The 57671-nt window shown below is 70.3% G+C and carries 34 protein-coding genes and 3 pseudogenes (1 of these 37 only partly in view); 25 read left to right on the top strand and 12 right to left on the bottom strand.

Annotated elements, in window-relative coordinates; all coding sequences use genetic code 11:
• From ACH4FH_RS06255 to rfbB, 5 genes are all read left to right on the top strand, one after another.
• Positions 1-12727: the 3' portion of a non-ribosomal peptide synthase/polyketide synthase gene (locus tag ACH4FH_RS06255; protein ID WP_398554558.1), read on the top strand. It extends 5369 nt beyond the left edge of the window; only the last 12727 of its 18096 coding nucleotides appear in the window; its start codon lies off the left edge, out of view; it ends in the stop codon at positions 12725-12727.
• Positions 12727-13971 carry a crotonyl-CoA carboxylase/reductase gene (gene ccrA, locus ACH4FH_RS06250; RefSeq protein WP_398554557.1) on the top strand — a complete coding sequence of 415 codons (1245 nt, stop codon included), beginning with the start codon at positions 12727-12729 and terminating at the stop codon, positions 13969-13971. Before ACH4FH_RS06255 ends, ccrA begins: the two co-directional genes overlap by 1 nt.
• 101 nt (positions 13972-14072) lie before the next feature.
• Entirely contained in the window at positions 14073-16304 is a 2232-nt protein-coding gene (locus tag ACH4FH_RS06245; protein WP_398554556.1) for a DegT/DnrJ/EryC1/StrS family aminotransferase, read from the top strand.
• On the top strand, positions 16301-17368 hold the full coding sequence (locus ACH4FH_RS06240) for a glucose-1-phosphate thymidylyltransferase (RefSeq protein ID WP_398554787.1): 1068 nt from the start codon (positions 16301-16303) through the stop codon (positions 17366-17368). The genes ACH4FH_RS06245 and ACH4FH_RS06240 overlap by 4 nt, the downstream gene beginning before the upstream one ends.
• Positions 17365-18348 (top strand): dTDP-glucose 4,6-dehydratase, encoded by a 984-nt coding sequence (rfbB, locus tag ACH4FH_RS06235; RefSeq protein ID WP_398554555.1) that lies wholly within the window; start codon positions 17365-17367, stop codon positions 18346-18348. The genes ACH4FH_RS06240 and rfbB overlap by 4 nt, the downstream gene beginning before the upstream one ends.
• 67 nt (positions 18349-18415) lie before the next feature.
• Here rfbB and ACH4FH_RS06230 read toward each other — a convergent pair whose 3' ends face one another.
• From ACH4FH_RS06230 to ACH4FH_RS06220, 3 genes are read right to left on the bottom strand one after another with little or no spacing between them, the layout of a single operon-like run.
• On the bottom strand, positions 18416-19423 hold the full coding sequence (locus ACH4FH_RS06230) for a Gfo/Idh/MocA family protein (protein ID WP_398554554.1): 1008 nt from the start codon (positions 19421-19423) through the stop codon (positions 18416-18418).
• Positions 19420-20814 carry an NDP-hexose 2,3-dehydratase family protein gene (locus tag ACH4FH_RS06225; protein ID WP_398554553.1) on the bottom strand — a complete coding sequence of 465 codons (1395 nt, stop codon included), beginning with the start codon at positions 20812-20814 and terminating at the stop codon, positions 19420-19422. The genes ACH4FH_RS06230 and ACH4FH_RS06225 overlap by 4 nt, the downstream gene beginning before the upstream one ends.
• Positions 20811-22088, bottom strand: coding sequence for a glycosyltransferase (locus tag ACH4FH_RS06220; protein WP_398554552.1), 1278 nt, complete (start codon positions 22086-22088; stop codon positions 20811-20813). Before ACH4FH_RS06220 ends, ACH4FH_RS06225 begins: the two co-directional genes overlap by 4 nt.
• A 162-nt stretch (positions 22089-22250) precedes the next feature.
• Between ACH4FH_RS06220 and ACH4FH_RS06215 the strand changes: the two genes are divergently transcribed.
• The 7 genes from ACH4FH_RS06215 to ispG all read left to right on the top strand — a co-directional run bounded on the left by ACH4FH_RS06215 (position 22251) and on the right by ispG (position 32160).
• A complete protein-coding gene (locus tag ACH4FH_RS06215; protein ID WP_398554551.1) occupies positions 22251-23531 on the top strand; it encodes a glycosyltransferase in 1281 nt (426 codons plus the stop codon).
• An 81-nt stretch (positions 23532-23612) separates the two neighbouring features.
• Positions 23613-23822, top strand: coding sequence for an MbtH family protein (locus tag ACH4FH_RS06210; RefSeq protein ID WP_398554550.1), 210 nt, complete (start codon positions 23613-23615; stop codon positions 23820-23822).
• A gap of 2 nt (positions 23823-23824) precedes the next feature.
• A complete protein-coding gene (locus ACH4FH_RS06205) occupies positions 23825-24442 on the top strand; it encodes a 4'-phosphopantetheinyl transferase family protein (protein ID WP_398554549.1) in 618 nt (205 codons plus the stop codon).
• Between the two features lie 45 nt (positions 24443-24487).
• Positions 24488-28177 (top strand): ABC transporter ATP-binding protein, encoded by a 3690-nt coding sequence (locus ACH4FH_RS06200; RefSeq protein WP_398554548.1) that lies wholly within the window; start codon positions 24488-24490, stop codon positions 28175-28177.
• Positions 28174-29157: a 4-hydroxy-3-methylbut-2-enyl diphosphate reductase gene (locus ACH4FH_RS06195; protein ID WP_398554547.1), complete on the top strand. Its 984-nt coding sequence runs from the start codon at positions 28174-28176 to the stop codon at positions 29155-29157. The genes ACH4FH_RS06200 and ACH4FH_RS06195 overlap by 4 nt, the downstream gene beginning before the upstream one ends.
• Positions 29158-29177: 20 nt before the next feature.
• A complete protein-coding gene (locus ACH4FH_RS06190) occupies positions 29178-30974 on the top strand; it encodes a 1-deoxy-D-xylulose-5-phosphate synthase (RefSeq protein ID WP_398554546.1) in 1797 nt (598 codons plus the stop codon).
• Between the two features lie 52 nt (positions 30975-31026).
• Positions 31027-32160, top strand: a complete 1134-nt coding sequence (gene ispG / locus ACH4FH_RS06185; RefSeq protein WP_398554786.1) for a flavodoxin-dependent (E)-4-hydroxy-3-methylbut-2-enyl-diphosphate synthase — start codon at positions 31027-31029, stop codon at positions 32158-32160.
• 387 nt (positions 32161-32547) lie between these two features.
• Here ispG and ACH4FH_RS06180 read toward each other — a convergent pair.
• Positions 32548-32736: pseudogene (locus ACH4FH_RS06180) on the bottom strand (hypothetical protein); the annotation flags it as partial.
• Between the two features lie 26 nt (positions 32737-32762).
• Positions 32763-33176, bottom strand: a complete 414-nt coding sequence (locus ACH4FH_RS06175) for a MerR family transcriptional regulator (RefSeq protein ID WP_398554545.1) — start codon at positions 33174-33176, stop codon at positions 32763-32765.
• Positions 33177-33318: 142 nt separating this feature from the next.
• Here ACH4FH_RS06175 and ACH4FH_RS06170 point away from each other — a divergent pair, with 142 nt between their 5' ends.
• The 3 genes from ACH4FH_RS06170 to ACH4FH_RS06160 all read left to right on the top strand — a co-directional run bounded on the left by ACH4FH_RS06170 (position 33319) and on the right by ACH4FH_RS06160 (position 35597).
• A complete protein-coding gene (locus tag ACH4FH_RS06170) occupies positions 33319-34188 on the top strand; it encodes a polysaccharide deacetylase family protein (protein ID WP_398554544.1) in 870 nt (289 codons plus the stop codon).
• A gap of 222 nt (positions 34189-34410) precedes the next feature.
• Positions 34411-34533: a putative leader peptide gene (locus tag ACH4FH_RS06165; RefSeq protein ID WP_398554543.1), complete on the top strand. Its 123-nt coding sequence runs from the start codon at positions 34411-34413 to the stop codon at positions 34531-34533.
• A 191-nt stretch (positions 34534-34724) separates the two neighbouring features.
• Positions 34725-35597 carry a glutathione S-transferase C-terminal domain-containing protein gene (locus ACH4FH_RS06160; protein WP_398554542.1) on the top strand — a complete coding sequence of 291 codons (873 nt, stop codon included), beginning with the start codon at positions 34725-34727 and terminating at the stop codon, positions 35595-35597.
• A gap of 153 nt (positions 35598-35750) precedes the next feature.
• Here ACH4FH_RS06160 and ACH4FH_RS06155 read toward each other — a convergent pair whose 3' ends face one another.
• Positions 35751-39830: a molybdopterin-dependent oxidoreductase gene (locus ACH4FH_RS06155; RefSeq protein ID WP_398554785.1), complete on the bottom strand. Its 4080-nt coding sequence runs from the start codon at positions 39828-39830 to the stop codon at positions 35751-35753.
• Positions 39831-40454: 624 nt separating this feature from the next.
• On the opposite strand from ACH4FH_RS06155, the gene ACH4FH_RS06150 reads away from it, so the two are divergent.
• Both ACH4FH_RS06150 and ACH4FH_RS06145 read left to right on the top strand, forming a co-directional pair.
• Positions 40455-41495, top strand: a complete 1041-nt coding sequence (locus ACH4FH_RS06150) for a hypothetical protein (RefSeq protein ID WP_398554541.1) — start codon at positions 40455-40457, stop codon at positions 41493-41495.
• 117 nt (positions 41496-41612) lie between these two features.
• Positions 41613-42146 carry a hypothetical protein gene (locus ACH4FH_RS06145; protein ID WP_398554540.1) on the top strand — a complete coding sequence of 178 codons (534 nt, stop codon included), beginning with the start codon at positions 41613-41615 and terminating at the stop codon, positions 42144-42146.
• 138 nt (positions 42147-42284) lie between these two features.
• Here ACH4FH_RS06145 and ACH4FH_RS06140 read toward each other — a convergent pair whose 3' ends face one another.
• From ACH4FH_RS06140 to gvpJ, 3 genes and pseudogenes are all read right to left on the bottom strand, one after another.
• A complete protein-coding gene (locus tag ACH4FH_RS06140; RefSeq protein WP_398554539.1) occupies positions 42285-42710 on the bottom strand; it encodes a DUF2267 domain-containing protein in 426 nt (141 codons plus the stop codon).
• A gap of 347 nt (positions 42711-43057) precedes the next feature.
• The gene (locus ACH4FH_RS06135; RefSeq protein WP_398554538.1) at positions 43058-43771 is read right to left on the bottom strand and encodes a GvpL/GvpF family gas vesicle protein; all 714 of its coding nucleotides are present in this window, start codon (positions 43769-43771) and stop codon (positions 43058-43060) included.
• A gap of 13 nt (positions 43772-43784) precedes the next feature.
• Positions 43785-44060, bottom strand: a pseudogene (gene gvpJ, locus ACH4FH_RS06130) (gas vesicle protein GvpJ); the annotation flags it as partial.
• Between the two features lie 773 nt (positions 44061-44833).
• Here gvpJ and ACH4FH_RS06125 point away from each other — a divergent pair.
• The 7 genes from ACH4FH_RS06125 (at position 44834) to ACH4FH_RS06095 (ending at position 54481) form a co-directional block, all read left to right on the top strand.
• A complete protein-coding gene (locus ACH4FH_RS06125) occupies positions 44834-47053 on the top strand; it encodes an NADP-dependent isocitrate dehydrogenase (RefSeq protein ID WP_398554537.1) in 2220 nt (739 codons plus the stop codon).
• A 341-nt stretch (positions 47054-47394) separates the two neighbouring features.
• A complete protein-coding gene (locus ACH4FH_RS06120) occupies positions 47395-48840 on the top strand; it encodes a glyceraldehyde-3-phosphate dehydrogenase (RefSeq protein ID WP_398554536.1) in 1446 nt (481 codons plus the stop codon).
• A 1000-nt stretch (positions 48841-49840) separates the two neighbouring features.
• Positions 49841-50341, top strand: a complete 501-nt coding sequence (locus ACH4FH_RS06115; protein WP_398554535.1) for a hypothetical protein — start codon at positions 49841-49843, stop codon at positions 50339-50341.
• Between the two features lie 305 nt (positions 50342-50646).
• Positions 50647-50919 carry a hypothetical protein gene (locus tag ACH4FH_RS06110; protein WP_398554534.1) on the top strand — a complete coding sequence of 91 codons (273 nt, stop codon included), beginning with the start codon at positions 50647-50649 and terminating at the stop codon, positions 50917-50919.
• Positions 50920-51884: 965 nt separating this feature from the next.
• Positions 51885-52721: a hypothetical protein gene (locus ACH4FH_RS06105; RefSeq protein WP_398554533.1), complete on the top strand. Its 837-nt coding sequence runs from the start codon at positions 51885-51887 to the stop codon at positions 52719-52721.
• A gap of 150 nt (positions 52722-52871) precedes the next feature.
• Entirely contained in the window at positions 52872-53147 is a 276-nt protein-coding gene (locus tag ACH4FH_RS06100; RefSeq protein ID WP_398554532.1) for a hypothetical protein, read from the top strand.
• A 467-nt stretch (positions 53148-53614) separates the two neighbouring features.
• On the top strand, positions 53615-54481 hold the full coding sequence (locus ACH4FH_RS06095; RefSeq protein WP_398554531.1) for a GNAT family N-acetyltransferase: 867 nt from the start codon (positions 53615-53617) through the stop codon (positions 54479-54481).
• Between the two features lie 258 nt (positions 54482-54739).
• Here the strand turns inward: ACH4FH_RS06095 and ACH4FH_RS06090 are convergent, their stop codons facing one another.
• From ACH4FH_RS06090 to ACH4FH_RS06080, 3 genes are all read right to left on the bottom strand, one after another.
• A complete protein-coding gene (locus ACH4FH_RS06090; protein WP_398554530.1) occupies positions 54740-55057 on the bottom strand; it encodes a hypothetical protein in 318 nt (105 codons plus the stop codon).
• Positions 55058-55189: 132 nt separating this feature from the next.
• Positions 55190-55474, bottom strand: a complete 285-nt coding sequence (locus tag ACH4FH_RS06085; protein ID WP_398554529.1) for a hypothetical protein — start codon at positions 55472-55474, stop codon at positions 55190-55192.
• A gap of 320 nt (positions 55475-55794) precedes the next feature.
• Positions 55795-56034, bottom strand: a complete 240-nt coding sequence (locus tag ACH4FH_RS06080; RefSeq protein ID WP_393893444.1) for a hypothetical protein — start codon at positions 56032-56034, stop codon at positions 55795-55797.
• Positions 56035-57199: 1165 nt separating this feature from the next.
• Here ACH4FH_RS06080 and ACH4FH_RS06075 point away from each other — a divergent pair.
• Positions 57200-57671, top strand: a pseudogene (locus tag ACH4FH_RS06075) (hypothetical protein); the annotation flags it as partial.

Below are 57671 nucleotides of genomic sequence, written 5' to 3'. Positions count from 1 at the left end.
GCGCGCCGGCCGTCCCGATCTGACGCTCGTCAACCACTACGGCCCGACCGAGACGACGGTCGGCTGCCTCGACCATCGGATCAGCCCTGAACTCACTGCCGTTGAGGGACCGGTGCCGTTGGGCGGGCCGATGTGGAACACCAGGGTCTATGTGCTGGATGCCCGGCTGCGGCCGGTGCCGGACGGCACCGTGGGCGAGCTCTATGTAGCGGGACCCGGTGTCGCACGCGGCTACGCCAACCGGCCGGGTCTGACCTCCGAGCGGTTCGTCGCCGATCCGTACGGTACGGCCGGATCGCGGATGTACCGCACCGGCGACCGGGCACGCTGGAACACCGGCGGGGCCCTGGAGTTCGTCGGCCGCGCCGACGACCAGATCAAGATCCGGGGCTTCCGCATCGAGCTGGGCGAGGTCGAGTCGGCGCTGCTCACCGTGCCCGGCGTCGGCTCCGCCGCCGCCGCGGTGCGTGAGGACCGGCCGGGAGACAAGCGACTGGTGGCGTATGTCGTTCCCGACTCCTCGGACACGCCCGCCCGCGTCGACGCGACCGCCGTTCGCGGCCACCTGGGCCGCTCCCTCGCCGCGTACATGGTCCCCAATGAGGTGATGGTCCTCGGCGCACTGCCGCTCACCGCCAACGGAAAGGTGGACCGCCGGGCGCTGCCGGCCCCCGACCTCACCCATGTCCCGGTGGGACGCGCGCCGCGCACCCCCGAGGAAGAGGTGCTGTGCGGCCTGTTCGCCGATGTGCTCGGCGTCGGAGGGGTCGGCGTCGACGACAACTTCTTCCACCTGGGCGGCCACTCCCTGCTGGCGACCAGGCTCGCCAACCGGGTCCGCTCCACGCTCGACGTGGAACTCCCGCTGCGTGCGCTGTTCGAGACGCCGACGGTGGCGGGGCTCGCCCGGCTGCTCGACGCCGCGGAGCGGGCGCGCCCGGCACTCGTCCCGGCCACCCGCCCGGACCCGGTGCCCGTTTCGTACGCCCAGCGTCGCCTGTGGTTCCTCAACCAGCTCGACACCAGCAGCTCGCTCTACAACGTTCCGGCCGTGCTGCGGCTGCGCGGCGAGCTGGACCGCGAGGCCATGCGGCTCGCGGTGCGCGACGTGGTGAGCCGCCACGAGTCCCTGCGCACCGTGTTCCCCGAGGTGGACGGTGAGCCACGTCAGGTGGTGCTCGACGACCGGGAGCACCTGCTGGACATTCCCGTGCGGCACGGGGCGGGCGAGGACGTCCGCCCGCTGCTCGACGAACTGACCGCCCGCGGGTTCGACCTCGCCACGGAACCGCCGCTGCGGGCCACGCTGCTCGCGGCCGGACCGGGCGAGCATCTGCTGGTGCTGGTGCTGCACCACATCGCGAGTGACGCCTGGTCGTGGCGGCCGCTCGCCGCCGACCTGGCCACCGCCTATCAGGCGCGCACCGGCGGCGCCGCCCCCCGGTGGGCGCCGCTGCCGGTCCAGTACGCCGACTACACGCTGTGGCAGCGGGACATGCTCGGTGAGGAGACCGACCCCGAGAGCGCCATTTCGCGCCAGCTCTCCTACTGGACCGAGGCGCTGGCCGGACTGCCCGAGGAGTTGAATCTGCCGGCCGACCGGCAGCGCCCGGCAGCGGGAGCACAGCGAGCGGAGAAGCTGGGCTTCTCCCTCGACGCCGCACTGCACCGCCGGCTGCTGGACCTGGGCGCCACCACCGGCACCAGCTTGTTCATGGTGTTCCAGACCGCACTGGCCACCACCCTGTCGCGGCTCGGCGGAGAGACAGACATCCCTATCGGCGCGCCCATCGCCGGTCGCACCGACGATGCTCTCGACGACCTGGTGGGCTTCTTCCTCAACACCTTGGTGCTGCGCACCGACACGTCGGGGGAGCCCACTTTCCGTGAGCTGCTCGGGCGCGTCCGGGAGACCGACCTCGCTGCCTACGCACACCAGGACGTGCCGTTCGAGCGGCTCGTGGAGGAGCTGAACCCGACCCGGTCACTCACCCGCCACCCCCTGTTCCAGGTGACGCTGACGGTGCAGAACACCCAGGGCGCCGAGCTGGAACTCCCGGGGCTGACGCTCGTCCCCGAGCGCGGCGAGAGCCAGTGGGCCAGATTCGACCTCTCCTTCGGCATGGCCGAGCGCAGCGCCTCGAACGGGACCCCCGACGGGATCGACGGCGTGCTCGAATACGCCGCCACGCTTTTCGACCACACGACGGTGCAGACACTGCTCGACCGCTTCGAGCGGGTGTTGCGCGCGATGGCCGCCGACCCGGACCGGACGATCGGCAGCGTGGAACTGCTCTCGGCTGACGAGCGTGGGTTGGTGTTGTCGGGGTGGAACGACTCGGCGTCTGAGGTCCCGGTGGGCTTGCTGCCGGAGTGGTTCGCAGAACAGGTCACGCGAACACCCGATGCCCAGGCCATGGTGTGCGGCGAGACGTCACTGACATACGCCGAGCTGGACGCACGAGCCAACGGGGTGGCCAACGAACTGATCCGGCGAGGAGTAGGCGCGGGGTCGGTGGTCGCGCTGGCGCTGCCGCGATCGGCGGAATCCGTCATCGCGATGCTGGCGGCCGGGAAGACCGGGGCCGCATTCCTCCCCCTGGACATGGACTTCCCCGCAGACCGCATCGCCTACATGCTCACCGACGCCGCACCGGCAGCCGTCCTGACCACCAAAGCCACACTGGCGAAACTGCCCGACACCCTGCCCGTGGTCCCCATGGACGGCCTCCCGCCCGCCACCACCCTCACAGAAGCAGCCCGGCAACTGTCCGCAGACGATCCCGCCTACGTCCTCTACACCTCAGGCTCCACAGGACACCCCAAGGGCGTGGTCATCCCACACGGCGCACTCCGCAACTTCCTGTGGTCCCTGCAGACACAAACGCAGCTCTCCCCCTCGGACCGCTGGCTCGCAGTAACCACCTTCGGATTCGACATCTCCCTCCTCGAAGTGTTCCTCCCCCTGGTCGTAGGCGCCACGGTGGTCGTCGCCGACCGCGACGTGGTGCGCGACCCAGCGCAGTTGAGCCGACTGGTACGCGCTGAACGTGCATCGGTGATGCAGGCGACCCCGAGCCTGTGGCGTGCCGTACTCGAAGCCGCACCGGAGGCCATCGACGGCCTGCGGATTCTCGTCGGCGGCGAGGCACTGGACGCTTCCCTCGCCACAGCACTGGCCGACCGCGCCAAGTCCGTACGCAACATGTACGGACCGACCGAAACCACCATCTGGTCCACCAGCACACCCATCACCAACCACCACGTGACCATCGGCGGCCCGATCGCCAACACCCAGATCTACGTACTCGACAGCCGACTCCGCCCAGTCGCCCCCGGCACCGCCGGAGAGCTGTACATCGCCGGCCACGGCCTGGCACACGGCTACCTCAACCGTCCCGGCCTCACAGCAGGCCGATTCATCGCCGACCCCTTCGGCCCCACCGGCACACGGATGTACCGCACCGGCGACCTCGCCACATGGTCCACACACGGCACCCTGCAATACCTCGGCCGCACCGACGACCAAATCAAACTCCGCGGCCACCGCATCGAACTCGGCGAAGTCGAAGCCCAGTTGTGTGCCGTCCCGAATGTCACGGGTGCCGTCGCGGCCGTCGTGAACGGGCCCGGCGGACATGCACAGCTCGTCGGCTACGTCACGGGCACCGACGACACCGAGGCGGTGCGGCGGACGCTGTCGGCCGTACTTCCCGCCTACATGGTTCCGTCGGTGGTCATGGCGCTGGACTCGGTGCCCCTGACACCGAACGGCAAGACCGACCGCAAAGCCCTGCCCGCCCCGGACACCACGAGCGGCACCACCCGCGAACCGCGCACCCCACAGGAAGAAATCCTGTGCGGACTGTTCGCCGAAGTCCTCGGCATCACCCAGGTCGGCATCGACGACAGCTTCTTCGACCTCGGCGGCCACTCACTCCTCGCCACCCGACTCGTCTCACGAATCCGCACCGCCCTCGGAACCGAACTCCCCATCCGCGCCCTCTTCGAGACCCCCACCATCGCCCAACTCGCACCCCACCTGAACCACGCCGACACCGCACGCACCCCGCTCGTCCGCCAAGAACGCCCCGAAACCATCCCGCTCTCCTACGGACAGCGCCGACTGTGGGTGCTCGACCAGCTGGAGGAAGCTGGTCCGCTCTACCACCTGCCGCTCGTCGCCCGGCTGCGCGGTGCCCTCGACCGGGACGCCCTGCGCGCGGCGCTCGCCGACGTGGCGACCCGCCACGAGAGCCTGCGCACCGTCTTCCGGACGTCCGGAGGACAGCCCCGGCAGGTCGTCCTCGACCCCGGCGCGGCCCGGCCCGCGCTGCGGGTGGCGGAAATCGAGGAGTCCGGAATCGGCCAGGCCGTCACCGCGGCTCGGAACGAGAGCTTCCGTCTCGACACCGACCTTCCGCTGCGGGCCACCCTGCTGGCCGTGGGGCCGGACGAGCACGTGCTGGTGATCGTGCTGCACCACATCGCCGGCGACGCCTGGTCGATGCGGCCGCTCGTGCGCGACCTCAGCGAGGCGTACACCGCCCGCTGCGCCGGCAACGCCCCCCGGTGGGCGCCGCTCCCCGTCCAGTACGCCGACTACGCCCTGTGGCAGCGGGAACTCCTCGGTGCCGGAGACCCGGACGGTGAGGCGGCTCGTCAACTGGCCTACTGGGCCGGGGCGCTCAAGGACCTGCCCGAGGACCTCGCGCTGCCCGCCGACCGGCCGCGGCCGGCGGAGGCCGGCCACCGGGGCGGGCTGGTCCCGTTCGCACTGGACGCTGAGCTGCACGGACAGCTGCTGGAACTGGCTCGGTCGGGCCAGGCGACGGTGTTCATGGTGCTCCAGGCCGCGCTGGCCGCCCTGCTGACCCGGCTGGGCGCGGGCACCGACATCCCCATCGGCACCCCGGTCTCGGGGCGCGGAGACGTTGCCACGGAGGAGCTGGTCGGCTTCTTCGTGAACACGCTGGTGCTGCGCAACGACACCGACCGCAACCCGTCGTTCCGTGAGCTGTTGGCCCGGGTCAGGGAGACGGATCTGGCGGCCTACGCCCACCAGGACGTGCCGTTCGAGCGGCTCGTCGACGCGCTGGGCGTCAAACGCTCGCTGGCCCGGCACCCGCTCTTCCAAGTGATGCTCGTCCTCGACAACTTCAGCCGCGCGGAAGCCGGCCTGGAGGGCCTGCGCAGCGTGGGGGGCATCGAGGCACCGTCGGCGGAAGGGCCGGGCAGGGCGAAGTTCGATCTGTCCCTGCGGGTGTCGGAGCGCCTCGCCGAAACCGGCGACCCGGCCGGCATGGCCGGAAGTTTCTCCTACGCGATGGACCTGTTCGACCGCTCGACGGTCGAGGAGATGGCAGCCGGCTTCCTACGCCTGCTGAAGACAGTGGTGGCCGACCCCGATCGGCCGATCGGAGAGGTGGAGAGTGTGGGTACACAGGAGCGCCAGGTGCTGCCATCGGGCCTGAACGGCACCGGGCCGGCGCCGCTCGAGCAGACGGTGCCGCAGATGATCGAGGCGCAGGCGGCCCGTACCCCGGACGCCCCCGCGGTCGAATGCGGTGACCTGAGCGTCTCGTACGCGGAACTGAACGCGCGGGCCAACCGCCTCGCCCATCTGCTGATCGGGCGCGGCGCCGGGCCCGAGAGCGTGGTCGCGCTGATGGTGCCGCGGTCGGTGGAGATGATCGTCGCGGTGCTCGCGGTGCTGAAGTCCGGCGCCGCGTACCTGCCCGTCGACAGCGCGTACCCGGCCGACCGGATCGCCTACATGCTCGACGACGCGCGCCCGTCGCTGGTGGTCTGCACCGCGGCGGCCGAGGGCAGCGTGACCGGCTCCGCCGCGCCGGCCCATATCGTCCTCGACGGCGCGGACACCGTGGCCGAACTCGTCTCGCACTCCGACACCGACCCCGTGGACGCCGACCGCACCGCGCCGCTCACCGCGCGCACCCCGGCGTATGTCATCTACACCTCGGGGTCCACCGGGCGGCCCAAGGGCGTTGTCGTGGAGCATCACGGCGTCCCCAACCTGGTGCGGGCCCGCATCGAGCCCTACGCGATGGGCCCTGGCAGCCGCGTGCTCCAGTTCGCCTCGCTGAGCTTCGACGCCGCGATCTCCGAAATATGCACCCCGCTCAGCTCGGGCGCGTGCCTGGTCCTCGGACCCGCCGACATGCTCGACCAGGTCGCCGAACTGCCCGAGCTGATCCGCACCCACGGCGTCACGCATGCGACCCTGCCGCCCGCCGTGCTGAGCCGGCTCTCCGCCGACAGCCTTCCCTCGGTCCGCACCCTCGTCATCGCGGGCGAGGCCGCCCAGCCGGGGCTCGTGCCGGAATGGGCGCCCGGGCGCCGGATGTTCAACGCTTACGGCCCGACCGAGACCACCGTCTCCTGCACCATGGCCGGCCCCCTGCCGGCCGAGCCCGGAGTGCCGCCGATCGGCAGCGCGCTCCCGAACACCCGGACGTACGTGCTGGATGACGCCCTTCGGCCGGTCGACACCGGCGAGACCGGTGAGCTGTACGTCGCCGGAGCCGGTGTGGCGCGTGGCTACCTCGGCCGGGCCGCGCTGACCGGTGAGCGGTTCGTGGCCGACCCGTTCGGCCCCGCCGGAACCCGGATGTACCGCACCGGCGATGTGGTCCGTCGCCGTGCGGACGGCGCCCTCGAATTCGCCGGCCGCGCCGACGACCAGGTCAAGATACGCGGCTACCGCATCGAGCTCGGCGAGGTCCAGGAAGCGCTCGCGTCCTGCCCCGGTGTCGGCGAGGCGGTCGTGGTGGTCCGCGAGGACGAGCCCGGCCGACAGCGGCTGGCCGGCTATCTCACACCGGCGCCCGGAGCCGGCCTGGACACCGCGCCCGTCCGCGCCCGGCTGGCGGAGACCCTGCCCGCGTACATGGTCCCGTCGTCCCTCGTGGTGCTCGACCGCATCCCGCTGACCGTCAACGGCAAGGTCGACCGCGCGGCGCTGCCCGCCCCGGCCGACCACGCACCGTCCCCGGCCACGAGCGGCGGCCCGCGCGGCCGCCGCGAGGAGATCCTCTGCCGCGTGGTCGCCGAGGTGCTCGGTCTGCCGCGGGCGGGCGTCGACGACAACTTCTTCGCCCTGGGCGGCGACAGCATCTCCGCACTCCAGGTGGCCAGCCGGGCGCGGCAGGCCGGGCTGGTCCTGTCGCCCCGCGACGTCTTCCGTCACCAGACGGTGGCCGAACTGGCACCGGCCGCCAAGGAGACCGAGCAGGAGCGGGAGCGCCGCCCCGACGACGGTGTCGGAGCGGTACCGCCCACTCCCGTGCTGCGCTGGCTGGCCCAGCGCCGCGGCCCGATCCAGGGCCTCAACCAGGCGGTGCTGCTGCGCGTGCCCGACCTCGGGCAGGAGCCCCTGGCCACCGCGGTCCAGACCGTCCTCGACCACCACGACGCGCTGCGCGTCAAACTGGTCGGCTCCAGCACGGGCGTGACCTGGGGACTCACCGTGCAGCCTCGCGGCGGCGTCCGGGCCCAGGACCGGATCACCCGCGTCGATGTGAGCGGGTTCCCCGACGACCCCACGGACCCGGGGCTGACCGCGCTGGTGACCGAGCAGGGCGAGGCCGCCCGCCGTCGTCTCGATCCGGAATCCGGAGCCGTCCTCGAACTGGTCTGGTTCGACGGCGGTCCCGGCCGGCCCGGCCGGCTGCTGGTGGTCGCGCACCACCTGATCGTCGACGGCGTGTCCTGGCGCGTCCTGCTGCCCGACCTGGCGGCGGCATGGCAGGCGGCGGCCGCCGGTGAGACCCCGGAACTCGCCCCGGTCGGCACCTCGCTGCGGCGCTGGGCCCAGCTGCTCCTCGCCGAGGGCCAGAACCCCGAGCGGGCCGCCGAACTCGACCTGTGGACAGGGATGTTCGACGGGCCGGACCCGCGCCTGGGCGCACAGCGCCTCGACGCCTCCCGCGACACCCGCGGCACGGCCCGGTACCTGTCCGTGAACCTGCCCGCCGAGACCACGGGCGCGCTGCTCACCGAGGTGCCGGAGAAGTTCCAGGCACAGATCAACGATGTCCTGCTGACCGGCTTCGCCCTCGCCGTGGCCCGCTGGCGCGAGCGCAACGGCTGGGGCACCGACAGCTCGGTGCTGGTCGACGTGGAGGCCCACGGTCGGGAGGAGATCGCCGAGGACATCGACCTGTCCCGTACCGTCGGCTGGTTCACCAGCATCCACCCGATGCGGCTGGACCCGGGCGCCCTCGACACCGACCAGGCGTTCGCGGGCGGCGCGGCCGTCGTCACGGCCCTCAAGGAGGTCAAGGAGCAGATCCGCGCGGTGCCGGACAACGGCCTCGGATACGGACTGCTTCGCTACCTCAACCCCGACACCGCGGGCCTGCTCGCGCCGCTCGGCTCCCCGCAGATCGGGTTCAACTATCTGGGGCGCACCCACACCGGTGCCCTGAAGACCTCGACGTCCGAGAGCGGCGAGGGCTGGACCGGCGAGAGCGGGATGGATGCCCGGGTCGTGCCGTCCGACGAGGCGATGCCCTTCGCGCACTCTCTGGAGGTCAGCGCGGTCACCCGGGAAACCGACGACGGACCGCGGCTGAACGCCACCGTCTCCTGGCCTGCCGCCCTGTTCTCCCAGGACGAGATCCAGGACCTGCTCGACACCTGGTGCGCGGCGCTGCGCGCCCTGGCGGACCGGGCCCGCACCGCACGCTCCGGCGGCCTCACCCCCTCCGACCTGCCGCTCGTCTCGCTCTCCCAGAGCGAGATCGATGAACTGGAGGCCCGACCCGGCGGAGTGGAGGACGTGCTGCCGCTCTCGCCGCTCCAGGAGGGACTGCTCTTCCACGCGCTCTACGCCGACGCCGGCCCCGATGTCTACGCCATGCAGCTGGCCGTCGACCTGGAAGGTCCGCTGGACACCGAGGGCCTCCGTGCCGCGGGGCAGGCCCTGCTCGAACGCCACCCGAACCTGCGTGCCCGGTTCCACCACCGCACCGGCGGCCAGGCCGTCCAGGTCATCCAGTCCACGGTGCGGCTCGCCTGGGACGAGGTGGACCTCTCCACTGCGGACGAGCCGACCGCGCAGGCCGAGCTGACCCGGCTCACCGATGAGGCCCGCAACGAGCGCTTCGACCTCACCGCCCCGCCGCTGGTGCGGTTCCTGCTGATCCGCCTCGGCACCGACCGGCACCGCCTGCTGATCCTCAAGCACCACATCGTGCTGGACGGCTGGTCCATGCCGCTGTTCCTGCGTGACCTGGTCACCCTCTATCACCGCGGCGCCGACCGGTCGGCGCTGCCGCCGGTCGTCCCGTACCGCAGCTATCTGGCCTGGCTGGCCGAGCAGGACACCGAGGCGACGCAGGACGCGTGGCACCGTGCGCTGACCGGGATCACCGAGCCCACACTGCTGGCGCCCGCCGGCGCCGGAGCCCCCACCGAGCTGCCCCAGGACGTGTCACTCCAACTCTCCACCGAGCTGACGGCGGCCCTCCAGGAGCACGCGGTCACGTCCTCGGTGACTCTGAGCACCGTCCTGCAGAGCGCCTGGGGCGTCCTCCTCGGACGGCTGCTCGGACGGGACGACGTGGTGTTCGGCACCACCGTCTCCGGCCGTCCGCCGGAGATCCCCGGAATCGAGTCCATCGTCGGCCTGTTCATCAACACCCTGCCGGTGCGGGTGCGCCTGGACCTGGCCGAGAGCTGGTCGGACCTGGTTTCCCGGGTCCAGGAGGAACAGACCGCCCTCAGCGCCCACCACCACATCGGCCTCGCCGAGATCCAGCAGCACACCGGCTTCTCCGAACTCTTCGACACCCTCATGGTGTACGAGAACTTCCCCGTCCCCACGGGCGGTGAACAGCAGGCCACTGCCCTGCGGGCCACGGCGGTGGAGGGCCGCGCGGCCTCGCACTACCCGCTGTCCCTGATCGCCTCCATGGGCGGCAAGGGGCTCGGCCTCCGCCTCGACTACCGGCCCGAACTCTTCGACAGCGACGTCGTCGAGGGCCTGCTGGGCCGTCTGGTGCGGGTGCTCGAGGAAATCGCCGCCGACCCCCGGAAGCCTGTCGGCACCCTCGACGTCCTGGCAGCCGGCGAGCGGGAGCAGCTGGTCGACGGCTGGAACGGCGGCCCGCTGACCGTGCCGACCGACCCGCCGACGATCACCCGCAGATTCGCCGAGACCGTGGCTCAGGGCCCCGACGACATCGCGGTCCGCCTCGGCGCCCGACGCCTGACCTATCGCGAACTGGACGAGGAGGCCAACCGGCTGGCCCGGATCCTGGTGAACCGGGGCGTGCGACCTGAGGACCGGGTCGGGGTACTGCTCGACCGTTCCACCGAACTGATCGCCGCCGTACTGGCGGTGCTGAAGGCCGGCGCGGTCTATGTGCCGCTGGAGCCCAACTACCCGGACGAGCGGGTGCGGCTGCTGCTCGCCGAGACCTCCTCCCCGGTGCTGCTGACCGACGAGCGACGTGCCGCCGGCTGGACGGCGAAGCTCGCGAACCAGGTGCAGGTCGTCGCGGTCGACGGCGCCGAGGGGGCGGACGACCGGGACCGCACCGCGCCGGACGTCACCGTGCTGCCGGACCAGCTCGCGTATGTGATCTACACGTCCGGGTCCACCGGCGCCCCCAAGGGCGTCGCGGTCAGCCACCGCAATGTCGTCGAGCTCGCCGCCGACCACTGGTGGCGGATGGACCGCACCCACCGGGTGCTGTTCCACTCCCCGCACGCCTGGGACGTCTCCACCCTGGAGTGGTGGGTCCCGCTGCTCAACCATGGTGAAGTCGTGATCGCGCCGCCCGGCAAGGTCGACCTCGAGGCGATCGCCACGCTCGTCGTCGAGGAGGAGATCACCGGACTGTGGGCGTCGGGCGGCTTGTTCCGCCTGCTCGCCGAGACACACCCGGAATGCTTCGCCGGCCTGGTCGAGGTCCGTACCGGCGGGGACGTGGTGCCCGCGTACGCCGTGCGCAAGGCCCTGGCGGCCGTCACGGACACGGTCGTCACCGCCGGGTACGGCCCGACCGAGACGACCGTGTTCTCCACCCGCCACTCCATGCTCCCCGGGGACGAGGTACCGGAGAGCGTGCCCATCGGCGCCCCGCTCGACGAGACCAGGGCGTACGTCCTGAGCCCCGGCCTCGAACCGGTGCCGGTCGGCGTGGTCGGCGAGCTGTACCTGGCCGGTTCCGGGGTGGCCCGCGGCTACGAGAACAACCCGGGGATGACTGCCGAGCGTTTCGTCGCCGACCCTTACGGCGACCCCGGCACCCGTATGTACCGCACCGGCGACCTGGTGCGTTGGCGCGCCGACGGGCTGATGGAGTTCGTCGGCCGGGTCGACGAGCAGGTCAAGCTGCGCGGATTCCGCGTCGAGCTGCGGGAGGTCGAGGTCGCCCTCAGCTCCTACCCCGGCATCGGCCAGGCTGTTGCCCTGGTCCGCGAGGACCGGCCCGGCGACAAGCGGCTCGTCGGATACGTGGTGCCGGACGCCGGCGCCCCCTCCCCCGACCTGTCCGCGCTCAAGACCCAACTCGCCGGGCAGCTACCCGAGTTCATGGTTCCCTCCGCTCTCGTCGTGCTCGACGTGCTACCGCTGACCGCGCACACCAAGCTGGACCGCAAGGCGCTGCCGGCGCCTGAGCAGCAGGCGGAGCGGGTGAGCCGGCCGCGCAGCCCCCAGGAGGAGGTGCTGTGCGCCCTGTTCGCGGAGGCTCTCGGGGTGCCGGAAGTCGGCATCGACGACGAGTTCTTCCTGCTGGGCGGCAACTCACTGCTCGCCGCCTCCCTCGTCAGCCGGATCCGAACGGTGCTCGGCTCCGAGCTGAGCGTGCAGGCACTGTTCACCGCGCCCAGCGTGCGGGGGCTCTCCCGGCGGCTCGAAGCCGGCACGGGCCCCGACGAACAGAACGGCCTGGAGGTGCTGTTGCCGCTGCGTTCCCGCGGCACCGAGCCCGCCCTGTTCTGCTTCCATGCGGGTGGCGGACTGAGCTGGCGCTACGCCGGGCTGCTGCGCCATGTGCCGGCGTCCCACCCGGTCCTCGGCCTCCAGGCCCGCGCCTTCAGTACCCCGGGCTATCTGCCCGGCAGCATCGAGGAGATCGCGGACGACTTCGTCGACCGGATGCGCGCTGTGCAGCCCAGTGGCCCGTACCACCTGCTCGGGTGGTCGTTCGGCGGCCTGGTCGCGCATGCCGTGGCCACCCGCCTCCAGTCGGACGGCGACGAGGTCGGCCTGCTCACCATCCTGGACTCGTTCCCGGTACAGGCCCCCGGCCAGGCGCCGGTCGGCCCGGCCGGTGAGGACCTGATGAGCGCCCTGCTGGAGGCGGCGAACCTCGGCACGGACGAGGGCCGGGGTGAACCGCTCACCCAGGATGCGGTGGCCGAGGCCCTGCGCTCCCAGGACAACCCGCTCACGGACCTGCTGGCCGACCACCTCGCCACGGTCGTCGATACCTTCCGCGGCAACCTCGCGCTGCGCTACGCGTTCACCCCGAAGGTCTTCCAGGGCGACGTCGTGGTCATCGCCGCGGGTGAGGGCAGGCCCGCCGGCTGGACCGGAGCCGAACGGTGGGAGCCGTTCATCGAAGGGCGGGTGCACGGGCACACCGTGTCCTGCCGGCACGAGGGGATGCTCCTGCCCGGCCCGCTCGCCGACATCGGCCACATCGTCTCCGGCCATCTGCGCTCGTACACCGAAGAGGAGGGGTCCTGATGACCCGGGAGATCTGCGACATCGGCCAGCTGCCACCGCTCGGCGAGGTGCCGCGGTACATGCACGCCGCGCTGGTCCGTCCCGAGCGATACGGGCCGCCCGCGCAGGCGCTGGAGGTCGAGCCCGTCGAGGTGCCCCCGGTCGGCCGGGGCCAGGTGCTGGTGATGGTCATGGCCGCCGGTGTGAACTACAACGGGGTGTGGGCGGGCCTCGGCACCCCCGCCGACGTCATCGCCGCCCGCCGCAAGCAAGGCGATCCGCACAACTTCCACATCTCGGGCTCCGAGGGGTCCGGCGTGGTGTGGGCGGTCGGCGAGGGTGCGACCCAGTACAAGGTCGGCGACCATGTCATCGTCGCGGGCGTCAAATGGGACGAGTCGGCCCCCGATATCCGCATGGGTACCGACCCCACGGCCTCCAGGTCCCAGAAGGCCTGGGGTTACGAGCTCAACTTCGGGTCCTTCGCCCAGTTCACGGTCGTCGACGAGTACCAGTGCCACCCCAAGCCCGCGCATCTCAGCTGGGAGGAGGCCGGCTGCTTCCTGGGCGGCGGATCCACCTCGTACCGGATGCTCAACGGCTGGGCGCCACACACCGTCCAGCCCGGTGACCCGGTCCTCATCTGGGGCGGCTCCGGGGGCCTGGGGTCGATGGCCATCCAGATCACCGACCACTTCGGCGGCATCCCCATCGCGGTCGTCTCCGACGACGACAAGGCCGACCACTGCCTGAAGCTGGGGGCCCGCGGAGTCATCAACCGCCGCGACTTCGACCACTGGGGCCGGTTGCCCGACGCCGACGACACCGCGGCGTACGGGCGTTGGCAGCAGGGTGCCCGGGCCTTCGGCCGTGCGATCTGGGACATCCTCGGCGAGCGGCGCTCGCCCCGGATCGTGCTGGAGCACCCCGGCCGGGACACCCTCGCCACTTCGGTGTACGTCTGCGACAACGCCGGCATGGTGGTCACCTGCGCAGGCACCAGCGGCTACAACGGCGACATCGATCTGCGATTCCTCTGGATGTTCCAAAAGCGCCTCCAGGGCTCCCACGCGGCGAACGTGCGGGAGACCAGGGCGGCCATCAACCTGGTGGCCGCCGGCCGTGTCGACCCCTGTCTGAACCTGACGCTGCCGTTCGGGGAGATCGCCCACGCCCATCAGCTCGTGTACGAGAACCGGCACCCGGTCGGAAACACCGCGGTGCTGGTGAACGCCCCCGAGCCGGGTCTGACCGGAATGCCCTGACGCCGGGCGGCAGTTCCGTGGTCAGGCGGTGTCCAGCGCCCCATGTCGGCCCTCTTCTAGCGTGGCGACGTATCCGACCCGGGCGCCAGGACATCGTCACCGTGACCGAGGGCGCCTGCGACTGGCTGCTGCCCCGGGTGACGCCCATCCTGCAGCGCGACCTCACCGCGGACAGTCTCGCCGGGCGGATTCATACCGAGGAGTCAGGAGACGCCGTGCAGGCGACCACACATGAGATCACGGCGCAGGGGGCCACACCGGGGCATCCGGACCGGGCCCGGCCCGGGGGCCGGCCGGCCTTCGACCGGCCGCTGCACGTGGGCTCGCCCAACGTCCCCGACCGGAGCCGCCTGCTCGAGCGAATCGAGCAGGTGCTCGACCGGGGCTGGCTGACCAACAACGGCCCGCTGGTACGGGAGTTCGAGGAGCGTCTGCGCCGATTCACCGGTGCCGCGCACGTCCTGGCCACCAGCAACGGCACCACCGCCCTTGAGGTGCTCTGCCGCGCCCGCGGTCTCAGCGGCGAGGTCATCGTGCCGTCCTTCACCTACATCGCCACCGTCCACGCCCTGCAATGGCAGGGCCTCACCCCGGTCTTCGCGGACATCGACCCCGAGACCGGCACGCTCGACCCGGACCATGTACAGCAGCTGATCACCCCGCGCACCAGCGGCATCGTCGGCGTCCATCTCTGGGGCAGACCCTGCCGGGTCGACGCGCTCCAGCGGATCGCCGACGACCACGGCCTCGCCCTGCTGTACGACGCCGCGCACGCGCTGGGCTGTGAACTGGACGGCCGGGCCGTCGGCGGTTTCGGCGACGGGGAGATCTTCAGCTTCCACGCGACCAAGTTCATCAACGCCTTCGAGGGCGGCGCCGTCGCCACGAACGACCCCGAGCTGGCCGAACGCGTCGCGCGTATGCGCAACTTCGGCTTCGGGCCCGACCGCGAGGTGCTCACCTGCGGCACCAACGCCAAGCTGAACGAGATCTCCGCGGCCATGGGCATCACCGCGCTGGAGAACATCGAAGAGATCATCGCCGCGAACGTCCTGCGCCATGAGCACTACAAGGCCGGACTGGCCGGCATCCCGGGCGTCCGGCTGCGGGCCCCTGGCAGGGGCGAGCACAACAACCACCAGTACATCGTCATGGAGATCGACTCCGCCGTCACCGGGGTCCGCCGCGACGAACTGCTCACCGCGCTGCACGCGCAGAACGTCTTCGCCCAGAAGTACTTCCATCCGGGCGTCCACCGCACGCCCGCCTACGCGCAGCGGCCCGACATCCACCAGCCGCTACCGCTGCCCGGCACGGAGGCGCTGGCCGAACGGGTGCTGGTGCTGCCCTCCGGCCTGGCCGTCAGCACCGCCGACGTCGACCGGATCTGCGAACTCGTCCAGGAGGCGGTCCTGCCGGACCGGCGCACGGAACACACAGGGAGGAAAAAGCACATGAGCACGGGACACGAGGCGACCGCGCGGACCACCGCCGGCAGCCGGCGGCTCACCGGCTGGAGCGGCGACGCCGACTACTTCCGCTTCCGCGAGTACACCACCTTCGAACCGCAGGCCGTCATCGACGTTCTCAAGGGCCGTAACGCGGGCGTCATCTTCCGCGGCGTGGTCGGGCAGGACGTCTGCGCCGAGCTCTCCGAGCGCTTCTGGTCCAGCGAGAGCCGGAGCAAGCGCGTCTCCGTCGCCCCCAGCTACTACTTGGGGACGTATCACTACCACAAGACGACCACCGAGTACCTGGACGAGTCCGAGCGCACCGCTCCGGCACTGGAGCAGGTCCTCGACATCCCGCAGGACCCGCTGACCGGGTTCTACGAGGGGCTGGCCAAGGCACTCGCGCCGGAGGGCGTCACCGTGCGCCAGGCCGAGCACGAGGGACGCAAGGCATGCCGTGGTCTGCTGCGCTCCTGGCACCGCGCCGGCCGGTACACGCTCGACCCGCACGAGGACAGCTCCCAGTGCACAGAGCCGAAGCAAGCCGACTTCGAGATTCAGCGGGTGCTCGACCACCACATCACCGCTCTCAACATCTGCCTGGAGAACGGCGACGGCGGCCGCCTCGCCGTGTGGAACATCCAGCCGGACGAGACGAGCAAGCGCCGCCTCGGGCTGCACCACCTCGGCTCGCCCTACCCGATGGACACCCTCGACGGCATCGAACGCCAGTGGATCGACGTCAACGCCGGTGACATCTATGTCTTCAACGGTGCCCATATCCACGCCGTGGAGCCCAACACCGCCGCCGGCAGCCGCCGCACCACCGTCGCGGGCATCCTCGGCTTCATCGACGACGACACGGTCGTGTCGTGGACATGAAAGCACTCGTCCTCGCCGGCGGCACGGGCAGCCGGCTGCGCCCGATCACCCACACCTCGGCCAAACAGCTGGTTCCCGTCGCCAACAAGCCGGTCCTGTTCTACGTCCTCGAATCCATCGTCGAAGCGGGCATCACCGAGGTGGGGATCGTCCTCGGCGACACCGCGGAGGAGATCCGCACGGCCGTCGAACGCGGTGGCTTCGGCGGCCTGGACATCACCTACCTCCCGCAGTCCGCACCGCTCGGTCTTGCCCACGCGGTGCGCATCGCCAAGGACTTCCTCGGTGACGACGACTTCGTGATGTACCTCGGCGACAACTTCATCATCGGCGGCATCACCGACCTGGTGAACGAATTCCGGGTCCGCAGACCCGACGCGCAGATCCTGCTGACCCGCGTCCCCGACCCCACCGCCTTCGGCGTCGCCGAGCTCGACGAGGCGGGCAACGTGGTGGGGCTGGAGGAGAAGCCGGAGAAACCCAAGAGCGACCTCGCGCTGGTCGGGGTCTATCTCTTCACCCCGGCCGTCCATGAGGCCGTACGCGCCATCACCCCCTCGGGGCGCGGCGAGCTGGAGATCACCGACGCCATCCAGTGGCTGATCGACCGGCACCGGGACGTCCGGTCCACGACGATCTCGGGGTATTGGAAGGACACCGGCAACGTCGTCGACATGCTGGAGGTCAACCGCACGGTCCTGGAGTCCATCGAGCCGCTGGTCGCCGGAGAGGTCGACGAGGCCACCGAGATCGTCGGCCGGGTGCGGATCGACGAGGGAGCCGTGGTGCGCCGCTCCCGCATCGTCGGTCCGGCGATCATCGGGCCAGGTGCGGAGATCACCGGATCCTATGTGGGACCTTTCACCTCGATCTCCGAGGAATGCCGCATCGAGGACAGTGAGATCGAGTTCTCGATCGTGCTGCCCGGCTCCTCCCTCACCGGCGTCGGCCGGGTGGAGGCATCCTTGATCGGCCGCAATGTGGAGGTCACCCCGGCCTCCCGTGCCCCCGCAGCGCACCGGCTCATTCTCGGCGACCACAGCAAGGTGCAGATCTCCTCATGACGACCAGGATCCTCGTGACCGGTGGGGCCGGCTTCATCGGCTCCCACTACGTGCGCACTCTCCTCGGTCCCCAAGGGCCGGGCGACGTCCATGTCACGGTGCTCGACAGCCTCACGTACGCGGGCAATCCGGCGAACCTCGACCCGGTGCGGAACCACCCGGGGTTCTCCTTCGTGCGCGGCGACATCTGTGACCCCGGGCTCGCCGGAAAGCTCGTCGGAGAGCACGACCAGGTGGTGCACTTCGCGGCGGAGTCACATGTGGACCGCTCGATCCTCGGCGCCGCCGAGTTCGTCACGACCAACGCGGTCGGGACGCAGAACCTGCTCGATGCGGCCCTGCACACCGGCCTGGGTACCTTCGTGCACATCTCCACCGACGAGGTGTACGGCTCCGTGCCCACCGGCTCCTCACCCGAGTCGGCCCCGCTGTCGCCCAACTCGCCGTACGCGGCGTCCAAGGCGGCCGGCGATCTGATCGCCCTGTCGTACCACCGCACCCACGGCCTGGACGTCCGGGTGACGCGTTGCTCCAACAACTACGGACACCATCACTTCCCCGAGAAGCTCATACCCCGGTTCATCACCTCCCTCCTCGACGGTGGCCGGGTGCCGCTGTACGGCGACGGGCTGAACGTCAGGGACTGGCTGCACATCGACGACCATGTGGCCGGCATCGAACTGGTGCGTACCGGCGGTCTGCCGGGCCGGGTCTACAACATCGGCGGCGGTACCGAAGTGACCAACAAGGAACTCACCGGGCTGCTGCTGGCCGCCTGCGCGGCCGACTGGGACAGCGTCGAGTACGTGGCGGACCGCAAGGGCCACGACCGTCGCTACTCGGTCGACTGGAGCAGGATCCGGGACGAACTCGGGTACCGGCCGCGCAAGGACTTCACCGCGGGCCTGGAGGAGACGGTCCGCTGGTACCGGGACAACCGGGCCTGGTGGGAGCCGCTGATGACGCGAGCCGCACTGTGAGCGAACGAAGGGGGCCCGGGCTGATCCCACAGCCCGGGCCCCCTTCGCGTCGGCGTCATGCCGCAGGTCATCCGTCGGTGTTCACGCGCACCGCCCGTGCACGGACCTGGTCCACCAGCTCCAGCGTCGTCACGGCGTCCGCACGCCACCGGGCCTCCTCCGGGCCGGCTGCCGCCCCGTCGCCGCGCACCGCGGCGGCGAAATCCGCCACACAGCGCAGATCCTGGGCGGCGGCCGGCAGCAGGAACTGCTCGGTGTGGTCCTGCTCTTCCAGCACCAGGACCGGCCGGTGCTGCGCGGACGGGCTGAACGCCTGCTCCGTGCTGATGCGTGCGTGGCTGCCCCACAGGGAGTACCGCGCCGCGTAACTGTGCTCGAAACCGAAGTCGAGCGTCACGAGCACCCCCTCGTTGGAGGCGAGCAGCACCTGCCCGGACAGGTCCAGGCCGTCCGCTGCCCGGGTACGCAGCGTCGCCCCGGTCACCCGGAGCGTGCCGCCGAGAAACCGGATCGCCGTCCGCAGCGGATACACGCCCGCGTCCAGCAGCGCCCCGCCGCCGAGTTCGGGCACGTAACGGATGTCCTGGGCGGGGAGCGGCGGAATGCAGAACGCCGCGTGCAGAGAACGGAGTTCCCCGATCCGCCCGTCGTTCAGCAGCTTCGCCGCCGCCTCGTGCCGGGGGTGGTGGAGGAACATGAAGTTCTCCCGGAGCACCAGGCCGCCCCGTTCGGCGAGCGTCACCAGCTCACGGGCCTCCCGGGCGGTGGTCGCCATCGGCTTCTCGACCAGTACGTGCTTGCCCGCCCGCAACGCCCGGGCCGTCCACTCGTGGTGCAGGGCCGCGGGCAACGGCACATAGACGGCGTCGATGTCGTCACGGGCGAGCAGCGCCTCATAGCCGGAGACGGGTGCGCACCCGAACCGGTCGGCGAACCGGCCGGCCCGCTCGGCGTCCCGTGCGGCAACCGCCACCAGCTCGATGTCCGGGCACTGCGCCATCGCGGGCAGCACCCGTCGCCAGGCGATCGACGCGGCGCCCAGCACTCCCGTCCGCACCGGCCGGCCGGCGGTCACCGCAACGTCCGCAGGGCCGCGACCAGCGTCCTGGCCTGGACGTTCACCTGGCCGCTGTATCTCAGCAGCTCATCCAGCTGACGCTCGGTCATCCAGCGGTGGTCCGGCGTCTCCTCGACGTCGTCGCCGTCCTCCGTCTCGACGATCAGATAACGGCTCTGGGCGTGACGGAAGCGGCCGCCCTCCTCGGAGAGCACGGTGTCGAAGCGGATCCGAGCCGCCGGGTTGTCCAACACCAGGTCCAGATAAGGTGGTTGGGCGGCTGCCGGCAGATGGGCGTAGTTCTCCGGCGTCCACTGCACGGTCGGCCCGAGCTCGACCACGTCCACGAAGCCCGGCTCCACCCGGGCACTCATCAGCGCGTGCGGTACCCCGTCGATCCGCTTCACGAGCATCGCCGCCAGGCCGTGCCCGTGCGGCTGGAGCAGGGGTTGCGACCAGGCCGGGACCTCCCGGCTGTGGGAGCTCACGTTCACCGCCACGATGCTGAAGTAACGGCCGCTCTCGTGCGAGAGCGCGTCCGCCGACCGGTGCCACCCGGCCACCTGGTTCAGCGGCAGCCGCTCGGTGACCACCTCGTGCTCGGCACGACGGCCGGTGAGCCAGCTGCGGATCTCCCGGTCGGGGTGCAGGGCGGCGGCCGGCTCACCGCCGGTGTCCGCGGTGTGCCAGTGGGGCAGACAGGACAGTACGGTGCGCGCGTCCATGTTGATCAGGCTCTCGTGGCGCAGCAGGGAGTGCAGCTGGCCGAGGGTCAGCCAGCAGAAGTCCTCGCCGGCCTCCACCCATGGCCCGGCCTCGACGACCATGTTGCGGTTGCGTTTGCGGTGGAACCACGAGCCCTGTTCGGACTGGAGCACGTCCGCCAGAACCCGGCTCGGTTCCGCCGACCGGAACGCGTCCAGATAGGGAACGGCCGAACCGCCGTGCACCCGGGTGTAGTTGCTGCGGGTGGCCTGCACCGTGGGGGAGAGCTGGACCCCGTTGATGTTTCCGGGCTCTGACTTCGCCTGCATCAGGCAGTGCAGTACGCCGTCGAACTCGCGCATCGCGATGCCGAGTATGCCGAACTCCGGCTGGCTGATGATGGGCTGCGTCCACTCGGCGACCGGGCCGAAGTCGGACCGTACCCGCAGCCCGTGGAGGGAGAAGAACCGTCCGCTGTCGTGCCGGAGGTCTCCGGTTTCCGGATCGAATCCCCACTGCGCCAGCTCGTCGAAGCGGATGCGCTCGACGTTCTGTGCGTGCTTTTGCTGCCGGCCCGCGAGCCACTCGAAGAAGTCGGCCGTACTCGTCCGTACACCCTCGGTGCAGCCTGCGGACAGTGCCAGCCGGGACGACAGGCCGGGATCGGGCAGCCGCAGCCGGCTCGGCGTGATGGTCTGCGTCATCGGGGAATCCCCTCCAGGAAGGTGACCGCGGAGGCGGCCCCGTCCTCCCTGCCGAGCAGCCGGCCCAGCCGGGCGGCGGCGGCCGTCATCGCGGGATCGGTGGCCGCCGTGCGAAGCGCTGCGGCGAGAGCCTGCGCGGTGAGTTCGCGCTGTTTGAGCGGAGCGGGTGCCACGCCCAGGCGGTGCAGATGGTCGCCCCACATCATCTGGTTCACCTCGAACGGACAGATGACCTGCGGAACGCCGGCGGTGAGCGCCGCGTTATGGGCGCCGAGGGAGCCGGAGTTGACGGCCACCCGCACGCGCGGCAGCAGCCACTGGTAGGGGACCTCATCAAGGACGAGGACGTTCTCCGGCGGGTTGTCGATGTCGAGCGCGCCCCAGCCGGCCACGATGACGGCCCGGTATCCGGTCTGCCCCACGGCGTCCAGCACCAGCCGCCGGGTGTGCTCCGGGTCCGTGCCGACCGCGCTGCCGAAGCCGAGGAAGACCGGCCGGTCACCTTCGTCCAGGAAGCGCACCAGCCGCTCCGGAGGCTGCCAGCCGGGGGCGGGTGGCAGATGCCAGAAACCGTCCGTGTGGACCGAGTCGGGCCAGTCGGAACCGGGCGGGAGGACGTGCGGACTGAAGGAGTGCAGAACCGGCGTCGGGGTGCCGTCGGCGCCGTGCCGGAAGTCCAGGAAGCCTTCGCGCGGCGGCAGTCCGAGGGTGTGCTCGCGCCAGTGTACGACCGCCTCGATGACCTCCGGCCCGAGGAAGGTCCTGACATCGGTCCTGCTGTGGTCCTCATGGTCGGAGAACACCGCCGACAGGTGGCCGAAGGAGGGGTAGTCCCGGGAGACGACGAAGTTGGGGTAGAGCGCCCCCAGGACGTGGGGCACGCCCAGCTTCTCCGCGATCTGCGGGACCGCCTCGCGGAAGGCGTGCGAGTGGATGACGATATCGGCACCGTCGGCCGCGGCCTCCCACATGTCCCGCAGCACGGCCGAGTAGAGCGGCAGCATCTCCTGGCGGATCGAGGCCCGCTGCCTGTCGCTCTCCGCGGACGGGCGGTCACTGTTCACCTGTAGCTGCCGGATGTCGGCCCGGGACCGAATCCGCACCGCGCCGTCGTCCAGCGCGGCGAATTCGACGCCGTATTCGGCTGCCAGCGGAGCAAAGAGCCGAGGCGCCGCCAGCACGGCCTTGTGCCCCGCCAGGTCGAGGGCACGGCAAAGAGCCAGATACGGCTGTACGTCGCCCCGATTTCCATAGCAGTAGACCAGTGCCTTCAATGTCGGTGCCTTCCGTGGTCGTCGGGTGGCCCACCCTTTCCAGTGCCGCGCGGCACGCGCAAGAGGCAGCTTCTTGCATACAGAACCGATCCAGCGTCACGCACCCGGCCCGATCTAACGTGACGGCAGCTTTGGGGTCACACCGATGGGAGGACATGGGTCATGAAAGCGTTGATCTATTCCCATGGCAGTCGTGGGGATATGCAGCCGTATCTGGCGCTGGCCTATGCCCTCAACCAAGAGGGGCATTCGGCGACTCTCGTGGGTCCCCGTATGTACGGTTCCTGGGTGAAGGAATACGGCGTGGACTTCGCGCCGGTGAACGACGAGGGGGTCAAGCTCCACTCCCGCCCCGACGTCCGGGAGATCCTCGTCAACAACGAGAAGTCCACGGACGCACATCAAGCGGCCCGGGAGCGCATTTTCAACGAGGTATTTCCCACGCTCTATCCGGTGATGCTCAAAGAGATGTGGGACGCCGCGTCCGGCGGCGCGGACATCGTGATTCATTCGCACTCCTCACGGCAGGCCGTGCACCAGATCGCAGAGAAGCTGGGCGTTCCGCACGTACTCGCCAGCCTCTACCCGCACTTCGTGGCCTCCCGGCGCTATCCCGCGCAGGTCGGCACGTTCGAGGCGCGGCCGGACAATCTGGAACAGCACGCCAGGGCGAACGACAACCCCATCAAGGGGCCGCTGGCCGACCTGTTCGCCCGGTGGCGTACCGACGTGCTGGGGCTTGCGCCACGCGAGGGGTTCCTGGACAACAGGTACCGCGCCGACGGCACGGCGGCGCCCGTTCTGCACGGCTTCAGCCCGCATGTGGTCGAGCCGGCTCCCGACTGGCCGGAGTGGGTGCACACCACCGGCTTCTGGATGCTGCCGGGCAAGCCGGGCTGGCGGCCCTCGGAGCGGCTCCTGCGCTTTCTCGACGACGGGGAGAAACCCCTCTTCATCGGATTTGGCAGCCACTTGGGAATCGATCCGGAAACCACCGGCCGTGCCGTGGTGGAAGCGCTCGGCAGGACCGGGCTGCGGGCGGTCGTCGTCACGGGCTGGGGTGGAGTCGTCATTCCCGACCCGCCCGAGAACATCCTCATCGAAGAGGAGATCCCGTATGACTGGCTGTTCCCGAGGGTGCGTGCGGCGGTTCACCCGGGCGGCACCGGAACACACAATGCGGCACTGAAGGCCGGCATCCCGCAGGTGATCTGCCCGTTCCAGAAGGAGGGGCTGATGTGGGCGAACCATCTGTATGAACTCGGCGTCGCGCCCGCACCGGTCAAGCACCGGGAACTCACCGCGGACAAACTCGCCGCTGCCATCGACCGTGCCACCACCGACCCGGACATCGCGCGCAGCGTCGCCCGTCTCGCGGAGAAGACCGCTCCGGAAAACGGCGCCGCCCACGCGGTCCGCGTGCTGGAAAAGATCGCGGGCTGAAGCGGTCCCCACAAGACCGCAATCAGTGAACCGCAGCCAATGCACAGACAGAGAAAATCCCACACAGGATAGGGCGAGGACATGACCAATCCGTTCGAGAACGCCGAGGGCCGCTACCTGGTTCTGGTCAACGACGAGGGGCAGTACTCCCTCTGGCCGAGCTTCGCCGAGGTCCCCGCGGGCTGGGACGTCGCGCACGCCGAGGACAGCCGTCAGGCGTGCCTCGACCACATCGAGGAGCACTGGACCGATATGCGCCCGCGGAGCCTGGTCCGCCAGATGGCGGGCTGACCGTGCTCGCCTCCTTCCTCACCACCGTGCTGCCGGGCACCGGCTCCGGCACCGTGAGGGTGGTGTGGGGGGAGGCCCCGGCCGGCGACGAACGGCGCGCCACCCACGCCGCACTCGTCCGCGCGGCAGCGGAGATGACGGGCGGCCCCGCCTGCCGGATCCGGCTGGAGTACGAGCCCGGCGGCCGCCCCCGGCTGACCGGGTCCGCGGCCGCACTGCATGCGAGCCTCAGCCACAGCAGGGGCGCCGGAGCGGTGGCCCTCAGTACGCACCGCCCGGTCGGCGTGGACATCGAGACCGTACGCCCGTTCCCCGCCGTCCCGATGGCGCGGCGCTGGTTGGACGAGACTGCCGCTGACTGGGTCGCCAGCAGCCCCCGGCAGGCCAGAATCCGGGCCTTCCTGTGGCTGTGGACCCAGAAGGAAGCCATCGGCAAGGCACGCGGGCGCGGCCTGCGCGACGGCGGCCTCACCCAGCGGATACCGACGCCCCCCGGGGCCCAGCTCCTACGGCCGACCGGTCGGCTGCTGCCGCTGCCGGACGACCCGCAGACCGCCAGCGCGGTCCTGTCTGCCGGCTCCGCGCAGCACGTCCTGGCCGTGGCCGTCAGCAGCGGCTGACCCCACGCACCCCCCACCACACAACAGCACGAGAGGAGCCGGCCAGTGGCGGCGCACGTCCGTGACGAACGAGCCGGCCGCGGCGGCCTGCTGCGACGCGTGGCCGGCTACTGTCTGCGGCACCGCGGCGGGATGCTGCTCTCGCTCATCGGCGCGATCGGCGCCACCGCCGTGGGCGTGGCCGTCCCCCTGATCACCAAAGTGGTCATCGATGACGTCATCATCGGCTCCCGTCGCCCGCTCGCGCCCTGGATCGCGCTGCTCCTCGCGGCGGCGGTCGGCGCGTATGTCCTGACGTTCCTGCGCCGCTACTTCGCGAGTCGGCTCGCGGCGGACGTCCAGCACGACATGCGGTCGGACCTGTTCCGCTCCCTCACACGCCTGGACGGGGTGCGCCAGGACGAACTGAGCACCGGTCAGCTCGTAGGGCGCGCGACGAGTGACCTCAACATGGTCCACGGCCTGGTCGCGGTGGTGCCCGCCATGGTCACCAACATCGCCACCCTCACGGCCGCGGTGACCGTGATGGGCCTGCTGTCCCCCCGGCTCACCCTGGTCGCGCTCGCCATGGTGCCCGCCCTGTGGTTCCTCGCCCGGCGCAGCCAGCCCCGAATGCTGGAGGCCGCCTGGAACGCCCAGGACCAGGCGGCGGCCGTGGCGGGGGTGGTGGACGGTTCCGTCAGGGGCATCCGGGTCGTCAAGGGCTTCGGCCAGGAGCAGCAGGAGATGGCCAAACTGACCGCAGCGGCCCGGCGGCTGTTCGCCGGCCGGGTGCGGGTCCTGCGGCTCACCGCCCGCTATGAACCGGCGCTCCAGGCCGTACCGGCGCTGGCGCAGGTGGGCATCCTCGCCCTCGGAGGGTGGATGGCGATCCGGGGTGAGCTTTCGCTCGGCACCTTCGTCGCCTTCTCCGCCTATCTCACCCAGCTGGTCGTCCCCTTGAACATGCTGGTGGGGCTGCTGACCGTGGGGCAGCAGGGCGCGGCCGCGATCAGCCGGGTCCTCGACCTGGTCGACGCCCGGCCGGACCTGACCGAGGGCACCCGCCGGTTGCCCGAAGGCGAGCCGGTCGCCGTGGAGTTCGACCGCGTCACCTTCGGATACGACCCCGTCCGCCCCGTCCTGGACGGCTTCTCGCTGCGGATCGAGCCCGGCGAGACGGTCGCCGTCGTCGGTCGCCCCGGCTCCGGCAAGTCCACCCTCGCCCTGCTGCTCGGCAGGTTCTACGACGCCGCCGAGGGGTCCGTACGGGTCGGCGACACGGATGTACGGGACCTCACGTTCGACTCGCTGCGCGGCACCCTGGGACTGGTCCCTGAGGAGACCTTCCTCTTCTCCGCCGGGATCCGCGAGAACATCGCGTACGGCCGCCCGGACGCCACCGACGCCGAGATACGCGCCGCCGCCCGCGTCGCGCAGGCCGACGGCTTCATCTCGGCCTTCCCGCACGGCTACGACACCCCCGCCGGCGAAAGCGGCCACGCCCTCTCCGGCGGTCAGCGTCAGCGCATAGCCCTGGCCCGCGCTCTGCTCACCGCACCGCGGCTGCTGGTGCTCGACGACGCGATGTCGGCCGTCGACACCCGCGTCGAGGCGGCCATCCAGGAGGGGCTGCGGGAGCTCACCACGCCGCGCACCACCTTGATCGTGGCCCGCCGGAAATCGACCCTCTCCATGGCGGACCGCATCGCCGTCCTGGACGGCGGACGACTGGCCGACCTGGGCACCCGCGATGAACTCCTGGCACGCTGCGCCCTCTTCCGTGACCTTTTCAACGGTTCGGGAGCCGCGGCCGACGAGGGGGCCGGGGGTGACGCGGACCCGGTCACCACCTCCGGCGCGGCCGCTGCCGAGTCCCCGGAGCGCACGCGAACCGAGCCGGTCCGGCCCGCACATGAGCCCGACGTGGACGAGGCCGAAGCGGCCCGCGACACCGCCGGCGCCTTCGGGTTGCGCGACTTGCTGCGCGGCTTCTGGCTCCCGATCACCTTCGGACTGTTGATGGTCGCCGCCGACGCGATCGGCGGGCTGACCCAGCCTTATGCGGTCCGGCAGGGCATCGAAGCTTCCGTCAGCGCCTCCCCCACCGCCCTGTGGATGTCCTGCGCCGGGGCGCTGCTGATCACCCTGCTCCGCTGGGCCGCCCAGTGGGGAGCCCATCGAGTGACCGGCCGCACCGGCGAGCGCATGCTGTACGCCCTGCGTATCCGGATCTTCGCGCAGCTGCACCGGCTCGGTCTCGACCACTTCGAGAAGGAGGCGGCCGGCCGGACCATGACCCGGATGACCACGGACGTCGACTCCCTCGCCGCGTTCCTGCAGACCGGGCTCATCGCCTTCCTCGTCAGCCTGCTCACCCTGGCCGGCGTCATGGTTGCCCTGCTGCTCGCGGACCCCTGGATGCTCCTGGTCGTTCTGCTCGCGCTACCCGCCCTGTACGCCGCCACGGCGGTGTTCCGCAGGCGCTCCCTCCAGGCGTACCGGCTGGCCCGGGAGCGGACCGCGGTCGTCAACGGCACCCTTCAGGAGTCCGCCGCCGGGATGCGGCTGGCCCAGGCGTTCCGCCGTGAGGACGCCACCGTGCGGCGGTTCACGGAGCACAGCCACGCCTTCCGTCAGGCCCGCGTGCGCTCCCAGTACCTGATGGCCCTGTACTTCCCGCTCATCCAGTTCTTCGGTGCCGTGGTGGCCGCGCTGGTGCTGGCCTTCGGCGCCGGCCGTGTCGCCGACGGCTCCATGGCCATCGGCACGCTCGTGGCGTATCTGCTCTATCTGGAACTGTTCTTCACCCCCGTGCAGCAGATTTCCCAGCTCTACGACAGCTACCAGCAGGCGACGGTGTCCCTGGGCCGGATCAAGGAGATGCTCGAACTGCGCAGCAGCACCGCCGAGACAGCAGATCCCCGTGAAGTGGAGAGGCTGCGCGGCGAGATCGTCTTCGACGATGTGCACTTCTGGTACGGCGCCGACGAGGGAACGGCAGGCTCCCCCGGCCTCCGGGGCGTCACTCTGCGCATCCCCGCCGGCCAGCGGGTCGCCTTCGTCGGCGAGACCGGGTCCGGCAAGTCCACGCTGGTGAAACTGGCCGCCCGGTTCTACGACCCGACCGGCGGCGCCGTCCTCGTGGACGGTACCGACATCCGGGAGTTCGCCCTGGCCGGCTACCGGCAGCGGCTCGGCGTCGTACCGCAGGAGTCCTACCTGTTCGCCGGAACCGTCCGGGACGCCATCGCGTACGGACGTATGGACGCCACCGACGCCGATGTCGAGGCCGCGGCCCGGCAGACCGGCGCCCATGAGGTCATCGCCGGACTCGACGGCGGCTACCGGTACCGGATCGCCGAAGGCGGCGGCAATCTCTCCGTCGGACAGCGGCAGTTGATCGCCCTGGCCAGAGCCCAGTTGGTGCAACCGGACATCCTGCTTCTGGACGAGGCCACCTCCGCACTGGACCCGGCGACCGAGGCATTGGTCAACCAGGCCACCGACCGGCTCACCGCGCGCCGCACGGCGCTGATCGTCGCGCACCGGCTGGCCGTGGCCGCCCGCGCCGACCGCATCATCGTCCTCGACCACGGACGGGTCGGCGAGGACGGCACCCATGACGAACTCCTCGCGGTGGGCGGGCTGTACTCACGGCTCTGGCGCGCCCAGGAGGCGCGGACCACCCCTGCGCCCGTCCCGGCGCTCACCACACCCACCACAGGGCTCCAGACGCAAGGAAGGCTCCTATGACCACCCACCAGCGCATCGTCCTGGCCGAGCCCCGAGGGTTCTGTGCGGGCGTACGCCGTGCCATCGGCATCGTGGAGCGCGCCCTGGACCTGCACGGCGCGCCCGTCTATGTGCGCAAGGAGATCGTGCACAACCACCACATCGTCGGCGAGCTGGAGAAGCGCGGCGCGGTTTTCGTGGACAGCGAGGACGAGGTGCCCGAGGGCTCCGTGTGCGTCTTCTCCGCGCACGGCGTCTCCCCGGCGGTACGGGCCGGAGCGGCCGGCCGCCGACTTGAGGTCATCGACGCCACCTGTCCGCTGGTGTCCAAGGTGCACCAGGAAGCGGTGCGGTTCGCCCGCGACGGCCGGACCATCCTGCTGGTCGGACACGAGCACCACGAGGAGATCGAGGGCGTCCAGGGAGAGGCCCCCGAGCAGACGATCGTCGTCGAGACGCCCCAGGACGTCGAGCGGCTCGACCTGCCCGAGGACACCCCCGTCGCCTACCTCACCCAGACCACGTTGTCCTTCGACGAGACCGCACGGGTCGTCGCCGCCCTGCAACGACGGTTCAGCGACATCGTCGGGCCGCACGGCGACGACATCTGCTACGCCAGCCAGAACCGGCAGAACGCCGTGAAGTCCCTGGCCCACGACAACGACTTGGTTCTCGTGGTCGGTTCACTCAATTCCAGCAACTCCATCCGCATGGTGGAAGTGGCACGCGAGCGCGGCTGCGCCGCCCATCTGGTGCCCGACGCGAGCCATCTCGACGAACGCTGGCTGGAGTCGGTGTCCAGCATCGGCATCAGTTCCGGGGCCAGCGCCCCCGAGGTGCTGGTACGCGGCCTCGTGGACCGCCTCGCCGCGCTCGGCTACACGGACGTCGAGGTGGACACCGGCGCCACCGAGGACGTCGTCTTCGCCATGCCCGCCCGCCTCGCCGACCCGGTCACCGGCCGCGTCCCGCGAACCCCTCTGGCCGACGAGGCCCGTTGACGACCAGCATTGGAAGTGTCATGTCGCCACTCGACTCGATACACGGACCGGCCGACCTGCGGGCCCTGAGCCCGGCAGCCGCGCAGGAACTCGCCCCGCACATCAGGGAGTTCCTGGTGGCGAAGGTCTCCCGCACCGGGGGGCACCTGGGCCCCAATCTGGGCGTGGTGGAACTGACCATGGCCCTGCACCGGGTGTTCGAGTCCCCGCGGGACACCCTCCTCTGGGACACCGGCCATCAGACGTACGTCCACAAGATGCTCACCGGCCGGGCCGCGGCCTTCGACACGCTGCGTCAGCCCGACGGCCTGTCCGGCTACCCCTCCCGGGCCGAGTCCGAGCATGACGTCATCGAGAACTCCCATGCCTCGACGGTCCTTTCGTACGCCGACGGGCTGGCCAAGGCCCGTCATCTCCAGGGTGCCACCGACCGCGCCGTGGTGGCCGTCATCGGCGACGGCGCGCTGACCGGCGGGATGGCCTGGGAGGCCCTCAACAACATCGCCGCCGCACCGCACCGGCCGGTGATCGTCGTCCTGAACGACAACACCCGCTCGTACGCGCCCACCATCGGCGGCCTCGCCGACCACCTGGCCCGGCTGCGCGCCGGGGAGGGCAGCAGCCTGTTCGAGGAGCTGGGCCTGGCCTATTCCGGCCCGATCGACGGCCATGACCTCGGAGCGCTCGAAGCGGCGCTGCGTGACGCCGCCGCGCTCCGCCGCCCGGTCGTCGTGCACTGCGTCACGGAGAAGGGCCGCGGACACGCCCCGGCCGAACAGGACGACGCCGACCGCTTCCACGCGGTGCGGGCCATCGGCTCGACCGGCACCGTCCAGGACCGTACGCCGCAGCCGTCGTGGACCTCGGTGTTCGGGGAGGAACTCGCCGAACTCGGCGCCCGGCGCCCGGATATCGCCGCCATCACCGCGGCCATGCTCAGACCGGCCGGGCTCGCCGAGTTCGCGCGGCGCTTCCCCGAGCGCACCTTCGACGTGGGCATCGCCGAGCAGCACGCCGTCACCTCGGCCGCAGGTCTCGCCCTGGGCGGCATGCACCCCGTGGTGGCGGTGTACGCGACCTTCCTCAATCGGGCCTTCGACCAGCTGCTGATGGACGTCGCACTGCACCGCGCACCGGTGACCTTCGTCCTGGACCGGGCCGGTGTGACCGGCGACGACGGCGCCTCCCACAACGGCATGTGGGACCTGTCGCTGTTCCAGCTGGTTCCCCAACTGCGGGTGGCCGCCCCGCGCGACGGTGTCACGCTGCGCCGGGCCCTGCGCGAAGCCGTCGACGTCACCACCGGCCCGACCGCCATCCGCTTCCCCAAGGGCACGGTCAGCGCTGCCGTCCCCGCCGTCGATTCGGTCGCCGGCATGGACGTGCTCCACCGCACGGGCCCGCCCGACCTGCTCCTCGTCTCCATCGGCCCCATGGCGGACGCCTGCCTGGACGCCGCGGAGCGACTGACCGGCCACGGCGTCGGCGTCACCGTCATCGACCCCCGCTGGATCAAGCCCGTCGCACCCGCCCTGGTCGAGCTGGGGCTGAGCCACCGGACCGTCCTCACCGTCGAGGACAGCGGACGCTCCGGAGGGGCCGGGGCCGCCATCGCGCAGGCACTCGCCGACGCCGGCGCCACCACGCCCGTACGCACTCTCGGCGTACCCCAACGGTTCCTGACGCACGGCAAACGCGCGGACATCCTCGCCCGCAGCGGCCTGACCGGCGAGGGCGTCTTCCGCACCGCCGTCGAGGCCCTGACCCGTCACGACGGCCCTGCCCAGGCCGCCGCCAAGGCCGGCGCAGAACGGTGAGCGCGGCCCGTCCACACCACGCAGCAGACAGCACGAGGAAGAGGAGAGGGCCATCATGACGGTCTCACTCGGTATCCCACCGCTACCGCCGACCACACTCGGAACGCGCCGGAAGACCCGCCAACTCCAAGTGGGCCAGGTTGGTGTCGGCAGCGACTCCCCGGTCTCCGTCCAGTCCATGACCACCACCGTCACCTCCGACGTCAACGCGACGCTCCAGCAGATCGCCGAACTGTCGACGGCCGGCTGCGACATCGTGCGCGTCGCCTGCCCGTCGCAGGATGACGCGGACGCGCTGGCCGCCATCGCCACCAAGTCGCCCATCCCGGTGATCGCCGACATCCACTTCCAGCCCCGGTACGTCTTCGCGGCGATCGAGGCCGGATGCGCGGCGATCCGCGTGAACCCGGGCAACATCAAGAAGTTCGACGACCGGATCAAGGACATCGCCCGGGCGGCGAGCGACCACGGCACCCCCATCAGGATCGGCGTCAACGCCGGCTCGCTCGATGCCCGCCTGCTGGCCAAACACGGCAAGGCGACCCCCGAGGCGCTGGCCGAATCAGCCCTGTGGGAGGCCGCCCTCTTCGCCGAACACGACTTCCACGACCTGAAGATCTCCGTCAAGCACAATGACCCCGTCGTCATGGTCCGCGCCTACGAACTGCTCGCCGAATCCTGCGACTACCCCCTCCACCTCGGCGTCACCGAGGCGGGCCCGGCCTTCCAGGGCACGATCAAGTCCGCCGTGGCCTTCGGCGCGTTGCTGCGCCAGGGCATCGGGGACACGATCCGGGTCTCCCTCTCCGCTCCCCCGGTGGAGGAGGTCAAGGTCGGCATCCAGATCCTCCAGTCGCTCAACCTGCGCCCACGCAAGCTCGACATCGTCTCCTGCCCCTCGTGCGGCCGCGCCCAGGTGGACGTCTACAAACTCGCCGCCGAGGTCACCGCCGCCCTGGACGGCATGGACATCCCCCTGCGCGTCGCCGTCATGGGCTGCGTCGTCAACGGCCCCGGAGAGGCCCGCGAAGCCGATCTCGGTGTGGCCTCCGGGAACGGCAAGGGCCAGATCTTCGTCAAGGGCGAGGTCATCAAGACCGTCCCCGAGTCGAAGATCGTCGAATCCCTCATCGAGGAGGCCCTCCGTCTCGCCGAGTCCGGCGCGATCACGGGGGACGACCGATAGCCCCGCCCCACCTCGCAGCGACGGCGCAGCACCCCGGATCACCGGAGCCCGGCCGGCGACGTCAGATCCAGTGTGGCGCCTCGGGCGATGCTCCCCCCTCGACAGGTCGCAGCCCGGCCCCTCCCGGGCTGCGACCACCGAGCCACGCCGGCAAGTCGGCGAGCGCACCCTGACGACCGGGCCGCCGCCAACGTCCCACGCCAGGCCCGCATCCGTCGCTTCGAGCCGCACCCCCGGGGTGTCCGCTCGGAGCCACAGGGCGCCAAGGATGTCGCCGACGATCCAGCGGGCAGCGGAACCCGGAATGTTGGCGAAGGCGTAGCCGGCGGCCAAGTCCGTGTGATGGACCTCAAGTTCGCGCATCCGCGTCCCCAGCAAGCATGCGGGCGTCCGCAGCTCCCCGGTTCGCAGCGGTACCCGGCGGCCCCAGGCGGCTTCCGGAAGCGATCGCACCGCAGCGTCGAGCCGCGCGGCACTCGACACCACATCGCTGACCAGATCGGCAACAAGGCGCTCAGCCCCGGCCTCGATCTCCGCCTCCCGCGCGTGCGTGCTCGCGTACTGCGGGATCTCCACTCCCGTGCGAGCCCCCGCCGCCGATGTCAGCCGTTCCGCGTCCGGTCCGACGGGCTGGGGGCGGCCGGCGTTCGGACGCCGTTGTACTCCAGCACCGCGTCGAGATATTCGCCGATCGCATCCCGGTTGCGCGCCAGGCACTGGATCCGCTCGGTCATCCGGTCCCGCTCGCGCCGCAGCGTGGCCAGCATCTCGGGCGTGGCGTCGGGAAAGTAGATGGCCCTCGGTTTGTCGAGGCAGGGCAGGATCTGCTTGATGATCCGGGTCGGCAGCCCGGCGTCGAGCAACCCCCTGATCTGCAGGACCCGGTCGACGAAGCGCTCGTCGTACTCCCGGTAGCCGTTCGGGGCGCGATCGGCGGCGATCAGCCCCTGCTCCTCGTAGTAGCGCAGCAGCCTGCGGGGCGTACCGGTCCGCTCCGACAGCTCTCCGATACGCACCAAGCCCTCCTCCCGAGAAGCCGCTCGCTTCTCGCCCTGACTTCCTCGTCCCGACCTTCTCGTCTTGACCTTCTCATCTATGTGAAGGTTTGAGGATATCCATCGAACGCAACCGCACCGCCATCCGCGAGGTGAGTTACCGATGGACCAGCAGCTCTTCGACTACAGCCCCATCGTCGACCGGGAACCGCTCCACTGGCCCGACGGGGCCCGGGTCGCCTTCTACGTCGGACTGAACATCGAGCACTACCGGATCGACCGCCCTTCGACCAGTACCTTCGCGGGCACCGCCCATCTGACCCCGGACCCGCTGAACTACGGGTGGCGCGACTACGGCCCCCGGGTCGGCTTCTGGCGCCTGCTCAAGGCCCTGGACCGGCATCACATCCGCGCGAGCGTCCTGCTCAACTCCGATGTCGTCGACCACTATCCGCAGATCATCGAGGCGGGCCGGGAGCGGGACTGGGCCTGGCTCGCACACGGGAAGAACAACTCCGTCCTCCAGCCCGACGTGGCCCCCGAGGAGGAGCGCGCCTACCTCACCGAGGTCGTCGACACCATCGAAAAGGCCACCGGAAAGCGGCCGCGCGGCTGGATGGGACCGGCGCTCACCGAGTCCTTCCGGACCCCGGAGCTCCTCGCCGGGCTCGGCCTGAGCTATGTCCTCGACTGGACGAACGACGACCAGCCCTACCGGCTGAACGTGCCCGGAATGCTGAGCGTGCCCTATTCCGTCGAGCTGAACGACATCGGCCTGTTCGTCGGCAAGCACCTCAGCGGCCCGGACTTCGTCCACATCGTCAAGGACCAGCTGGACCAGCTGTACGAGGACGCGGTCGCCGGCGGGCGCGTGATGGCGCTGGCCCTGCACCCGTTCGTCATCGGCCAGGCGTTCCGTTACAAGTACCTCGACCAGGCCCTGGAGTACGTGGCCAACCACCCCGGCGTGTGGCTCACCACCAGCGACGACATCGCCGACCACTACGCCCGGACGGTACGCCCGGCGAGGTGATGCCGGAGCCGGCGGTGACCGCGCCGACGGTCGCCGCCGGCAGGGCACGGCGTCAGCGCGGACAGCGATCCGTCTGCGGATCGCTCGATTGCGGTCCTTCGGTGGTGCGAAGGACACCCGACGGAGGCAGGTGGCAACAGAGCGCGGCATGCATCACCCTTGACGCGGTCCGGCGGCGGCTCGACACTCAAAGTGGGAACCCTAGTGAACGGGTGGGAAATCATGGGGCCGACGAGGCTGGACTCCGACCGCGCTGTGTGCGCGGCCCAGCCGCTTCCCCTCTTGACCTCGCGCAGGCACATCGATCTCCTGCGCGTCTCCAGCGCGACAAGTCCTCTCCGCTGAGGCGGTAGCGACTCCCCTCGCGCCGGCCCCCATCCCGCGGCGAGCCTTCCTCGCACCCGGGCCTGTGCCGAACGGCGTCCGCTGCCCCTGCCTGCAGTCTCCTTCCTGCTGCCATCTGCCTGCCGTACGTCGTCCTCCTGCACATACGCCTGCTAGGCCCGCGAGAGCGGGCCAGGATCCCAGGGAGTCGCATGTCCGCCATGTCCCAGACCACCGCGCTGTCGCTTCGGGGCCGTATCGGATGCGATGTGCGCAGCGGCCACTACGCCGTGCCGCACCGCTACCGTCTGCACCTCTCACTGTCTTGTCCGCGCGGTCTCGAAATCGCCGTCACCCACAGCCTGCTGGGCCTCCATGACGTCCTCCCCGTGGCGCTGCTGCCCGCGGTTCCCGACGGGCCGGGTGACGGCTACACCGCGCTGCGCCCCCTGTACGAGGCCAGTTCCCACCAGCATCCCGGACCGGCCGCGGCACCGGTGCTGAGCGACGGATGGACGGGCCGGATCGTCAGTACGCACGCCCCTGACATCCTGCGCGACCTGGCCGAGCGGTTCGGTGGCCAGGGGCCCGAGCTGTACCCGGTCCACGCCAGGAGCGACATCGAGGCGGTCGGGAGGCTCTGCGAGCAGGACATCAGCGATGCGGCGCAGCGTGCCGGGCGGCTCGGCATCGGCAGCTCGGACCACGGGGCGGCGCTGGACACCCTGCTCCTCGCGCTGGAGTCGCTGGAGCGCCGACTGGCCGACCGCGACTACGCACTGGGCGGCGAGGTCACCGCTGCCGACGTCCGGTTGTGGGTGACTCTCGTCCAGCTCGACACGGTGCACCGGTGGCATCTGGACGCGGCGGCAGTACACCGCATCGCCGCCCACCGGCGGCTGTGGTCGTACGCGCGACGGCTGGCCACCCTTCCGGCCTTTGGTTCCCACCTCGACCTGGACGGCATCGCGCGACGGCACCATGCGCGCTGCAAGGGCCAAGAGGCCGCAGGGGCGGCGGTGCAGATCGTGGACTGGTCGACGGCGCACACGCCCGGACGGCCCGTCACACGCCACCACCGCTGAACTCCACACCCCACCAACGCTGAACTCCACGCCCGCCGAAGCACAGGGCGGTCCCGGTGGACGCCGAGCCGGGGCCGAGACAGGCTGACGCCGTCCACTGACACAGCCACGACCACGGCCACAACCACGACCTGAGCGAACCCCACGTCGGCTTCAGTACACGTCCCGGACATACCGCTTGTCGGCGGCGAGTTGCTTGACGTATGCGGCCGCCGCTTCCGGGGAGAGGCCGCCATGGGTGGTGGCTACGTCACGGAGGGCCCGGTCGACGTCCTTGGCCATACGGGAGGCGTCGCCGCACACGGCGAAGTGGGCGCCGTCCTGGAGCCACGACCACAGTTGGGGGCCGTGTTCGCGTATGCGGTCCTGGACGTAGATCTTTGCCCGCTGGTCACGGGAGAAGGCGGTGTCCAGTCGGGTGAGCGTGCCGTCCTCGCGGAAGGAGGTCAGTTCTTCTTCGTAGTAGTAGTCCGTGGCGCGGTGCTGTTCCCCGAAGAACAGCCAGTTGGGCGCTTGGTGGCCGCGGGCCCGGCGTTCCTCCAGGAAGCCGATGAAGGGGGCCACTCCGGTCCCGGGGCCGACCATCACCATCGGGGTGGCGGGGTCGGCCGGAGGTCGGAAGTGCGGGGAGCGCTGGACGAAGACCGGCACGGGGGCGTCAGGGGCGGCGTCCGCGAGGAAGGGCGAACACACGCCCTTCCGAGGGCGGCCGTGCACGCTTTCGTACCGCACGACGGAGACCGTCAGTGACACCTGGCAGGGGTCGGTCAGCGGGCTGGACGATATCGAGTACAGGCGCGGCTGGAGGGGTTTGAGGACCTGGGCCCACTCCTCGGCGCCGGCGCGCACGGGGTACTCGGTGAGTACGTCGATCGCCTGCCGGCCCCAGCACCACTGGGCGAGCTGGCCCTTGTTGTCCGGCCGCAGCAGCTTCTTCAGGTCGCGGTCGCCGGTGCGGTCGGTGACGAATTGCAGCAGGGCGGGGGTGATTCTCGTGATGTCGAAGTGGTGGTGCAGGGCTTCGGCGAGGGGGACGTCCGTGCCCTCGGGTCCCGTGCTGCCCGTGGTGCCGGTGCCGCGGACCTCGATGGGCGCCTGTGGGTCCAGGCCGCTGATTGCCAGCCATTCGGCCACCAGATCAGGGCAGTTGACGGGGCGCACGCCCAGCGCGTCGCCGGCCTCGTAGGTGAGCGGTGTCTCGCTGTCGCGGGCGTCGAAGGTGAACTGACGGACTTCCTTTCCGGCGCCCGGGAGGCTGAGCAGTCGGTTTCCGGTGAGCCGGGCAACGACGGCGGCCGGCTTGCTGCGGGCCGGGCGGGGCGCCGCCGGGGCGGCGGGCGCAGGGGCGGCGACCGGGGCGGAAACAGGGGCGGCCGACGGGCCGGTCAGGGTCGTCAGGACCTCGTCGAGCCAGGCGTGGGCCGAGGGTTCGAAGTCCGGTTCGCAGTCGATGCGCTGGGTCAGGCGTACGGCTCCCAGTTCGTCCAGGCGCCGGTCGAGGCGGCGGCCATGGCCGCAGAAGTCGTCGTACTGGGAGTCGCCGAAGGCGAGTACGGCGTAGCGGCGGCCGTCCAGACGGGGCAGGTCGGGTTCGGCCAGCGCGTCCCAGAAGCCGGAGCCGTTGTCCGGTGCGTCGCCGTCGCCGAAGGTGCTGGTGATGAGCAGCAGGTCGGCGGCGGGCGGCAGGGCCCGCGGGTCGGTGGTGTCCATTCCCAGCAGAGCGGCGCGGTGTCCCGCCTCGGTGAGACGCTCGGCCGTGGCGGCCGCGAACTCCTCGGCGTTGCCGGTCTGCGAGGCCCACAGCACCACGACCTCCCGGCCGGCCGGTGCGCTCAGCGCCGGCTCGGACGTGGTCTGCGGGGTACGGGAGTACAGGCCGGCGAGCACTCCGTTGACCCACCGCGCGTGTTCCTCGGTGAAGGGTGCCCCCGGCGGCAGGACGGGCACACCCGGCGCGCCGGCCCGCAGCCCGCCGAGGAAGCCGACGAGGTACTGCCGTTCGTGCTCGGCGAGTACGGGGGGCGGAGTGCTGTCGAGCCCGAAGACGTCCGCCGCCGGGCCGGACACGGCATCGGTGGGGAGGGCCGCCGGCGCGGTGGGCGCGGGGAGCGGCGCCGGCGCGGGCAGCGGAGCGGGCGCGGTCACCACCGGGGCGGCGACCTTGGCCAGCGTCACCGCGCACACCTTGAACTCGGGCTGGAAGGAGATCGGGTCGACCGCGTCGTTCGTCACGGCGTTGATGCTCAGGTACTCGCCGAACAGGTCGTTCCAGTGGAACGGCGCGAAGCAGCATCCGGGACGGACCCGGTCGGTCACGACGGCCGGCAGGACGGCCCGGCCGCGGCGGGAAGCGACCTCGACCGAGTCGCCCTCCTCGACGCCGAGCCGTTGTGCGTCCTGCGGGTGCACCTCGACGAAGGGCGCGGGGTTGAGCTTGTTGAGCTTGGCGACCTTCCCGGTCTTGGTCAGCGTGTGCCACTGGTGCTGCAGACGCCCGGTGTTCAGCACGAAGGGGAAGTCGTCGTCCGGCATCTCGGCGGCGGGAAGGTGCGGGCGGCCGAAGAACACCGCACGTCCGCTCGGGGTCGGGAAGACCGGGCCGTCGCCGTCCTCGGTGACGTACCGGACGGGGTTGCGGTCCGGGCCGTCCTCGCTCGCCGCGGGCCACTGGACGGGGGTGGAGCGCAGCCGTTCATAGGTCACGCCCCGCAGGTCGTACCCGGTGGCCGGGTTCCGGGCACGCTTGATCTCCTCGAAGACCTCTTCGGCGCTGTCGTAGGTGAACGCCTTCTCGTAACCCATCTCGCAGGCGATCCGTGCGATGAGCCGCCAGTCGGCCATCGCCTCGCCGGGCGGATCGGCCGCCTGCCGGGCGAGGGTGAGGTTGCGCTCGCTGTTGATCATTACGCCGTCGGCCTCGGTCCACAGAGCGCCGGGCAGGACGGTGTCGGCGTAGGCGTTGGTCTCGGTCTCGGCGAAGGCGTCCTGGGTCAGCACGAACTCCGCCGCCTCCAGACCTTCGATGACCGACCTGCGGTTGGCGACCGAGGCAACGGGGTTGGTGCAGATGATCCAGCAGGCCCTGATGTCACCGTCGGCCATCCGCTGGAACATCTCGACGGTGCCCTGGGCGGAGCTGTCCTTGCGCAGCGTGCCGGGCTCCAGCTCCCACAGGTCCTCGATGAACGCGCGGTCCTCGTCGACGAGCACGGACCGCTGTCCCGGCAGGCCGGGCCCCATGTATCCCATTTCGCGGCCCCCCATGGCGTTGGGCTGACCGGTGAGGGAGAACGGGCCGCTGCCGGGGCGGCATATCGCGCCGGTGGCCAAGTGCAGGTTGATCAGTGCGTTGGTGTTCCAGGTGCCGTGGGTGGACTGGTTCAGCCCCATGGTCCAGCAGCTCATCCACTCCCCGGCTTCGCCGATCCAGCGCGCTGCGGTACGGATGTCCTCCTCGGGGATGCCGGTGGCCTCGGCGACGGCCGCCGGCGGGTAGTCCGCCAGGAACTCCGGCATCGCCTCCCAGCCCTCGGTGTGGTCGGCGATGAAGCCGGCGTCCGTGTGGCCGTTCGCCACGAGCTGCTGCAACAGGCCGTTGAGCAGGGCCAGATCGGCGCCCGGCCGGATCTGCAGGAAGAGGTCGGCCTTCTCGGCTGTGGCGGTGCGGCGCGGGTCGACGACGATCAGTTTGGCACCGGCCTTCATCCGTTCCCTCATGCGCAGGAAGAGGATCGGATGGCAGTCGGCCATGTTGGAGCCGATGACGAGGAAGACGTCGGCCTTCTCGAAGTCCTGGTACGAGCCGGGCGGGCCGTCGGCGCCGAGCGACAGCTTGTAGCCGCTGCCCGCACTGGCCATGCACAGACGTGAGTTGGACTCGATGTGCGAGGTGCGCACGAATCCCTTGGCGAGCTTGTTCGCCAGGTACTGCGCCTCCAGGCTCATCTGTCCGGAGACATAGAACGCGACGGCGTCCGGACCGTGCTCCTCCGCGATCGTCCGCAGTCGCCGGGCGGCGTCCGTGATCGATGAGTCCAGCGCGGCCGGCGCGAGCTCCGCGCCCCGCTCGGCGCGCACCAGCGCGGAAGTCAGCCGTCCGGGGGCGGCGAGCATGTCGGCGGTCGTCGCACCCTTGGTGCAGAGCCTGCCGAAGTTGGCGGGGTGGGTCCTGTCGCCCGATGCCTTGAGGACCGTGCGACGGCCGTCGGGGCCCGTCGCCACGTCGAGGAGCATGCCGCAGCCCACCCCGCAGTACGAGCAGACCGTGCGCACCTGGTCGGTAGCGGTGCCGGTCCGTGGGCCCTCTACGGTCACGGACTTCCCTTCTCGCGAGCTGATCGTGCGGCCCGGTCCGCCGACCGGGCTGTGCGTATCGACCGTACGAAATGCCCGTTACACCGAGGTCACGCGTGCGGATCACGGGCCGTAACACGCGACACACTTCGACCGGATCGGCACTGTGAGGTACGGGGCGGGAGGGGGGAGGCGGGAGCGATGGCACCGCAATGCCAGGCATTGACGCGACGCTACCTTCAATTCATTGGGTCGATTAGCCTGAAAGTCGACATGCTGATGGTTCGCGGGGGGGGCGGCCCGGATTGCCAGGTGCCGGTCGCAGGTGACATCGACTCCGGCGACCGCGGCATGAAGATCTCGACGCGCCCTGCCCCTTCGAGGCCGCACTGCCCGGCGCCCCCGCACCGGCGCTCTGCCGGTTGTCCACACGGCCGAGCGCCGTAAGGAGCCGCCGGACCACAGCCTTGACAGGCCCCTGCGCGGGGAGAAACCTGGTCTTTCCGGCGATTGCCAGAGTTCGGGGGAAACGGGGGAAACATGGTGGGGTACACGTCTACGCGCGTGACGCACGGGATACCGGATCCCGGCGCAGCACCCGGATCGGCTCAGCACTCCGCACCCATATTTCGCGCTCCGTCCGGCCGCACGACGCCGTTCCGCGCCACGACAGGCCAACGCCTCCATCGCGCAGCGGCGATCGGCGCCACCCTGACCCTCGCGCTGTCCCTCGCCGCCTGCTCCTCGGACGCCGACAGCGGCGGCGGCCGCCCGGTGGCCGCCGCGCCCCCCGCCACCTCCCCGACACCGACCGCCGACCCCGACCGCTACCGCGGCGCACTGACCGCCGCCCTCGGACCGCTGAACAACGCCCTACGCACGGTCGACGACGCACGGGACGGCAAGCCGCTGAATACCGCGCTCGACGTCGCGGCGACGAAGGCCGACGCCGCCGCCGACGCCCTGGACACCGCCGAGACGCCGGACGACGCCATGACGGGCAACGGCCAACTCGCCGCCTCGCTCCGCGCATTGGGCCAGGACCTGCGGAGCGCCCGCGGCGACGGCAGCCGCTGCGCCACCTCGCCGCGCGTCGAGTTGAGGTCCGCCGAGAGCCCGGAGAACGCCGAGGAAGCGGCGCGCGCGCTCACCGCCCTCGGCTACGACGCCCGGCTCCGGCTGCCGCGCACGGAAGAGGCCAGACACCGGCGCCTCGCCAACGGCGCCTTCGTCCGCGACGGCAGCCGGGGCGGTCTGGGCCGCCTCACGGTCAAGAACGGCACCAGCAGCGACGCGGTGGTGACACTGACCCGCAGCGGGCGGACGGCGTTCTCGGTGTACGTCCGCAAGAGCTCCGAAGCGACCGTACGCAGCGTCAACAGCGGCTCGTACACGGTGTACTTCACCACCGGCGAGGACTGGAACGGCGGCAAGCGGTCCTTCACCCGCGAGTGCAGCTTCGAGAAGTTCGACGACCAGGCGAACTTCCGGACGATCCGGGTCGCGGGCGGCACCCAGTACACGGTGCTGACCTTCAGCCTGAACAAGGTCGCCGGCGGTAACGCCTCCACCAGCCAGGTGCCGCCGGGGGACTTCCCCTCGTAGCGCGCCGGACGGACACCACGGCCCCTGAGCGCCGAGGTCGTCGCGGAGGTCGGGGGCGGGCTTGAGCAGCCGTCCCCGACACCTCCCGCCGCCGAAGCCTCTGTATCGTGACGCCCCGTGGGCGACAGCACGTTGTGGACTCTGGCGATCGCGGCGCTGACCGGCGGCACCGCGGTCCTCGCCAGCTGGGTGACCAGCCGCGGCAGCACCCGGGCCGCCACGATCCAGGCCGAGATCGCCGCCGCCTCCTCACGCGCCGAGCGGCTGCGCGAGAGCCGGCGTACCGCCTACCTGGACCTCATCGAACAGACCCACCGCATCGGCGAGTTGTACTGGGAGATCTCGGCCGCGCTCCGCCTTCCCGGCTCCGACTCCCGTACGGAGAGCCTCCGCGTGCTGCACGACCGGGAAGTCGCCGAATACGCGAAGATCCGCCGCTGCGCGCGCGTCGTCGAACTGGAGGGCCCGCCCACCGCCGCGGCCGCCGCGCACTCCCTGCAGAAGGCGACCGGCCCCTTCTATGAGGCGCTCAAGGCCGAGCTGACCGGCGCCCCGGACGCCCACCCCGATTTCGACGCGGCGTACAGCCCCTTCTGGGAGGCGCTGGAGAACTTCGTGGACGCGGCGCGCGACGCCCACCAGACCGACTGAGCGCCCCCTACAGCTGCCGCCGGAAAACCGGTCAGCCCAACGAGGTTGCCCGCTGGTGCAGTACGCCTGGAACGGCGCGCAGCAGCAACTGGAGCACTGAACCCCGGCCGACTGCCCGCCCGGCCCCGAGCCGCCGCGTCAGGTGAACTCTTCGGCTCGCGCCAGGGGCAGCAGCTCCCGGATGTCATGGGGCAAGGAGTGGCTCAGCTTCTCCATCAGCTCCGGTGAGAGCGCGGCGTCCAGCACCTCGAAGACCGCCGTCGCCTCCTGGAGGGCGGCTTCCTCCGAGACCCCGCCGCGCCAGGCGACACGGCCCGCGAAGATCGTCAGGTCGAAGCGCTCGCCCCCGCTCGGCCGGCCCTCGGCGGGAGAGTGTTCCTCCGATACCCGCAGCATCGGCTCTGCTATCTCGTGCGGCAGTTGTGCGGCCAAATGCTGTGCCAGGCCGGCCGGCACCCGCTCCGCCACCGTCTCCAGCGTCGCCCGTACTGCTCGTTCCGCCCTCCCCCGGTCCGGGAGCGCGGCGCGCGCCTGCACCAGACCGAGCAACTCGTCATGCTGCATGATCCTGTCTCCGTTCCCGAAGAGGGGCGGCGCCGGGAACGTCGCCGGTCCCTCCGCTCCGCTGGCCGGCAGCCGCTGCCACGCGGCCCTCGTACGTGCACCGGGCGGGTTTCCCCTGCGCCTCGGCCGAAACCGCTGCCGGCGCCCGAATGACCGGATGCCGTCGCCCGCCCGGCGAAGGACGTCCTGCCCGGCGGGGCGTGGCAGCCGGGCTCGCCCGCCGCCGGCCTCCCGCCGAAAATCTTGATGCCCCACCCGACGTGCGCGGCCAGGTCCGCCGCCCCTCCGCGAACGCCTCGCGGAGGGGGCGTGACGATCTGCGTGAACGGGCCCATGACGACGCTCCGTCAGACAAAGCTGTACGCGGGCAGAGGGCCGCGGAGCCGGAAGGCGAAGTCCTCGCCCAGCTCTGCGGCCAGTTCCTTCTCGGCGGAGACGAAATTCTCCGCGCGGCCGCCTTCCACCAAGAAGGACACCGTAAGGAAGTCCGCTCCGGTCGGCTGCGAGACACGCTCCTCGCGGGCCAACCGGCCGAGAGCGCCGATGACTTCCGTCGCCTGCTTGTCCTGGCGTGCCCGCACCTCTCGGGCGATCAGTTCCCCGAGGGCGACCGGCAGGTCGGGGCGGCCGCGGCCGCTCTTGATCTCCTCGTTGAGCCCGCGCGCCTCCTCGGAGTCCAGCAGGATCTGACGCAGCAGCGACTCCTCGTCCTGGGTGGCCTTCAGGTGGTATTCGGCGCAGCCCTGCAGAACACGCAGCCGGGTGGTGTACTTCTCCGCGCGCTCCTCCAACGCCGCCCTTACGGCGTCGTCGTCCGCTGCGGTGAGGCCGAACTGCAGTGGCAGGAGCGTGCCGTCGGCCATCAGCCGTTCCTGGACGGCCTGGTGGGCGGCGAGGTCGCGGCGCTTGGGACGCAGGCCCTCCGGCGTGTCACTGACGACCGCGGCGAGCTTCCCACTCCGCACGGTGCGGAGGGTGGAAGGCTGGTCGCCTACCCCGTCGAGGTCGTCCAGACGCTGCGGATGCGTGGTCGCGACGATCGAGTAGACATACACGACCATGGCTGTTCCTTCACTCGCCGACGAAGTCGGTCAGCTGGGAGGGGGCTTGGCGCCCGGCCTCCGGGTCGAGGCGATTGCAGGCCGCTGCCAGGCGCAGGTAGGTGCCCACGTTCGCGCCGGCGGTGCGGGCGTCGATCTTGAGCAGCTCGGTGCCCACCAAGGACACACGCACGAACACGTCGATGACCAGGCCACGATCGAGAATCAGATCCAGGATGTCGTGGAGATTCCCGGTTCCGGCGCCCCCGCCCCGCGACATCGTTCCTCCGCTGTGCGGCACCACAGTCACACTGCCTCCTTCCTCGGCTCACCACGCCTCGGCGGAGGTGGCCCTCTCTCTCGCCCTGCGGACGACGGTCCGGTGGGCTCCCCAGGCCGTCACCTGTCACGATTGATCCGGCCTCGTGTGCAGCGGCGGGGTGCGTTCGTAGGGGACCCGCCCCAGGAGTTCCTGGAGTCGTCCGGCCGCGCGCGCATGGCCCGCGGTTCCGAAACGCGGCAAGATCCACGCTCACATGGCTCTCTCGCAGGCTGCTGACCCGCACGCCCCAGCTGCGTTCGGCGGTCTGCTTGCCGGTTCTGCGCCGGCCACGGTCCGGGTCGCCCTCTTCGCTTGCGGCCATGTTCTCTCTCCGATATCGGAGGCGACATGCTGCCCGCGCCCTCTCCCAAGAGGCGCTTTTCACGCATATACGACACTACATGACACAAGACCCCAAATGGCGTACAGCGATGCGTAACCCACCCAGCGCGACCGCGCCCCCTCAACCCCCGGAGCGGCGTTGCACCGACAGCGTCGGGACCCGGACACGGGGGCGGCGACAGCCGCCCGCGGCCCTCTCGACGCCGGCACCGAGCGGGCCGCGTCGACGACCTACCCCACCGCCGGGCGCGAGGCGGGCACTGCATCGCAGGTCACGGAGCCCCCGCGGAGCGGACGCCGGCCGCCGCCCGCGCGCGGTGACGACTTTGTGCCACGGGTGGGCAGGGCCCTGTGCCACGGGGGTCGGACACGGGATATCTTGATGTCGAGCAATGTTGCAGACGTGGAGCGGAGCACCGGTGACTGACTCGACCATCATCTATACGCACACCGACGAGGCCCCGGCCCTGGCGACGTATTCGTTCCTGCCTGTGATCGAGGCGTACGCCTCGACGGCCGGGGTGAGCGTGGAGAGCCGCGATATCTCCCTTGCGGGACGGATCATCGCCGGCTTCCCCGAGCGTCTTGAGCCGGGCCAGCGCGTCGATGACGCGCTCGCCGAGCTCGGCGAGCTGGCGAAGACGCCCGGTGCGAACATCATCAAGCTGCCGAACATCTCGGCGTCCATCCCGCAGCTGAAGGCGGCCATCGCCGAGCTGCAGGAGCAGGGCTACGCGCTGCCCGACTACCCGGACGACCCGAAGACCGACGAGGAGAAGGACGTCCGCGCGCGCTACGACAAGGTCAAGGGCAGCGCGGTCAACCCCGTCCTGCGCGAGGGCAACTCCGACCGCCGCGCCCCCGCCTCGGTGAAGAACTACGCCAAGGCGCACCCGCACCGCATGGGCGCCTGGACGGCCGACTCGAAGACCAACGTCGCGCACATGGACACCGACGACTTCCGCTCCACCGAGAAGTCCGCGATCGTCCCCGAGGACGGCTCGCTGCGGATCGAGCTGGTGGGCGACGACGGCAGCACCACCGTCCTGCGCGAGTCGGTACCCGTCCTGGCGGGCGAGGTCGTCGACGGCTCCGTCATGCGGGTCGCGGTGCTGCGTGAGTTCCTCACCGCGCAGATCGCCCGCGCCAAGGCCGAGGGCGTGCTGTTCTCGGTGCACCTGAAGGCCACGATGATGAAGGTCTCGGACCCGATCATCTTCGGCCATGTCGTGCGGGCCTTCTTCCCCAAGACCTTCGCCGCGCACGGCGAGGCGCTCGCCGCGGCCGGCCTGACCCCGAACGACGGGCTCGGCGGCATCCTCAAGGGCCTGGAGTCGCTGCCCGAGGGTCCGAAGATCAAGGCGTCCTTCGAGGCGGAGCTCGCCGAGGGCCCCGAGCTGGCGATGGTCGACTCCGACCGCGGCATCACCAACCTGCACGTCCCGAGTGACGTCATCGTCGACGCCTCCATGCCGGCGATGATCCGCACCTCCGGCCACATGTGGGGCCCGGACGGCGGCGAGGCCGACACCCTCGCCGTCATCCCCGACAGCAGCTACGCCGGCATCTACCAGGTCGTCATCGACGACTGCCGCGCCAACGGCGCCTACGACCCGTCGACGATGGGCTCGGTGCCCAACGTCGGCCTCATGGCGCAGAAGGCCGAGGAGTACGGCAGCCACGACAAGACCTTCGAGATCCCCACCACCGGTACGGTGCGGGTCGTCGACGGCAACGGCAACGCCGTGCTGGAGCACGTGGTCGGCGCGGGCGACATCTGGCGCATGTGCCAGACGAAGGACCTGCCGATCAGGGACTGGGTCAAGCTCGCCGTCTCCCGGGCCCGCGCGACCGGCAACCCGGCCGTGTTCTGGCTCGACGAGGGCCGCGCGCACGACGCGAGCCTCATCGAGAAGGTCAAGACCTACCTCCCCGAGCACGACACCGACGGCCTGCAGATCGAGATCATGGCACCGTCCGACGCGATCGCGTTCTCGCTGGAGCGTATTCGCCGCGGCGAGGACACCATCTCGGTCACCGGCAACGTCCTGCGTGACTACCTGACCGACCTGTTCCCGATCCTTGAGCTCGGCACCAGCGCCAAGATGCTCTCGATCGTCCCGCTCATGAACGGCGGCGGACTGTTCGAGACCGGCGCCGGCGGCTCCGCGCCCAAGCACGTGCAGCAGCTCGTCAAGGAGAACTACCTGCGCTGGGACAGCCTGGGCGAGTTCCTGGCCCTGGCCGTGAGCTTCGAGCACCTCGCGCAGACCACGGACAACGCGCGTGCCCAGATCCTCGCCGACACCCTCGACCGCGCGACTGCCACCTTCCTGGAGGAGGACAAGTCGCCGAGCCGGAAGCTGGGCGGCATCGACAACCGCGGCAGCCACTTCTACCTGGCGCTCTACTGGGCGCAGGAGCTGGCGAAGCAGACCGAGGACGCACCCCTCGCGGAGGCGTTCGCGGCCCTGGCCAAGACGCTGAAGGAGCAGGAGCAGACGATCGTCGACGAGCTGATCGCGGTCCAGGGCTCCCCGGCCGACATCGGCGGCTACTACCACCCCGCCGCGTCCAAGGCCGCCGCCGTCATGCGCGCGTCGAAGACCTTCAGCCAGGCCCTTAAGAACCTCGGCTGACAAGGCGACCGCGGAGGGAGGGGCCCCAGAGGTGCGGTCATCGCCCCGAAGTGATCCCCGCTGCCCCCTGGGGCCCCTCACCTCCGCAGCAGCTCCGCCCCGGCAGGCACGCACCCGCCGGGGCGGAGCTGTGTCCGCAAGCGCACACCCCGCAGGGCGCACCCACGCACCCATCGCCACGAATCACCACAACTCCACCTCTGTGCCCACGAAGCTACCCCTGCGCCGCGCCGGTGTGACATGGCGCCCGATCACGGCATCCCTCCCGGGCGATACCGATTGAATGATCGAAAAAGCAGGGCGATAGCATATGAGCACCGCCTAGCTCGAAAGATAAACCTGTGACTGTCAATGACGACTCGTTCACCAACTGGAAAAACCGCGAGGAGATCGCGGAGTCGATGATCCCGATCATCGGGAAGCTGCACCGGGAGCGGGACGTCACGGTCCTGCTCCACAGCCGCTCCCTGGTGAACAAGTCGGTGGTCAGCATCCTCAAGACCCACCGGTTCGCCCGCCAGATAGCCGGCGCGGAACTCTCGGTCACCGAGACGCTGCCGTTCCTGCAGGCTCTCACCACGCTCGATCTCGGCCCGTCCCAGATCGACATCGGCATGCTCGCCGCGACGTACAAGACCGACGACCGCGGTCTGTCCGTGGCCGAGTTCACCGCCGACGCCGTCGACGGCGCCACGGGTGCCGACAAGATCGAGCGCCGCGAGCCCCGCGACGTCGTCCTCTACGGCTTCGGCCGCATCGGCCGCCTCGTCGCCCGCCTGCTGATCGAGAAGGCCGGCTCCGGCAACGGCCTGCGGCTGCGCGCCGTCGTCGTCCGCCAGGGCGGCGAGCAGGATCTCGTCAAGCGCGCCTCCCTGCTGCGCCGCGACTCCATCCACGGCCAGTTCCAGGGCACGATCACCGTCGACGAGGCGAACAGCACGATCATCGCCAACGGCAACGAGATCAAGGTCATCTACGCCAACGACCCGTCCGAGGTCGACTACACGGCGTACGGCCTCAAGTACGCCATCCTCATCGACAACACCGGTAAGTGGCGCGACCGCGAGGGCCTGTCGAAGCACCTCCGCCCCGGCATCGACAAGGTCGTCCTGACCGCACCGGGCAAGGGCGACGTTCCCAACATCGTCCACGGCGTCAACCACGACACCATCAAGCCGGACGAGCAGATCCTCTCCTGCGCGTCCTGCACCACCAACGCGATCGTCCCGCCGCTGAAGGCGATGGCGGACGAGTACGGTGTCCTGCGCGGTCACGTGGAGACCGTCCACTCGTTCACCAACGACCAGAACCTGCTGGACAACTACCACAACTCCGACCGCCGCGGCCGCTCGGCGCCGCTCAACATGGTCCTCACCGAGACCGGCGCCGCCTCCGCCGTCGCCAAGGCGCTGCCCGACCTCAAGGCCCGGATCACCGGCAGCTCGATCCGCGTCCCGGTGCCGAACGTCTCGATCGCGATCCTCAACCTCCGGCTCGCGCGCGAGACCACCCGCGAGGAGGTCCTCGACTACCTCCGCGACGTGTCGCTGGCCTCGCCGCTGAAGCGCCAGATCGACTTCATCAGCGCCCCTGACGCGGTCTCCAGCGACTTCATCGGCTCGCGCCACGCCTCGATCATCGACGCCGGCGCCACCAAGGTCGAGGGCGACGACGCCATCCTCTACCTCTGGTACGACAACGAGTTCGGCTACTCCTGCCAGGTCATCCGCGTCGTGCAGCACGTCTCCGGGGTGGAGTACCCGACCTACCCGGCCCCCGCGGTCTGATCACGGCGGACCACTGATCCGGCGCCCGGCAGGCGGGGCGGCGGTGGGCGACATCCAGGTGCCGATCGGCATCCGATGCACCCCACCGCCGCCCGCCGGCCGGGCGCCGGCGTACTCCCCCGCACGAGCGGCCGCACCCCGTCCCTGAAGCCACGCCGAAAGCACCACGCCGCACCGCCGGTAACTCCCCGGCACTCGTTGAGCCCTGCCTCGTACACGGCAATCACCCTTCGGCACGGGGACGACAAAACCCGGCGGTCGCCTACCATGATGGGGCTTCTCTCTGGTGAGAGAAGATCGGCGGTCAGCGTGTTATTAGCCCTTCCGCGCTGGCCGTCACCCTTGCCCGCCGGCCGGGCCTCACCTCGCACTTGAGCCACGCCGGTATGCCGGTACGAGCGGCGCCACCATCCTTGGACCGCCCCGGACTTCCCCAGCCCATTCCTCAAATTCCGCTGCGCGCCTGCCATTTCGACACGCATGCCCGGCGCCCGGGTGCCAGACCTCTCCGCTGCACCCGCACAGAGGCCGCTCCAGCAACGAGCCGGCCACGTTGCGATCACGGGCCCTCCTGCGAAGACAAGGCCGGCAACACTCCAAATGATTCAAGGCGGTGGGCAAATGGGTGACGGTGCACCGGTTCCCGTGACCGCTCCGAGGAGATTCCCGTTGCCCGCTGGGAGGGAACAGCGAACGGCCCTGTGTGCCGACGTCGGGAACACCTCTTCTCGATGACGGGGCAGCGGCCTGTCGCGACCATGCCGGCAATGTCGTCCGACGCGGATCGGAGGAGAGAGATGCGGTGCGTCGTCGGAGTCGGGGAACGCCGGCGGGCCGCGCAGCGGGGCCCGTCACATTCCTGCCGCACGCCTCCGCCGTAGTCGGCACACGGCGCTCAGGGCATGGCGCCGGCAGTCGCCTCTGTTCTCCGCTCAAGACAGCAGCAAAAAGTCAGAACATAGTCAGATTTCCATACAGGTAATGAAGGGCTGAGGGTTTTATGCGCAAGCTTCAGCAGGTCGCGCTCATCGTCGCAGCGGCCGGCGGTCTGTCCGCCACCGGCGCCGGCGTGGGCATCGCCGACGCTCCCGTCGGGTACAACGGGGTCGCCCCGCAGGCGGCTGCTCCGCAGGCCGCGCCCCAGGCAACCGCCTGGACCGCTTCGCAGGCCACCTCGCACGCTTACGGATCGGGTGCCACTCCGCAGCAGGCCGCCCCCCAGGCCGCCCCCGCGCCTGCCGCCGCCCCGCAGCAGGCCCCTCAGGTCAGTCCGCAGCTCAACCCGCAGCTCAACCCGCAGCTCTCCCCCATGGTCTCGCAGGTCGTGCCGCAGTCCGCTCCGCAGGAGCAGAACAACTCCTTCCGCCCGTACCAGGAGTGCAGCCCGCAGTCCGTGCTCGACGCCAACGTCCCGGTCGGCCTGCTCGCCGCCCCTTCGACCCAGGGCTTCTCCTGCACCCAGGCCAACAGCCAGGCCAACGCCTTCGCCACTGCCAGGTAAGGCAGCTGAACTCGCCGGCGAGGCAACCGTGGCCCTTCGGGGGACTCCTCGAAGGGCCCGCTTTCCGTCTGCGGCATGCCCGAGTGCGCTCCGAGTCGCGCCGCCGAACAGGTGGTTCCGCGCAGCACGCTGCGACTGTTTCCGCTTGTGGAAGCCCTGAACTACGGGGATTCCCAGGCGGCTTCCGACTTCTCGCCCGCGTATCCCGGCGCGTCGCGCGCGGTTACGGGAGACCAACCAATAACCTCCCAAATTGTACGAAGTCAGTACATCACAGCCACTTCGCTTCAATCCTCGGAGGAGAAATGCGTAAGCTCCACAAGGCCGCTGTCGTGGTCGCCGCCCTCGGTAGCCTCGGTTTCATGGGCGCGGGCACCGCGTTCGCCGGTGGCCCCGGCGGCGACTTCGACATCAAGCAGAGCACGTCGTGCAAGTCGCACGACCTGAACGTCGACGTCCTCGGTGAGGTCGGGATCCTCAACGGCCTGCTGGGCAACGCGCTCAACGGCGAGGGTGACCCGGGCGCCCAGTCCACTCACCTGGGCTCGAGCATGGGCTGCAACAACAAGGCATTCTGATCCACGGGTAGTCCCGTAGATCACTGAAGGGGTCCCGGCGCCCGACCAACAAGGGTCGCGCCGGGGCCCCTTTCCCCTTGCCCTGATTCCCTTGACCCGTCAGGGAAGCGGGGTGAAGTGTCGGATTCCCGTTGCTGATCCGCTCACTTGGCCCCACTGCCACATTTCGCAGAAAATGTGATGAGCACTTCGCAGTCGGCTGGTGCGTGACGCCAACTGCTCCGAAAATATCTGCGCCGAACAGATTCTCCTTCGCGCTTCTCGACTCGCTTCGCCCACTGCACGGTGCCGGTGCGCACAATGAAGGCCAACGCACCCGCCCCGGACAGCCGCACAGGCACCCGCTCGCCGAACTGCCGCGTGCTCACGGGCCTTCCCGAGAGCCCCGAGCGACGCCGGCTTGAGCAGCCTGCAACTCACGCACCGTCGAGGCGCATACCACCCGGATCGGAATGCCCCGACGCCGGAGTTTCGTCCACGCGAGCGCACGCAACCGCGGTCGACTGCGGCACAGCTGGGGATTCGACCCACAGGCACACACATCGCGTCTTGGCGGACGCGTCTCGACCAACACTCCAAATGATTCATGGCGATGAGCAAATGGGTGACGGTGCACCGGTTCCCGTGACTGTGCCAGGGGGATTCCCGTTGCCCGCTGGGAGGGAAGAGCGAACGACCCTCTGGGTCGACGTCCCGGATTCTCTCCCTTGGTGACGGGACAGCGGTCTGCGGCGACCACGCGGGCAATGTTGTCCGACGCGAATCGGAGGAGGGGTGCGGTGCGTAGTCGGATTCGGGGGCGTTGGCGGACTGCGCAGCGGATCCCATCGCATTCCTGCCGGACGCTTCCGCCGTGGTGGGCGCGCGGTGCGCAGGGCGCGTAGCCCGCGAGCGTCTCTTTAGTGCACTCAAGACAGCACTACGTAGTCAGATTTCCATACAGGTAATGAAGGGCCGAGGGTTTTATGCGCAAGCTTCAACGGGCCGCGCTCATCGTCGCAGCGGCAGGCGGTCTTTCCGCCATCGGTGTCGGCGTGAGCCACGCCGATTCTCCCAGCGGGTACAACGGTGGCGCCCCGCAGGCGACTGCTCCACAGCAGGAGGCTCCGCAGGCTCCGGCTCCTCAGCAGTACGCCCCGCCGCAGCAGCAGGCCCCCCAGGCTCCCGCGCCGCAGCAGTACGCGCCGCAGCCGGCCCCCCAGGCTCCGGCTCCCCAGCAGTACGCGCCGCAGCCGGCCCCCCAGGCCCCCGCGCCGCAGCAGTACGCGCCGCAGCCGGCCCCCCAGGCCCCCGCGCCGCAGCAGCAGTACGCCCCCCAGGCCACTGCGGGAGCCGCTTCGCAGGGCGCTTCGCAGGCTTCCGCGCAGCCGCCGGCTCCCCAGCAGTACGCGCCGCAGCCGGCCCCGCAGGCCCCCGCGCCGCAGCAGCCCGCCCCCCAGGCCAACGCCTGGGCGGCATCGCACGGCGCTGCGCAGGCTTCCGCGCAGCCGTCGGCTCCGCAGCAGGCCGCCCCCCAGGCTCCGGCTCCGCAACAGCAGTCCCCGCAGGTCGTCCCGCAGGTGGCCCCGCAGGCAGCCCCGCAGGTGACCCCCATGGTCGCGCCGCAGGTCGCCGTCCCGCAGGCCGTCCAGCCGCAGAACCTCCCGCAGGCTGCGCCGCAGGTCAACCCCCAGGTCAACCCGCAGGTCAACCCTCTGATCAACCCGCTGATCTCCCCTGGAGTCCCCCAGGTCTCCCCGGTCGGGCTCGGACGGCTGGCGGCCTCTCCGGTGGGACAGCTGGACCTGCCCCGGATGGCCTGACCGCTCCAGCACGGCCCGGTGGGTTCACCGGACCGCAGCACCAGCGGCGTTGGGCTCCCCAGCAGCCGCGGGGCCTCGTACACGGAGCTCTCGCGGCAGCAAGCACATCGACCACCTTCACAACGAATCCCTCGATCACCGGAGAATGAAATGCGCAAGCTTTACAAGGCCGTTGTCCTGGCCGCCGCCATCGGCAGCGCCGGTGCGCTCGGCGTCGGCACCGCCTCCGCCCACGGCGAGCCGGGCCACGACTTCGACGTCCGGCAGGGCTCCGAGTGCCGTTCGCACGACATGAACATCGACGTGCTCGGCGCGGTCGGGGTTCTCAACGGCGTGCTCGGCAACGCGCTCAACGGCGAAGGCAACCCCGGCGCGCAGCCCACCAGCCTGGGCTCGAAGATGAGCTGCGAGAACCACGCCTTCTGAGCAAGTAGTCACGCAGGGAACCGAAATGAGTCCCGGCGCCGCGCCTCAGGCCCGGCGCCGGGACTCATTCTTGCCCGCGCTTCGGCCCCAGGCCGAGGAGATGATTGGCACCAGCCGCGCGAGCCGGACGACGGCCTGCCAACCCCAGACATGCGCAGACCGCCATCAACCCCGCCGGAGGCCGGGCTGTTGGCAACATCGATGCCTGTTCACGCCCTAGGTGAATACAGCGCCGCGAGAGGTAGCTGAGCTACTGGCCACCCAATCCCCTGGCCGGGCCCTTAGTTGCGGCGTATATACCCGCAGAATCCCCGGAGTTGTGCCGTCAGCGTGACCGATGCCGGCGACCTTCGAGCTGCAACCCTTCTGCCCTTCCTGCCACACGTCGCGGTCGCCGAACCCGCAACCACCCCGGTCGGCCGGAAACCGGGTGCGGATTGTCGATGCGGTGGTGTGTGATCGGGCGCATGACGATTGTGTTGGGCAAGCCGGGAGTGGACGGGTTGAGCGCGGCTGTGAGCGTGCTGCGGGAGTGGCAGCACGAGGGGGCGCCGATGCAATTGCATCCGGGGGACCTGGGCTGGTTCTGGCGGTTCGGTGCGGAAGCGACCGCCGCGGCGGTCAGGACGTGGAGCCGGGACGGAGAGATTCTCGCCGTCGGGCTGCTGGACGGTCCCGGGCTGTTGCGGCTCACGATCGCGCCAGACGCTCAGCAGGAGGAGGAACTGGCGCAGCAGTTGGTTGAAGACCTGACCGAGCCGGAGCGCGGCGTACTGCCCGAGGGCAAGGTGAACGTCGAGGCGCCTATGGGTGCACTGGTCCATGATCTGCTGTTCGAGTACGGCTGGAATGCCGACGAGCCGTGGACTCCGCTGCGCCGCGACCTCTCGGATCCGGTGAAGGACCCAGGCGTGCGGATCGAGGTGGTCGGGCCGGAGCAGGCGCACGTGCTTGCCACCGTACTTCGGGCAGCGTTCGACCGGTCGAGCTTCACGGACGAGCGCTGGCACACGATGGCGGCCGGGTTGCCGTACGCCGACGCCCGGTGTCTGGTCGCGTACGACGGCCGGGGCAACGCGGTGGCGGCGGTGACGGTGTGGTCGGCCGGCCCTGGCAGGCCCGGATTGCTCGAACCGATGGGCGTGCACCGGGAACATCGCCGTCACGGCTACGGCGAGGCGATCACCGTCGCCGCAGCGGCCGCACTCCAGGAGCTGGGCTCGTCGAGCGCGATCGTCTGCACCCCGAGCTCCAACGTAGGCGCCGTCGCCACCTACACCTCAGCCGGCTTCCAGCAACGCCCCGAGGTCCGGGACCAACACCGGGACGCCTAGCGCCTTCCGGGTGTGACGCCCCGCCGAAACTGGCCTTGAACGGTGCCGACCCTCTCTCAGGCATCCGCGGTCACTCCTAACGGCAAGCCAAACGGTGGATGGCTGGACCGGGATGATCCCGGTCCAGCCATCCACCGTTCGAGAGGATGCTCACCGCTGTGGTCACGATGTGCAGGAGACAGCCGTGGACACCGTGCAGGTCACCTGCCCGGACCTACAGAAGGCTCAACTCGTCGCTGGGCTCAACGCATGTGAGGACTAACGTCCTTCGGTCCCTGGCGCCTGGTTGGAGCAGTGCATGGCCGGACCGAGCTGCGTGCTCCCAGGGTTCAGCAGGCCGCGTACGGGCACTTCCAAGGGGTTCGTCGGCATGCAGCTCTGGACCTGGCTGATTCGGTATCTGCTGTCCTCATTCGCGAGGTCGGCGCCCCCCGGGGGACACATCGCACTGCCCTGGACGGACGAGGCGCAGAGGCTGGACGCTTCCGCCGCGTACGCCTGGGGGGCGACGGCGCCGGTTACGGCGAGGCCGCCCAGGAGCGCTGTGACGGCTGCGATCTTCTTCCGACTGAACATGTGCTGCGTTCCTTTGTGATCGATACCCGGGAGCCGGGCACCGCGAACGGGCCCGCGCCCGGACCAATGAGAAAGCGGGTTCTGGTGCCCGAGCTTGCGCCCCGGGCACCAGAACCCCTTCCGATTACTTGCTTACTTGCTGAAGGCGCTGTTGCTGCAGCCCATCCCCGAACCGATCGGGGAGGTCTTCTGCGATCCCGCGTCGCCCTCACCGTTGAGCGCGTTGCCGAGCACGCCGTTGAGGACGCCGACCTCGCCGAGAACGTCGACGTTCAGGTCGTGCGACTTACAGTTGGCGTCCTGGCCGATACCGACGTGGCGGCCGTGCTCGTCACCGGCGTACGAGGTGCCGGCACCGAGGAAGCCGAGGCTGCCGAGGGCGACCGCTACGACAGCGGCCTTCTGAAGCTTGCGCATTTCTCCTCCGAGGAGTGTGCAGACGCGAAACGAAGTTGATCTACTTCGTGCAGTTGCGGAGGTTATTGCGACAAGCTCCGACAGTCGCTGAGTGACGCGCCGGGTGCTTTCGCTGTCACGAACGGGCAGCCACCTGCCAGCAGTCCCATATCCCGGGAATGCTGGGGCTGCAACGGCATCAGGCGTCTGCGGCAAACCACCCGTTCGGCCGCTCACGTGCGGCGATCATTCGGGCGTACCCGCAGACCAACGGGCCCTCCAGGGGGACCATCACCCCCGAAGGGCCCGAGGCGATCGTCGGGTGCGGCTGTCCCGGCGACTTAGCGGGAGAAGGCGTGGTTGAACTGGCCGCAGGTGGTACCCCAGGTCTGCGGGACGGCGAGAACACCGAGCGGCAGGTTGTTCTCAACCACCGTCTGCGGGCTGCACTCCTGGTACGGGCGGTACAGGTCGTTCACCTGCGTTCCGCCGTGGGCATAGGCAGTGCCGACGCCGGCACCGATGGCGGACAGACCGCCGGCCGCTGCGGCGACGATCGCGACCTGCTGAAGCTTGCGCATGGAACCCTCGGTCCTTCGTTACCTTGCATGGACACCTGATTGCCAGGTGTGATCGCCCGGACACTAGCAGTAGTCATCGCGCGGGTTCCACTCCGTTGCGCGGTCTGTGTCGACCCTCGACAGACTCCTTTCGCCGGTCCGTACGCCGCCATTCCGTGGCGCCCGATCGGTCGACACGAAGCCTGAGCGAGAGGGGAGTTCGGGAGGTTCGACATGAGTACCAGAAGGTCTCGACGGTCAACTCAGCGCTATTCAGGCGGTCATGGGCTCGCACGCTCGCTGAGGCCGTTCCCCGAAAGGCCGATTGACTGCCCGAGGGATCGGGAACTGAATGCGGTCACCAAGGCCCTCTTGGGCGAAGGACGCAACCTCGGACCAGCGCCCGTCAACTCGGCGTAACTCACCACGCCGTGCGTCAACTCGCGTTTACATTATCGACGAACGTCCCCCGCGGCGGCGAAAACGTCATACAGCTAACGAGAACCGAACCGGCAGGCCGCGTGAAGCCGTCCCGTGCGTTTATCTGCCTTACGGCGCCCCGTCCGGGCGGAATCCGTTGTCCCGCACGACAGATGTTCGACCTTGCGCACCACGAGGCCCTCCGCAAGCGGACCGCCGGCGAGCGCCGAGGCCCGCCCAAGCCCGCCGAACGGCGATCCTTCGTGGCCCGGGACTGAAGTGCACCTGGGGCACACCGTTCAGGCTTCACACAGCAGTTGTTGAGGTTGCGCGCAACCATTGACGCCACCCCAGAGACAAACGGGTGACTGTCCACCAACTGCCGTGACCAGACCGGGGGGACACCTCGTTGCCCCACAGGGAGTGGCGACTGCGTTCGTCACGGCTACGTCCCCAATTTCGCCAAGGGGTCTACCCCGCGGCCCTCAGCGGCAGTTATCGCAGTCAGGGGACATGCCATAGAGCCTCATGGGACACCTTCCGGCACCACAGGGGAGTGATGAAATCGGTCGTCCGCGCCGACGCGGCCAAAGCGCGCCGCAGTGGCGCCGTCGAAGATCTGCGAGAGAAGGCCCTCTCTCGCAGTCCCGACACGATGCGCGATACAGGGTGAAATCCACGATGGCTACTTTTTGCCTGCCTATATTCACCCTCAGTAGTTGCACCTGTCAGCGTCATTCACCCGCAGTGAAGGATCAAGAGTTCCATGCGCAAAATTCAACGAGTGGCCATCATCGTCGCAGCGGTCGGCTGTCTGTCCAGCCTCGGCGCCGGCGTCAGCTTCGCTGACGAGGCCGGTGCCGGCCCGCAGGTAACTGCGTGGGCCGTCACGCAGTCCGCCGCAGGGGCTTCTGCACAGGGTGCCCCCCAGGCTCAGGCTCCGCAGGCGCAGGCTCCCCAGGCGCAGGCCCCGCAGGCTCAGGCTCCGCAGGCCGCACCCCAGCCTGCCCCCCAGGCCCAGGCCCCGCAGGCTCAGGCTCCGCAGGCCGCACCGCAGCCTGCCCCCCAGGCCCAGGCTCCTCAGGCCGCACCCCAGCCCGCGCCGCAGGCTGCCCCCCAGCCGGCTCCGCAGGCTCAGGCGCCGCAGGCTCAGGCTCCGCAGGCCGCACCGCAGCCTGCCCCCCAGGCCCAGGCTCCTCAGGCCGCACCCCAGCCCGCGCCGCAGGCTGCCCCCCAGC

Source organism: Streptomyces sp. NPDC017993 (genome assembly GCF_044328065.1).
In the GTDB taxonomy this organism is placed as follows: domain Bacteria; phylum Actinomycetota; class Actinomycetes; order Streptomycetales; family Streptomycetaceae; genus Streptomyces.
This window is presented reverse-complemented; position numbering and strand designations above follow the sequence as displayed.

Excerpts from the sequence above, each read along its gene's own strand:
- ccrA (WP_398554557.1), top strand. The coding sequence starts at position 12,727 with ATGACCCGGGAGATCTGCGACATCGGCCAGCTGCCACCGCTCGGCGAG.
- ACH4FH_RS06240 (WP_398554787.1), top strand. The coding sequence starts at position 16,301 with ATGAAAGCACTCGTCCTCGCCGGCGGCACGGGCAGCCGGCTGCGCCCG.
- rfbB (WP_398554555.1), top strand. The coding sequence starts at position 17,365 with ATGACGACCAGGATCCTCGTGACCGGTGGGGCCGGCTTCATCGGCTCC.
- ACH4FH_RS06225 (WP_398554553.1), bottom strand. The coding sequence starts at position 20,814 with ATGACGCAGACCATCACGCCGAGCCGGCTGCGGCTGCCCGATCCCGGC.
- ACH4FH_RS06215 (WP_398554551.1), top strand. The coding sequence starts at position 22,251 with ATGAAAGCGTTGATCTATTCCCATGGCAGTCGTGGGGATATGCAGCCG.
- ACH4FH_RS06210 (WP_398554550.1), top strand. The coding sequence starts at position 23,613 with ATGACCAATCCGTTCGAGAACGCCGAGGGCCGCTACCTGGTTCTGGTC.
- ACH4FH_RS06195 (WP_398554547.1), top strand. The coding sequence starts at position 28,174 with ATGACCACCCACCAGCGCATCGTCCTGGCCGAGCCCCGAGGGTTCTGT.
- ACH4FH_RS06190 (WP_398554546.1), top strand. The coding sequence starts at position 29,178 with ATGTCGCCACTCGACTCGATACACGGACCGGCCGACCTGCGGGCCCTG.
- ACH4FH_RS06170 (WP_398554544.1), top strand. The coding sequence starts at position 33,319 with ATGGACCAGCAGCTCTTCGACTACAGCCCCATCGTCGACCGGGAACCG.
- ACH4FH_RS06165 (WP_398554543.1), top strand. The coding sequence starts at position 34,411 with ATGGGGCCGACGAGGCTGGACTCCGACCGCGCTGTGTGCGCGGCCCAG.
- ACH4FH_RS06160 (WP_398554542.1), top strand. The coding sequence starts at position 34,725 with ATGTCCGCCATGTCCCAGACCACCGCGCTGTCGCTTCGGGGCCGTATC.
- ACH4FH_RS06155 (WP_398554785.1), bottom strand. The coding sequence starts at position 39,830 with ATGCTCCTCGACGTGGCGACGGGCCCCGACGGCCGTCGCACGGTCCTC.
- ACH4FH_RS06140 (WP_398554539.1), bottom strand. The coding sequence starts at position 42,710 with ATGCAGCATGACGAGTTGCTCGGTCTGGTGCAGGCGCGCGCCGCGCTC.
- ACH4FH_RS06135 (WP_398554538.1), bottom strand. The coding sequence starts at position 43,771 with ATGGTCGTGTATGTCTACTCGATCGTCGCGACCACGCATCCGCAGCGT.
- ACH4FH_RS06115 (WP_398554535.1), top strand. The coding sequence starts at position 49,841 with ATGCGCAAGCTTCAGCAGGTCGCGCTCATCGTCGCAGCGGCCGGCGGT.
- ACH4FH_RS06110 (WP_398554534.1), top strand. The coding sequence starts at position 50,647 with ATGCGTAAGCTCCACAAGGCCGCTGTCGTGGTCGCCGCCCTCGGTAGC.
- ACH4FH_RS06105 (WP_398554533.1), top strand. The coding sequence starts at position 51,885 with ATGCGCAAGCTTCAACGGGCCGCGCTCATCGTCGCAGCGGCAGGCGGT.
- ACH4FH_RS06100 (WP_398554532.1), top strand. The coding sequence starts at position 52,872 with ATGCGCAAGCTTTACAAGGCCGTTGTCCTGGCCGCCGCCATCGGCAGC.
- ACH4FH_RS06095 (WP_398554531.1), top strand. The coding sequence starts at position 53,615 with ATGACGATTGTGTTGGGCAAGCCGGGAGTGGACGGGTTGAGCGCGGCT.
- ACH4FH_RS06090 (WP_398554530.1), bottom strand. The coding sequence starts at position 55,057 with ATGTTCAGTCGGAAGAAGATCGCAGCCGTCACAGCGCTCCTGGGCGGC.
- ACH4FH_RS06085 (WP_398554529.1), bottom strand. The coding sequence starts at position 55,474 with ATGCGCAAGCTTCAGAAGGCCGCTGTCGTAGCGGTCGCCCTCGGCAGC.
- ACH4FH_RS06080 (WP_393893444.1), bottom strand. The coding sequence starts at position 56,034 with ATGCGCAAGCTTCAGCAGGTCGCGATCGTCGCCGCAGCGGCCGGCGGT.